The 54786-nt window shown below is 63.5% G+C and carries 58 protein-coding genes and 1 pseudogene (2 of these 59 only partly in view); 39 read left to right on the top strand and 20 right to left on the bottom strand.

Going from position 1 to position 54786, the window contains the following annotated elements:
• The 5 genes from AC1D10_RS07970 to AC1D10_RS07950 form a co-directional block, all read left to right on the top strand.
• Positions 1 to 537: the 3' portion of an LssY C-terminal domain-containing protein gene (locus AC1D10_RS07970; RefSeq protein WP_477270360.1), read on the top strand. 171 nt of this gene lie to the left of the window's left edge; only the last 537 of its 708 coding nucleotides appear in the window; its start codon lies off the left edge, out of view; the stop codon is at positions 535 to 537.
• Between the two features lie 160 nt (positions 538 to 697).
• Positions 698 to 2008, top strand: coding sequence for a hemolysin family protein (locus AC1D10_RS07965; protein WP_477270358.1), 1311 nt, complete (start codon positions 698 to 700; stop codon positions 2006 to 2008).
• Between the two features lie 117 nt (positions 2009 to 2125).
• Positions 2126 to 3703, top strand: a complete 1578-nt coding sequence (locus tag AC1D10_RS07960; protein ID WP_477270356.1) for an HD domain-containing phosphohydrolase — start codon at positions 2126 to 2128, stop codon at positions 3701 to 3703.
• Positions 3704 to 3793: 90 nt separating this feature from the next.
• Positions 3794 to 4066, top strand: a complete 273-nt coding sequence (locus AC1D10_RS07955) for a hypothetical protein (protein WP_027024197.1) — start codon at positions 3794 to 3796, stop codon at positions 4064 to 4066.
• Between the two features lie 72 nt (positions 4067 to 4138).
• Complete coding sequence (locus AC1D10_RS07950) at positions 4139 to 5272, top strand: substrate-binding protein (RefSeq protein WP_477270351.1); 1134 nt, start codon at positions 4139 to 4141, stop codon at positions 5270 to 5272.
• 116 nt (positions 5273 to 5388) lie between these two features.
• Here AC1D10_RS07950 and AC1D10_RS07945 read toward each other — a convergent pair whose 3' ends face one another.
• Positions 5389 to 6369: a quinone oxidoreductase family protein gene (locus AC1D10_RS07945; protein WP_477270349.1), complete on the bottom strand. Its 981-nt coding sequence runs from the start codon at positions 6367 to 6369 to the stop codon at positions 5389 to 5391.
• A 97-nt stretch (positions 6370 to 6466) separates the two neighbouring features.
• On the opposite strand from AC1D10_RS07945, the gene AC1D10_RS07940 reads away from it, so the two are divergent.
• Entirely contained in the window at positions 6467 to 6880 is a 414-nt protein-coding gene (locus AC1D10_RS07940) for a winged helix-turn-helix transcriptional regulator (protein WP_477270347.1), read from the top strand.
• A gap of 56 nt (positions 6881 to 6936) precedes the next feature.
• Here the strand turns inward: AC1D10_RS07940 and AC1D10_RS07935 are convergent, their stop codons facing one another.
• Positions 6937 to 7542 carry an NADPH-dependent FMN reductase gene (locus AC1D10_RS07935; RefSeq protein WP_477270345.1) on the bottom strand — a complete coding sequence of 202 codons (606 nt, stop codon included), beginning with the start codon at positions 7540 to 7542 and terminating at the stop codon, positions 6937 to 6939.
• Positions 7543 to 7632: 90 nt separating this feature from the next.
• Here AC1D10_RS07935 and AC1D10_RS07930 point away from each other — a divergent pair, with 90 nt between their 5' ends.
• Complete coding sequence (locus AC1D10_RS07930) at positions 7633 to 8001, top strand: winged helix-turn-helix transcriptional regulator (RefSeq protein ID WP_477270343.1); 369 nt, start codon at positions 7633 to 7635, stop codon at positions 7999 to 8001.
• A gap of 236 nt (positions 8002 to 8237) precedes the next feature.
• On the opposite strand, the gene AC1D10_RS07925 is transcribed toward AC1D10_RS07930, so the two are convergent.
• Both AC1D10_RS07925 and AC1D10_RS07920 read right to left on the bottom strand, forming a co-directional pair.
• Positions 8238 to 8633, bottom strand: coding sequence for an acyl-CoA thioesterase (locus tag AC1D10_RS07925; RefSeq protein ID WP_379100772.1), 396 nt, complete (start codon positions 8631 to 8633; stop codon positions 8238 to 8240).
• Positions 8634 to 8758: 125 nt separating this feature from the next.
• On the bottom strand, positions 8759 to 9700 hold the full coding sequence (locus AC1D10_RS07920; protein ID WP_477270341.1) for a phosphoribosylaminoimidazolesuccinocarboxamide synthase: 942 nt from the start codon (positions 9698 to 9700) through the stop codon (positions 8759 to 8761).
• Positions 9701 to 9901: 201 nt separating this feature from the next.
• On the opposite strand from AC1D10_RS07920, the gene AC1D10_RS07915 reads away from it, so the two are divergent.
• The 3 genes from AC1D10_RS07915 to AC1D10_RS07905 are packed head-to-tail and all read left to right on the top strand — an operon-like array spanning position 9902 to position 13640.
• On the top strand, positions 9902 to 11518 hold the full coding sequence (locus AC1D10_RS07915; RefSeq protein ID WP_477270339.1) for a GMC family oxidoreductase: 1617 nt from the start codon (positions 9902 to 9904) through the stop codon (positions 11516 to 11518).
• Complete coding sequence (locus AC1D10_RS07910; protein WP_477270337.1) at positions 11515 to 12726, top strand: mandelate racemase/muconate lactonizing enzyme family protein; 1212 nt, start codon at positions 11515 to 11517, stop codon at positions 12724 to 12726. The genes AC1D10_RS07915 and AC1D10_RS07910 overlap by 4 nt, the downstream gene beginning before the upstream one ends.
• Positions 12723 to 13640: an NAD(P)-dependent oxidoreductase gene (locus AC1D10_RS07905; RefSeq protein ID WP_477270335.1), complete on the top strand. Its 918-nt coding sequence runs from the start codon at positions 12723 to 12725 to the stop codon at positions 13638 to 13640. The genes AC1D10_RS07910 and AC1D10_RS07905 overlap by 4 nt, the downstream gene beginning before the upstream one ends.
• 79 nt (positions 13641 to 13719) lie before the next feature.
• On the opposite strand, the gene AC1D10_RS07900 is transcribed toward AC1D10_RS07905, so the two are convergent.
• Positions 13720 to 14658 (bottom strand): diacylglycerol/lipid kinase family protein, encoded by a 939-nt coding sequence (locus AC1D10_RS07900; protein ID WP_477270333.1) that lies wholly within the window; start codon positions 14656 to 14658, stop codon positions 13720 to 13722.
• Between the two features lie 728 nt (positions 14659 to 15386).
• On the opposite strand from AC1D10_RS07900, the gene AC1D10_RS07895 reads away from it, so the two are divergent.
• From AC1D10_RS07895 to AC1D10_RS07880, 4 genes are all read left to right on the top strand, one after another.
• The gene (locus AC1D10_RS07895; RefSeq protein WP_477270331.1) at positions 15387 to 15821 is read left to right on the top strand and encodes a hypothetical protein; all 435 of its coding nucleotides are present in this window, start codon (positions 15387 to 15389) and stop codon (positions 15819 to 15821) included.
• Between the two features lie 6 nt (positions 15822 to 15827).
• The gene (locus AC1D10_RS07890; RefSeq protein ID WP_477270329.1) at positions 15828 to 16958 is read left to right on the top strand and encodes a hypothetical protein; all 1131 of its coding nucleotides are present in this window, start codon (positions 15828 to 15830) and stop codon (positions 16956 to 16958) included.
• Between the two features lie 15 nt (positions 16959 to 16973).
• Entirely contained in the window at positions 16974 to 17972 is a 999-nt protein-coding gene (locus AC1D10_RS07885; RefSeq protein ID WP_477270327.1) for an alpha/beta fold hydrolase, read from the top strand.
• 165 nt (positions 17973 to 18137) lie between these two features.
• The gene (locus tag AC1D10_RS07880) at positions 18138 to 18659 is read left to right on the top strand and encodes a hypothetical protein (protein WP_477270325.1); all 522 of its coding nucleotides are present in this window, start codon (positions 18138 to 18140) and stop codon (positions 18657 to 18659) included.
• A 3-nt stretch (positions 18660 to 18662) separates the two neighbouring features.
• Here the strand turns inward: AC1D10_RS07880 and AC1D10_RS07875 are convergent, their stop codons facing one another.
• The 3 genes from AC1D10_RS07875 to AC1D10_RS07865 all read right to left on the bottom strand — a co-directional run bounded on the left by AC1D10_RS07875 (position 18663) and on the right by AC1D10_RS07865 (position 21368).
• Positions 18663 to 19286: a hypothetical protein gene (locus AC1D10_RS07875; RefSeq protein ID WP_477270323.1), complete on the bottom strand. Its 624-nt coding sequence runs from the start codon at positions 19284 to 19286 to the stop codon at positions 18663 to 18665.
• 18 nt (positions 19287 to 19304) lie between these two features.
• Complete coding sequence (locus tag AC1D10_RS07870) at positions 19305 to 20927, bottom strand: FAD-binding protein (RefSeq protein ID WP_477270321.1); 1623 nt, start codon at positions 20925 to 20927, stop codon at positions 19305 to 19307.
• Between the two features lie 198 nt (positions 20928 to 21125).
• Entirely contained in the window at positions 21126 to 21368 is a 243-nt protein-coding gene (locus tag AC1D10_RS07865) for a DUF1344 domain-containing protein (RefSeq protein ID WP_379100806.1), read from the bottom strand.
• Positions 21369 to 21807: 439 nt separating this feature from the next.
• Here AC1D10_RS07865 and AC1D10_RS07860 point away from each other — a divergent pair, with 439 nt between their 5' ends.
• The gene (locus AC1D10_RS07860; RefSeq protein WP_477270319.1) at positions 21808 to 22302 is read left to right on the top strand and encodes a YegJ family protein; all 495 of its coding nucleotides are present in this window, start codon (positions 21808 to 21810) and stop codon (positions 22300 to 22302) included.
• 5 nt (positions 22303 to 22307) lie between these two features.
• On the opposite strand, the gene AC1D10_RS07855 is transcribed toward AC1D10_RS07860, so the two are convergent.
• Together AC1D10_RS07855 and AC1D10_RS07850 are read right to left on the bottom strand one after the other, a co-directional pair.
• A complete protein-coding gene (locus AC1D10_RS07855) occupies positions 22308 to 23276 on the bottom strand; it encodes a hypothetical protein (protein WP_477270317.1) in 969 nt (322 codons plus the stop codon).
• Between the two features lie 65 nt (positions 23277 to 23341).
• Positions 23342 to 24400, bottom strand: coding sequence for a CapA family protein (locus tag AC1D10_RS07850; protein ID WP_477270947.1), 1059 nt, complete (start codon positions 24398 to 24400; stop codon positions 23342 to 23344).
• Positions 24401 to 24556: 156 nt separating this feature from the next.
• Between AC1D10_RS07850 and AC1D10_RS07845 the strand changes: the two genes are divergently transcribed.
• The 6 genes from AC1D10_RS07845 to AC1D10_RS07820 all read left to right on the top strand — a co-directional run bounded on the left by AC1D10_RS07845 (position 24557) and on the right by AC1D10_RS07820 (position 34641).
• The gene (locus AC1D10_RS07845) at positions 24557 to 25813 is read left to right on the top strand and encodes a hypothetical protein (protein WP_477270315.1); all 1257 of its coding nucleotides are present in this window, start codon (positions 24557 to 24559) and stop codon (positions 25811 to 25813) included.
• Positions 25814 to 26491: 678 nt separating this feature from the next.
• Positions 26492 to 28120, top strand: a complete 1629-nt coding sequence (locus tag AC1D10_RS07840; protein WP_477270313.1) for a DUF2778 domain-containing protein — start codon at positions 26492 to 26494, stop codon at positions 28118 to 28120.
• Positions 28121 to 28248: 128 nt separating this feature from the next.
• Positions 28249 to 31335: an excinuclease ABC subunit UvrB gene (uvrB, locus tag AC1D10_RS07835; RefSeq protein WP_477270311.1), complete on the top strand. Its 3087-nt coding sequence runs from the start codon at positions 28249 to 28251 to the stop codon at positions 31333 to 31335.
• Between the two features lie 298 nt (positions 31336 to 31633).
• Positions 31634 to 32539, top strand: a complete 906-nt coding sequence (locus tag AC1D10_RS07830) for a DMT family transporter (protein WP_477270309.1) — start codon at positions 31634 to 31636, stop codon at positions 32537 to 32539.
• A 252-nt stretch (positions 32540 to 32791) separates the two neighbouring features.
• Positions 32792 to 34318 (top strand): ABC-F family ATP-binding cassette domain-containing protein, encoded by a 1527-nt coding sequence (locus tag AC1D10_RS07825; protein WP_477270307.1) that lies wholly within the window; start codon positions 32792 to 32794, stop codon positions 34316 to 34318.
• 149 nt (positions 34319 to 34467) lie between these two features.
• The gene (locus AC1D10_RS07820) at positions 34468 to 34641 is read left to right on the top strand and encodes a hypothetical protein (RefSeq protein WP_477270305.1); all 174 of its coding nucleotides are present in this window, start codon (positions 34468 to 34470) and stop codon (positions 34639 to 34641) included.
• Positions 34642 to 34697: 56 nt separating this feature from the next.
• On the opposite strand, the gene AC1D10_RS07815 is transcribed toward AC1D10_RS07820, so the two are convergent.
• Entirely contained in the window at positions 34698 to 35312 is a 615-nt protein-coding gene (locus AC1D10_RS07815; protein ID WP_477270303.1) for a glutathione S-transferase family protein, read from the bottom strand.
• Between the two features lie 239 nt (positions 35313 to 35551).
• Between AC1D10_RS07815 and AC1D10_RS07810 the strand changes: the two genes are divergently transcribed.
• Positions 35552 to 35974, top strand: a complete 423-nt coding sequence (locus tag AC1D10_RS07810; protein ID WP_477270301.1) for a VOC family protein — start codon at positions 35552 to 35554, stop codon at positions 35972 to 35974.
• Positions 35975 to 36085: 111 nt separating this feature from the next.
• Positions 36086 to 36438 (top strand): annotated as a pseudogene (locus AC1D10_RS07805) (DUF1428 domain-containing protein).
• A gap of 9 nt (positions 36439 to 36447) precedes the next feature.
• On the opposite strand, the gene AC1D10_RS07800 reads toward AC1D10_RS07805, so the two are convergent.
• Together AC1D10_RS07800 and AC1D10_RS07795 are read right to left on the bottom strand one after the other, a co-directional pair.
• A complete protein-coding gene (locus tag AC1D10_RS07800; RefSeq protein WP_477270299.1) occupies positions 36448 to 38082 on the bottom strand; it encodes a tetratricopeptide repeat-containing sulfotransferase family protein in 1635 nt (544 codons plus the stop codon).
• A 187-nt stretch (positions 38083 to 38269) separates the two neighbouring features.
• On the bottom strand, positions 38270 to 38494 hold the full coding sequence (locus tag AC1D10_RS07795; protein ID WP_477270297.1) for a hypothetical protein: 225 nt from the start codon (positions 38492 to 38494) through the stop codon (positions 38270 to 38272).
• Positions 38495 to 38820: 326 nt separating this feature from the next.
• Here AC1D10_RS07795 and AC1D10_RS07790 point away from each other — a divergent pair, with 326 nt between their 5' ends.
• The 5 genes from AC1D10_RS07790 to AC1D10_RS07770 all read left to right on the top strand — a co-directional run bounded on the left by AC1D10_RS07790 (position 38821) and on the right by AC1D10_RS07770 (position 40385).
• Positions 38821 to 39027, top strand: a complete 207-nt coding sequence (locus AC1D10_RS07790) for a cold-shock protein (protein WP_379100846.1) — start codon at positions 38821 to 38823, stop codon at positions 39025 to 39027.
• Positions 39028 to 39230: 203 nt separating this feature from the next.
• On the top strand, positions 39231 to 39500 hold the full coding sequence (locus AC1D10_RS07785; RefSeq protein ID WP_477270295.1) for a hypothetical protein: 270 nt from the start codon (positions 39231 to 39233) through the stop codon (positions 39498 to 39500).
• Positions 39497 to 39799: a hypothetical protein gene (locus tag AC1D10_RS07780; RefSeq protein WP_477270293.1), complete on the top strand. Its 303-nt coding sequence runs from the start codon at positions 39497 to 39499 to the stop codon at positions 39797 to 39799. The genes AC1D10_RS07785 and AC1D10_RS07780 overlap by 4 nt, the downstream gene beginning before the upstream one ends.
• A gap of 125 nt (positions 39800 to 39924) precedes the next feature.
• Complete coding sequence (locus AC1D10_RS07775; RefSeq protein WP_164482279.1) at positions 39925 to 40062, top strand: hypothetical protein; 138 nt, start codon at positions 39925 to 39927, stop codon at positions 40060 to 40062.
• Between the two features lie 98 nt (positions 40063 to 40160).
• Positions 40161 to 40385: a hypothetical protein gene (locus AC1D10_RS07770; protein WP_477270290.1), complete on the top strand. Its 225-nt coding sequence runs from the start codon at positions 40161 to 40163 to the stop codon at positions 40383 to 40385.
• Between the two features lie 58 nt (positions 40386 to 40443).
• Here the strand turns inward: AC1D10_RS07770 and AC1D10_RS07765 are convergent, their stop codons facing one another.
• Positions 40444 to 40848, bottom strand: a complete 405-nt coding sequence (locus AC1D10_RS07765) for a Kazal-type serine protease inhibitor family protein (RefSeq protein WP_477270288.1) — start codon at positions 40846 to 40848, stop codon at positions 40444 to 40446.
• 503 nt (positions 40849 to 41351) lie between these two features.
• Here AC1D10_RS07765 and AC1D10_RS07760 point away from each other — a divergent pair.
• The 3 genes from AC1D10_RS07760 to AC1D10_RS07750 all read left to right on the top strand — a co-directional run bounded on the left by AC1D10_RS07760 (position 41352) and on the right by AC1D10_RS07750 (position 42742).
• Entirely contained in the window at positions 41352 to 41564 is a 213-nt protein-coding gene (locus tag AC1D10_RS07760) for a cold-shock protein (protein ID WP_006202520.1), read from the top strand.
• A 348-nt stretch (positions 41565 to 41912) separates the two neighbouring features.
• A complete protein-coding gene (locus AC1D10_RS07755; protein WP_013530020.1) occupies positions 41913 to 42125 on the top strand; it encodes a cold-shock protein in 213 nt (70 codons plus the stop codon).
• 188 nt (positions 42126 to 42313) lie between these two features.
• Complete coding sequence (locus tag AC1D10_RS07750; protein ID WP_477270286.1) at positions 42314 to 42742, top strand: BA14K family protein; 429 nt, start codon at positions 42314 to 42316, stop codon at positions 42740 to 42742.
• 147 nt (positions 42743 to 42889) lie between these two features.
• Here the strand turns inward: AC1D10_RS07750 and AC1D10_RS07745 are convergent, their stop codons facing one another.
• The 3 genes from AC1D10_RS07745 to AC1D10_RS07735 form a co-directional block, all read right to left on the bottom strand.
• Entirely contained in the window at positions 42890 to 43528 is a 639-nt protein-coding gene (locus tag AC1D10_RS07745; RefSeq protein WP_477270285.1) for an MBL fold metallo-hydrolase, read from the bottom strand.
• Positions 43529 to 43667: 139 nt separating this feature from the next.
• Entirely contained in the window at positions 43668 to 43985 is a 318-nt protein-coding gene (locus AC1D10_RS07740) for a hypothetical protein (RefSeq protein WP_379101007.1), read from the bottom strand.
• A 145-nt stretch (positions 43986 to 44130) separates the two neighbouring features.
• The gene (locus AC1D10_RS07735) at positions 44131 to 45024 is read right to left on the bottom strand and encodes a branched-chain amino acid aminotransferase (protein ID WP_379100864.1); all 894 of its coding nucleotides are present in this window, start codon (positions 45022 to 45024) and stop codon (positions 44131 to 44133) included.
• Between the two features lie 248 nt (positions 45025 to 45272).
• Here AC1D10_RS07735 and AC1D10_RS07730 point away from each other — a divergent pair, with 248 nt between their 5' ends.
• The 4 genes from AC1D10_RS07730 to AC1D10_RS07715 all read left to right on the top strand — a co-directional run bounded on the left by AC1D10_RS07730 (position 45273) and on the right by AC1D10_RS07715 (position 49208).
• Entirely contained in the window at positions 45273 to 45806 is a 534-nt protein-coding gene (locus AC1D10_RS07730; protein WP_477270945.1) for a MarR family winged helix-turn-helix transcriptional regulator, read from the top strand.
• Entirely contained in the window at positions 45793 to 46512 is a 720-nt protein-coding gene (locus AC1D10_RS07725; protein WP_095090873.1) for a response regulator, read from the top strand. The genes AC1D10_RS07730 and AC1D10_RS07725 overlap by 14 nt, the downstream gene beginning before the upstream one ends.
• A gap of 49 nt (positions 46513 to 46561) precedes the next feature.
• Positions 46562 to 47977, top strand: coding sequence for an ATP-binding protein (locus AC1D10_RS07720; RefSeq protein WP_477270282.1), 1416 nt, complete (start codon positions 46562 to 46564; stop codon positions 47975 to 47977).
• Between the two features lie 208 nt (positions 47978 to 48185).
• Entirely contained in the window at positions 48186 to 49208 is a 1023-nt protein-coding gene (locus tag AC1D10_RS07715; protein ID WP_477270280.1) for a glycosyltransferase family 4 protein, read from the top strand.
• 156 nt (positions 49209 to 49364) lie between these two features.
• Here AC1D10_RS07715 and AC1D10_RS07710 read toward each other — a convergent pair whose 3' ends face one another.
• From AC1D10_RS07710 to AC1D10_RS07700, 3 genes are all read right to left on the bottom strand, one after another.
• Entirely contained in the window at positions 49365 to 49724 is a 360-nt protein-coding gene (locus AC1D10_RS07710; protein WP_477270278.1) for a tRNA-binding protein, read from the bottom strand.
• A gap of 21 nt (positions 49725 to 49745) precedes the next feature.
• The gene (locus tag AC1D10_RS07705; RefSeq protein ID WP_006202532.1) at positions 49746 to 50246 is read right to left on the bottom strand and encodes a type III secretion system chaperone family protein; all 501 of its coding nucleotides are present in this window, start codon (positions 50244 to 50246) and stop codon (positions 49746 to 49748) included.
• Between the two features lie 323 nt (positions 50247 to 50569).
• On the bottom strand, positions 50570 to 50872 hold the full coding sequence (locus AC1D10_RS07700; protein ID WP_477270276.1) for an accessory factor UbiK family protein: 303 nt from the start codon (positions 50870 to 50872) through the stop codon (positions 50570 to 50572).
• 166 nt (positions 50873 to 51038) lie between these two features.
• On the opposite strand from AC1D10_RS07700, the gene lgt reads away from it, so the two are divergent.
• The 4 genes from lgt to AC1D10_RS07680 all read left to right on the top strand — a co-directional run.
• The gene (gene lgt, locus AC1D10_RS07695) at positions 51039 to 51893 is read left to right on the top strand and encodes a prolipoprotein diacylglyceryl transferase (protein ID WP_477270274.1); all 855 of its coding nucleotides are present in this window, start codon (positions 51039 to 51041) and stop codon (positions 51891 to 51893) included.
• Positions 51890 to 52978 carry a class I SAM-dependent methyltransferase gene (locus AC1D10_RS07690; RefSeq protein WP_477270272.1) on the top strand — a complete coding sequence of 363 codons (1089 nt, stop codon included), beginning with the start codon at positions 51890 to 51892 and terminating at the stop codon, positions 52976 to 52978. The genes lgt and AC1D10_RS07690 overlap by 4 nt, the downstream gene beginning before the upstream one ends.
• Positions 52979 to 53111: 133 nt before the next feature.
• Positions 53112 to 53906 carry a peptidoglycan editing factor PgeF gene (gene pgeF, locus AC1D10_RS07685; RefSeq protein WP_477270270.1) on the top strand — a complete coding sequence of 265 codons (795 nt, stop codon included), beginning with the start codon at positions 53112 to 53114 and terminating at the stop codon, positions 53904 to 53906.
• On the top strand, positions 53906 to 54786 hold the 5' portion of the coding sequence (locus tag AC1D10_RS07680) for a M24 family metallopeptidase (RefSeq protein WP_477270268.1). The gene runs 271 nt beyond the window's last position; 881 of the gene's 1152 nt are visible here — the first part of the coding sequence; the start codon lies at positions 53906 to 53908; its stop codon lies beyond the right edge, outside the window. Before pgeF ends, AC1D10_RS07680 begins: the two co-directional genes overlap by 1 nt.

Below are 54786 nucleotides of genomic sequence, written 5' to 3'. Positions count from 1 at the left end.
GACCCGATCAATGTCGGTCTGGTCGGCACGCAGAAGGAGGTGGTCCACGCCTTCGCTGTCGCCGGCTGGGACACCGCCGACGCCATTACACTGAAGACGGCGATCGAGATCGGTGAGAGCGTGCTGTTTGACCATCCCTATCCCGATGCGCCGGTCAGCCGGCTGTTGTTCGACGGCCGCGCGCAGGATCTCGCTTTCGAAAAGCCGGTCGGAGCCAGCGCCGACCGGCGCCATCATGTCCGCTTCTGGCAGACCAGCGCGACCGGCGATGACGGCCGGCCGCTATGGCTGGGCTCGGCCAGCTTCGATCGCGGCGTTGGCCTGAGCCACGACACCGGCGCCATCACCCATCACATCGGCCCCGACATCGATGCCGAACGCGATTTCCTCATGCGCGACCTGGCCACCGCCGGCATGCTGATATCGACCAGCGACATTGCAGGCGTCGGCGCCACCAAGACCGGGCGCAATGGCGGCGGCGATCCCTATGTCACCGACGGCGAGGCCGTTGTCGGCGTGTTGAAGCAACTGCCATGAGATCATGTGTTCTGGGACCAGATGGTCCGGGATCGAACTGAAATTGCTCGTGAGCTTTCCGATGCCGCGAGGCGATGTCGGTTGAGAGCTGCAACTGTCATTTTCTAAAAATCATGGCGGACTATTTTCGAAAACCGCGCCGCAATGCTATGGACCGCTCATGCTATACGTCGAAATCGCTATCGTGGTCGTCCTCATCTGTGTGAACGGCCTTTTGTCGATGTCCGAACTCGCCATCGTCTCGTCGCGCCCGGCCAGGCTCAAGGCGATGATCGACCGCGGCGTCAATGGCGCCGGCCGTGCTCTTGAGCTTGGCTCCAATCCCGGCAAGTTCCTGTCTTCGGTGCAGATCGGCATCACTTTGGTCGGCGTGCTCTCCGGCGCGTTTTCGGGCGCCACGCTGGGCGACCGGCTGGCCACCTTCCTGGCCTCGAACGGCATGCGCGAAACCGTCGCCGATCCGCTCGGCGTCGGCATCGTCGTCGCCATCATCACCTATTTCTCGCTGATCATCGGCGAGCTGGTGCCCAAGCAGATCGCCTTGCGCGATCCCGAGCGCGTTGCCGCGCGGGCGGCGCCGGCAATGACCATCCTCGCCACCGTCTCGGCCCCCCTGGTCTTCCTGCTCGACATTTCCGGCCGCGCCATATTGTGGCTGCTCGGCCAGCGCGGCGAAAGCGAGGAGAAGGTCACCGACGAGGAGATCAAGATGCTGGTCGCCGAGGCCGAGCACCACGGCACCATCGAGTCCGACGAACGGCGCATGATCGCCGGCGTCATGCGGCTTGGCGACCGCGCCGTGCGCGCCGTGATGACGCCGCGCACCGAGGTTGACTGGATCAATTTGCAGTCAGACGAGAGCACCATTCGCAAGCTTTTGATGGAAACCCAGCATTCCCGCCTGCCGGCGGGCGACGGCGGCGTCGATGTCATGGTCGGCGTCGTCCAGACGCGCGACGTGCTCGCCGCACTGCTTGCCGGTCGCGTGCTCGACCCGCGCAGGCATGTGCGTGCCGCTCCCATCGTCTATGACCAGGCCGACGCGCTGGATGTGCTGCAGAAGCTCAAGGAATCCGACGTGCCGATGGCGCTGGTGCATGACGAATACGGCCATTTCGAAGGCATCGTCACCCCGGCCGACATTCTCGAAGCCATCACCGGCGTCTTCCGGGCGGATACCGACGCCGGCGACGAGGAGAATGCCGTCAAGCGCGAGGACGGCTCGTGGCTGCTCGCCGGCTACATGCAGGCCGACGAGATGGCCGAGGTTCTCGGCTTCGACCTGCCGGAAAACCGCGACTACGAGACCGTCGCCGGCTACGTGCTGTCGCACATGCACCATCTCCCGGCGACCGGCGAATGCGTCGACGCGCAGGGCTGGCGCTTCGAAGTGGTCGACCTCGACGGCCGCCGCATCGACAAGCTCATCGCCACCCGCCTGCCCGGCGCGCACCGCGAGGTGGTGCGGTGACGATCAGCGCAATGTAGACCATTCGAGGGTTGGCTTTTCGGCCCACCCCGGCTTGGGATTTTTCCCCTAGGTATTTGCGGTACCCGGAGCTAGCATGGGCCCACTGGGAGGTGGGCGATGACAAACGTCTCGATCCGCCGGGCGGACTTCATGATGGTCCTCGCCTACGCTTCGGACCTTGCCACCGGCCATTCTCGCGACTTCGCGCTGAAATCCTGCGTGCTTGCAATGCGGATCGCCGAGCTTGCGGGCGTTTCCGATGAGGTTCGGCGCAATGCCTACCACCAGTCGATGCTGCGCTATGTCGGCTGCAATGCCGACACGGACCTTCTGTCGGCCACCTTCGGCGACGAAATCGCGCTCCGCCAGGATCTCGTCGGTCTCGACATGGGCAATCGTGCCGAACTGGGCAGGGTTTTCGTGCAGGCCTTCAAGCGGTTATACTACGATCTCGATCCTGACGCCCCGGCCAGGGCGGTCGAGGCCGCGATGTCGCAGGCGCTCGCGGTGGCCCGCCCGGTGCTCACAGCGCATTGCGAGGTCGCGCAGCGGATCGGCGAGCGGCTCGGCCTGTCCGACGAGATCCGGCGCAATCTTGGACAGATCTACGAACGCTGGGACGGCAAAGGCCTGCCGCGTGGGCTGAGTGGCGAGGATGTCCTGCCCGCCGTGCGCCTGATCACATTGGCGCAGGATGCGATTGCGCTCAGCGATGCCCTCGGCATCGACGAGATGGCCGAAACCATCGCCAGTCGCGGCGATGGCCCATACGAAGCGGGTCTGGCCCGGCTCGTCTCGGCTAACGCGGCGGGCCTGATGGAGGGCATCGGCGCGACGGTCGACCGCGAGACCATTTTGGCGCTTGAGCCCGATCCGCCGGTGACGCTGGATGAGGGGGCTTGCGATGAGGCGTTCCTGGCCATAGCCGACATGATCGACATGCGCATGCCGTTTACCCAGGGCCATTCGCGGATGGTGTCGGAACTGGCCACGGGTGCGGGGAAACGGATCGGGCTGCCCGACCCTGACGTTCGCGCGCTGCGCTGGTCGGGCTGCATCCATGATATCGGCGAACTGGTGGTACCGGTGGCGACCTGGATGCGCAACGGCCCGCTGTCTGTCCGCGAGCGCGACGCGGCACAACTGCACGCCTATTACGGCGAACGGGCGCTGGCCTCGTTCGGCCGCGAGGGCGATGCGGTGGCCGCCCTCGTGCTTCGCCATCACGAACGCCTGGATGGCTCGGGCTATCACCGCAAGGTCGGCGCCTCCGATCTGTCCCCGGCGGCAAGGATCCTGGCCGCTGCCGAAGCCTTCCAGACGTGGCGCGAGGAACGTCCGCACCGCAAGGCGCTGTCCAGCGAGGCGGCGGCGACACAGCTGCGCGCCGCGGTACGTGACGGTTGTATCTGCCCCGACGCCGCGGAGGCCGTGTTGTCTTTCGCGGGCCAGCAGTCGCGCCGGGCTTTGCCGCGGGCGCTGGCCGGCATGACGCCGCGCGAAATCGAGGTGCTGCGCCTGATCGCCGCCGGACTGACGGCGAAGGAAGCGGCACGCAAACTCGATATCTCGCCCAAGACCGCGGACCACCATATCCAGAGCGTCTATTCCAAGATCGGCGTGACCACCCGCGCCGCGGCCGCTCTCTACGCGGTCGAGCATGGCCTTATCCGACCGGGCGAAACGCAGGCATAGGGAATCCACCCCATGTGCGCCTGATCCGAGACGCGCATCGTGATCCTGTCGACGGACCAATGGTGGCCGCGACCGACAGGAGGAAATCAGATGCTTCTCGCAACGACCAAGGTGGCTGATGTCGACCACTTCATCCGTATCTTTTCAACCAAGGGCGCCGACAAGCGCCGGCTGCACGGCTCGAACGGCGCAACCGTCTTCCGCGACCCCAGCGAGCCCGACCGCGTCTGGGCGATCTTCGACTGGGACGCCGAGGGCTGGAAGAATTTCGTGTCGGATCCGGAAGTGCCCGCGATCCTGCAGGAAGCCGGCCATGTCGGAAAGCCGCAGGCGGCACTGCTGCTCGGCCACTACGAGGCCTGAGGTCCCGCACTGCGTGCCGCCTGCCACCCGGCGGCGGCGCGCCCGACGAACCCCCATATTTGGAGAAATGAAATGGATCCGAAACCCATCAAGATCGGCCTTATCGCCGAACTCACCGGCCCGTTGTCATTCATGGGCATCGCAAATGCGAACCTCACCACCATGCTCGTCGACGATATCAACGCCAAGGGCGGCTTGCTCGGCCGGCCGCTGGAGCTTGTCATCGAGGATGGCGAAACCATCGACGGCGTCGCCAAGGCAAGGACCGCAAAACTGATCGACGTCGACAAGGTCGATGTGGTCGTCGGCGGCATCTACAGCTCGACCCGCCAGGCCATCAAGAGCGAGGCGGTTACGCGGGGCAGGACGCTCTACATCTACACCGAGCAGTACGAGGGACAGGAAAACGATCCCCTGATCTTCTGCACGGGGCCTGTGCCCGCGCAGCAGGTTGAACCGCTGATACCATGGCTCATGAACAGCACCGGCGCGAAGAGGTTTTATTTGCCGTCGGCCGACTACATCTGGCCCCATTTGCTGAACAAGGCCGCGAGCCGGGTGGTGCGCGCCAATGGCGGCGAGATCGTCGGCGAGGAGTATTTTCCGCTGGACACCGTCGATTTCCGGCGGACGGTGCAGCAGATCATGGCGAGCGGCACCGACGTGGTTTTCAACACGATCGTTCCGCCGGGTCTGACGCCGTTCCTCGAAGAACTGCACAAGGCCGGTTTCGGCAAGCGCGGCGGCAAGATCGTCTGCACCTACTTCGATGAGAACTTCTTCAATCTGGTGCCGTTCGAGCAGATCGAGGGCCTCTACAGCTGCCTCGACTATTACCAGGAACTCGACGATCCGTTCGGTCGCGCGCTCTTGCGCCGCTACGGCGACCGGTTCTCCGGCAGTGCTATGTTGACCGCCGGCAGCGGGTGCACAGGCCACTACCGGGCGATCAGGATGTGGGAAGCGGCGGTGGAGGAGGCCGGCACGGTGGAGCGCGACGCGGTCATCCGGGCGCTCGATCACGCCCGCATAATCGAGGGACCGGGCGGCCCGGCCGAAATGGTTCCCGGCCAGCACCATGTTCGCATGAACATGTACATCGCGCAGGCGCAGGCAGGTCGATTCCGGGTTGTGAAGAACTTGGGTCTGATCGATCCCAATGAGCGTGCGCTTGGCGACGAACTGCAACCAAGCAACGCAGGCTGACTCGGGCGTTGATCACTGTTCTTCCAGGTGGCGGGGCGGATAGATGGTTGCCCTCGCCACCGGCGATCCGCTTGTGAGCACAAGTCGAGCAGGATCCTAAGGTATCATCACAACACTCAAGCCATCAGCACGACCTTGCCCGTCGAGCGGCGCTCGTCCAGCAGCCGGTGCGCTTCTCCCGCTTGGTCGAGCGGGAAGCGGCCGCCGATCGCAACGTGCAGCCGGCCGCTCGCCGCCAGCTGGAACAGCTCGGACAGGCTGGCTTTCAGCACGTCGGGGGAGAGCAGCGGCAGCAGCGCGAAACCTCTCAGCGACTGGTTGCGGCCGATCATCGCTTCCAGGTCTGAAGCCCCGAGTGCATAGCAGCCGAGCGCCGCGAACACCAGCTCACCGCCAGGTGACAGCGCCTGCAGCGACGCAGCCGTCAGCTTGCCGCCGACCGTGTCGTAGATGATGTCGGCGCCCTGCCCGCCCGTGATGTCGCGGACACGGGCGGACCAATCCGGCTTGATATAGTCGACGGCGGCATCGGCGCCGAGCGACAAAGCGAGATCGAGTTTTGGATTGCCGCCGGCGGCCGCGACCACCTGGCGTGCGCCCTTTAGCCGGGCCAGTTGGATAAGCAACGAACCGACGCCACCCGACGCGGCCAGCACCAACACCGACTTGCCGCCGGGCGGACTTTGCCGAACCAGGTGAAGGGCTGTAAGGCCTTGCACCATCACCGCCGTCGCATCCTCGAACGACAGGGTGTCCGGCAGAGGCACGACCAGATCGGCGTCGATCGTCACCTGCTGCGCATAGCCACTGTGAGGACGCTGTGACACGAACAGCGGCGCGGCGACGCGGCTTCCCAACAGCGCGACATCCACCCCTTGCCCAACGGCCTCGACGACGCCTGCCGCCTCGACACCCAAAATCATCGGCAGCTGAGGCGTCACCGCGTAGCCATCCCTGCGCATCAGCACTTCGAAGAAGTTGATCCCAGCGGCGTGGACGCGAACCAGCACCTCGCCGGCCAGCGGCGCCGGCGATGGCAGGTCGATCACCTCGAGCACGTCCGGGCCGCCGAAGCGGCTGAGTTGAATGGCTTTCATGGCAAACTCCTATTGCGCTGGCATCGGCCACGGTTTGCCACTATCTGCGGAGCCTCGACTACACACTCATTTGTCCCCTGCTGACCGGGAGGTGACCATGGCCAATCCGAGCAAGAAAATGCCCGTCAAGAGATTGCCGATGCTGCCGGCGGAACGCGCGCTGAAAGTGATCGCCGGGCGCTGGAAGGCGGTCATCCTCTACCACCTCTTCGATGGCCCGCGGCGGCTGTCGGCACTGAAGGCACTGATGCCCGGCATCACCCAGAAAGTGCTGATCCAGCAGCTTCGGGAGATGGAAGAGCACGGCGTCGTCCGTCGCGAAATCTTTGCCGAAGTGCCTTCGCGCGTCGAGTATTCGGCAACAGGCCTCGGCCTCAGCCTCGAGCCGATCCTGCTGGCGCTCTGCCAATTGGGCCAGCACCACGCCGACGAACTCAACGAGATGGATCGCCTCGCCGATTGCATCATCCGCCCAAGGCCGGCGCGGGAGACGCACGCCTCCCACAATTGAAAAAGGGCGGCGCAAGCGCCGCCCCGGATCCTTGGGAGGATAATTCGAACCCGCGCTCAGGCCGCCTTGACTTCCTCGGCGACGGCGTCGGCCTGACGCGCGGCCTTGAGCACCTTGGCCCACCAGGCGACGTCGTTGACCAGTGCCGTGGCGGCCTGGTTCAGGTGCTCGAGATCCTCCAGCTTCTTCTCGCCCTGTCGGACGGCGAGGAAATCGCCCCAGGCGATATGGACAGCCGACTTGACCGGCGCCATCTGCAATTCGACCGCATGCAGGCGGAGCTGCTCGACGGCGCGGGCGCCGCCGACACTGCCATAGCCGACGAAGCCGGCCGGCTTCTTGTTCCATTCGTTGGCGGCGTAGTCGATGGCGTTCTTCAGCACGGCCGTCGGACCATGATTGTATTCGGCGGCGGTGAAGATGAAGCCGTCATATTCGGCGACCTTCTTCTGCCAGCGCTTGGCCACTTCGTTCTGCGACGGCGCCCAAGCGGAGGATGCGACCTCGTCGAAGAACGGCAGCGGGAAGTCGCGCAGGTCGACGACATCGACGTCGATGTCGGCATGCGATTTGGCGATCTTGGCGATCCACTGGGTTGGCACGTCGGCGAAGCGCGCGGCGCGCGTCGAACCGACAATGATGGCGATCTTGGGTTTTGACATGGGGGGCTCTCCTTGCAAGTAAAGCTGGTATCGTTTGGATACCGGCGCTATATGAGATACTGTCAACTCGATGCGCAAGGAGGCACCTTTTTGTTACTGAGGAACCCGCTCAACACCGAAGATTGCCGCGCCGTTTCGGAAATCCTGCAGCGCGTCGGCGACAAATGGACTGTTCTGGTGGTCGGCAAGCTCGGCCAGGGACCGTTGCGATTCAATGAGTTGCGTGCGGCTGTCGGCGGCATTTCGCAGAAGATGCTGACCACCACCTTGCGCGGATTGGAGCGCGACGGCTTCGTCACCCGCACCGTATTCCCGACCATACCGCCGCGCGTCGATTACGAGCTGACCGAACTCGGCCATGAGTTGCTGATCCCGGTCAGCGCACTCGGCGAATGGGCGCGCATCAACACCACGCGTGTGCGGGCAGCGCGTGAGAAATTCGACGAGATGCACACCTGAAACCCTTGCGTTGCAAGGTTTTTCGCCGACGGCTGCGCCGGCGGAATTTCCATTCCGTCGGGGGCTGTTGATCCGGTTTCGGGTCTGGCTTTCAGACGAACGCCGTCAGCGGACAAGGTCAAGGCCACGGCGGTACCTCCCAGCGGCGTTCAGCAATCGTTGACTGATTGTCTTCGTTCATCAAAAGACCGTGCGGCGGCTCGTTTCGCATCTGCCGCGCGATCACCCCGGCATGGTCAGCTTTCCGCCGGAACCGCCTTTGGCTTGCCCTCGCCATCCAATGCCACCATGACGAAATCGGCATGGGTGACCTTCTCCATCAGGTCGGAGAGGTAGCGCTGCGCCCAGGCCTCGACCTTGAGCGTCATCGAGGTGCGGCCGACGCGCTCGACATGTGTGTAGATGCAAAGCGTGTCACCGATTTTCATCGGCTTGGCGAACGACATTTCCTTGACCGCCGCCGTCACCACGCGGCCCTTGGCGCGCTCTGCCGCACGGATGCCGCAGGCCAGATCCATCTGCGCCATCACCCAGCCGCCGAAGATGTCGCCGGCCGCATTGGCGTCCGAAGGCATGGCCAGCGTGCGCAGCGTCAAATCGCCGAGCGGCCGTCCTTCAGCGTACTGCACCATGGGGAAATCCTTCGAGGTCAATTGCCCTCGATCCCGTAGCGTCAAGGCGCCGACAGGTCAACGCGCCGATGGACAATGTCGCGTCCTACCGCCGCCCGCATTGCCCAGCGAAGCTCACCTGGCCGCTAGAAGTAACGCTCGAGGTTCGAACGAATGCGATCCAGGACGTTGGCCCCGGACAGGTCAGGAGAGAATTCTCTGCCGGTGATCGCCTCATAGGCCTGCGCATAGACCCTGGAGGCCTGTTCGACGATCTCCTCGGGTATGTCGGGAATCGGATCGCTGTAAGGATCGCACCTTGCCGAGACCCACGACCGGATGAAATCCTTGTCGAAGCTCTCCGGCCGGCTGCCACTTGCGAGTGCCTGTTCGTAACTCTTTGCGATCCAGTACCGGCTGCTGTCCGGCGTATGGATCTCGTCGGCAAGGATTATGGTCCCATCCTTGTCCGTGCCGAATTCATATTTCGTGTCGGCGAGGATGAGACCGCGTTCGGCGGCGCGCTGCTGGCCGCGGGCGAACAACTGCAAGGCGTAGCCTGACACGGTATCCCACTGCGCCGGCGTGAGAAGGCCCTGTTCAAGGATCTCGGCCTTGGACAGGGGCTCGTCATGGCCACCATGCGAAGCCTTGCTCGTCGGCGTGATGATCGGCTCGGCCAATTTTTCATTGTCGCGCAGGGCGTCCGGCAGGCTCAATCCATACATGTCCCGATCACCGCGCCGGTACCTTGTCAGGATCGAGGTGCTGGTGGTTCCCGCCAGATAGCCACGCACGACGATCTCGACCGGCAGGATGTCGAGCCTTGTGCCGACGACGACGTTCGGGTCGGGGTATTCGAGAACATGGTTCGGGCAGATATCGGCGGTTTCCTCGAACCAGTACCGGGCCGTCTGGGTTAGGATCTCGCCCTTGAACGGGATCGAGGCCAGGATGATGTCAAAGGCGCTGATGCGGTCGGTGGCGATGATGATGCGCCTGCCGTCCGGCAAGTCGTAATTTTCGCGGACCTTGCCGCTGTAATGGCCCGGCAGTTCCGGAATGAAAGCGTCAGGAAGGGTCCGCATATGATGTTCCGCCTTCCCGAAGTTGATGGATGTCATCGCATAAGCCCTCGACCCCAGGCATATCAAGCAGGATTGTCAGCCTCTCAATCCAAACCTTGTATCGGCAGTCGCTTTTTTCACAACGCATGCCGGATGGCGCGGCGTCGTTGCGCGCCCGCCGCGTCTAGGCTGCAGCCGGATTTCCGGAGCCGCCCACCAATCATGCAGACCTATGACTTCATCATCGTCGGCTCCGGCTCGGCCGGCTCGGTCCTGGCGGACAAACTGTCGGCCTCGGGGCGATTTTCCGTGCTGGTGCTGGAAGCCGGCGGCACCGACCGCCGCTTCTACGTGCAGATGCCGCTCGGCTACGGCAAGACCTTCTTCGATCCCGCGGTCAACTGGAACTACAAGGCCGAGCCGGACCCGGGCCTAGCCGGCAATGCCGACCACTGGCCGCGCGGCAAGCTGCTCGGCGGCTCGAGCTCGATCAACGCTATGGTCTGGATCCGGGGCGCGCGCGAGGATTTCGATGCCTGGGCAGCCGCTGGCAATCCCGGCTGGGGCTATGACGACCTGTTGCCCGCCTTCAAGGCGCTGGAGGACAATCAGGCCGGTGCCGACGCATGGCGCGGGGTCGGCGGCCCACTGCATGTCACCGACTGTTCGGACGCCGTCCATCCGCTGACCAAGCGCTATCTCGCCGCCGGCCAGCAGGCCGGCCTGCCGCTCAACCCGGATTTCAACGGCGCCGCCCAGGAGGGCGTCGGCGTCTACCAGATCTCGACCCGCAACGGCCGTCGCATGTCGGCGGCGCGCGCCTTCCTGCGCCCGGCGATGAAGCGCGCCAACGTCCGCGTCGAGATGAATGCGCTGGCGACCCGGGTCCTGTTCGAAGGCAAGCGCGCCGTCGGCGTCGAATATCTGCAGAACGGCGAGACCAGGACGGCGCGCGCCGGCCGCGAGGTCATTCTGTCCGGCGGCTCGGTCAACTCGCCGCAGCTTCTGCAGCTGTCCGGCGTCGGACCGTCTGCTCTGCTGGGCGGTCTCGGCATTCCCATCGTCCACGCCAACGAAAACGTCGGCGCGCATCTGCAGGACCATGTCGGCATCAACTACACTTTCAAGGGCAGGCTGCCGACGCTCAACCAGACGCTGCGGCCATGGTGGGGCAAACTGCTGGTCGGCATGCAATACATCCTGACGCGTTCGGGGCCGCTGTCGTTGTCGATGAACAATGCCGGCGGCTTCTTCCGCACCGATCCGGCCGCGACCCGCCCCAACATGCAGCTCTATTTCCAGGCCTTCTCGACCGTCATTCCAAAGAGCGGCGAGCGCCCGATCCTGACGCCCGATCCGTGGCCGGGCTTTTCCATCGGCCTGTCCAACTGCCGCCCGTCGAGCCGTGGCGAGATCATGATCCGCTCCAGCAACCCGCGCGACTATCCCAGGATATCGGCTAACGCCTATTCGACTGAGGCCGACGTCGCCGAGATGCTCGACGCGGTAAAATTCGTGCGCAGGATCGCCTCGATGCCGGCAATGGCCGAGATCATCGAGGAAGAGGTTCTGCCCGGCCCGTCGATCACCTCCGACGCCGACCTGATCCAGGATTTCCGGAAGCGCTCGGGCACCGTCTATCACCCGGTGTCGACCTGCCGCATGGGGCCTGATCCCTCGCGCGCCGTCGTCGATCCACGCCTCAAGGCGCACGGGATCGAGGGCCTGCGCGTCATCGACGCCTCGATCTTTCCCGACAACATCACCGGCAACACCAACGCCGCCTCGATCATGACCGGTTGGAAGGGCGCCGAACTGGTTCTGGAGGACCAAGAATGAAAATCACCGACGTCAAGACCTGGGTTGTCAGCAACCCGCCGCCCGGCATCGGCGGCAAGTATTTCATCTTCGTCAAGCTGACCACCGATGGCGGCGTGGTCGGTTATGGCGAGGCCTACAACGCCACCTTCTCCGCCCATGTCACGGCGAAAATGGTCGAGGACATGGCCGAGCGTTATCTGATCGGCCGCGATCCGCACGACATCGAGAACTTCTTCCGCCGCGCCTATTCGTCCGGCTTCACCCAGCGGCCGGATGTGTCCGGCATGGGCTGCTTCTCGGCGCTGGAAATGGCCTGCTGGGACATCATCGGCAAGGAGGCCAACAAGCCGGTCTACAAATTGCTCGGCGGCCAGGTGCACGAGACGCTGCGCTCCTACACCTACCTCTACCCGCACACCGGCAGCGTTCACTCCGAGGATGCGCGCGGCAAGAACGTCTACAACGACCCCGATCTCGCCGCTGCCTGTGCGCTCGAATATGTCGAGCAGGGTTTCAACGCCGTCAAGCTCGACCCGGCCGGCCCCTACACCGCCTTCGATGGCCACCAGCCGCGCCTTGTCGACATCGACCTGTCCACCCGCATGATCAAGGCCATCCGCGAGGCGGTCGGCACCAGGGCCGACATCCTGTTCGGCACCCACGGCCAGTTCACCGCATCGGGCGCGCTGCGCATGGCGCGCGCCATCGAACCCTACGACCCACTGTGGTTCGAGGAGCCGGTGCCGCCCGACATGCCCGAAGTGATGGCGCAGGTGGCTCGTGGCACATCGATCCCGATCGCCACCGGCGAGCGGCTGACGACCAAGTTCGAGTTCGCCCGGGTGATTGAGAACCGTGCCGCGACCATCCTGCAGCCGGACCTCGGCCGTTCCGGCGGCATTCTCGAAACCAAGAAGATCGCCGCCATGGCCGAGGCCTACCACATCCAGGTCGCGCCGCATTGCTATTGCGGACCGATCGTGGGTGCCGCCAACATCCAGCTGGCGGTGACGCTGCCCAACTTCCTCATCCTGGAATCGCTGAAACAGTGGGATGGTTTTCACGCGACGCTGCTCACGAAGAAGATCGAATGGCAGGACGGCAACGTCATCCCGTCGAAGGAGCCCGGCCTTGGCGTCGAGCTCAACGAAGCGGTCTGCGACGCGCATCCCTACACCGGCAAGGAGCTGCACCTGCAGATGATGCAGACGCCGCTGATGCCGTGAGCGAAAGCTACGCCTTCATCGGCCTCGGCCATCTCGGCGGCAACCTTGCCGCCAGCCTGATCCGCAACGGTTTTGCCGTCACCGTCTTCGACCGCGATCCCGCCGCCGTCGAGCGCCTCGTCGCGCTCGGCGCCACAGCCGCCATCAGTCCCGCCGAGGCTGCCGCCAGAGCCGGCAACGCCATCACATGCCTGCCCTCGCCCAAAGTCAGCGAAGCGGTGCTAGCTGGCCCCGGCGGATTGCTCGAAGGACTGCCCGAGGGCGGCAGCTGGATCGAGATGTCGACCAATGGCCGCGACGAGATCGTGCGCCTTGCAGCCCTCGCCTCAGCCAACGGCATCGACACATTGGAATGCCCGGTCACCGGCGGCGTGCACCTGGCGGCGGTTGGGAAAATCACCGCTTTGGTCGGCGGCGACGCGGCGCTCTATGCGCGCCACCGCGCGGCCATCGAAGCGATGTGCGCGAAGTCGTTCCTGATGGGTCCGGTCGGCTCGGCGGCGGTGATCAAGGTGATCACCAACATGCTCGCCTTCATCCATCTCGTTGCCGCCGGCGAGGCATTGATGCTGGCCAGGCAGGGCGGGCTCGACCTCGCCCAATCCTACCACGCCATCGTTGCCTCCTCCGGCAACAGCTTCGTCCACGAGACCGAAAGCCAGCTCATTCTCAACGGCTCCTACGACATCGGCTTCACCATGGACCTGGCGCTGAAGGACCTCGGCTTCGCGCTCGCCATGGCTGAACAATCCGGTGTGCCGCTCGACCTGGCATCGCGCGTCAACGCGATTTTTGAACAAGGCAAGGCGGCCTATGGCGGCGGCGCCTGGTCGACCCAGATCGTCAAGCTGCTGGAAGATGCCGTTGGCACCGACCTGCGCGCGCCCGGTTTTCCGGCCAAGCTCGAAGTCTGACGCCAGCAGGAAATCAAGCGATTTCAGGGTGTTGGGCCCATCACCGGATTCACCTGAATCGATCTGTTAACGACTTGAATCAGTACCTGAGTGTCAGCGCGCCGGGCAGGATCTCGAAAGTCGCGGGTATGCGTCCCGGCGACTCGCCGTCTATGTCGACCATCGCGCCGTTCTTCTCGACATCGCCGAGCGGCTCGACCACCACTTTCCTGCCGCGCAGGATTGTGATCGCCGGATGGTTGCGGTGGCGTCCGCCATAGAGCAGCCGGATATCCCAGATCAGCTTCAGCTTGCCGGCAGCGCGCAGGATGACGATGTCGAACTGCCCGTCTGTCAACTCGGCATCCGGCGCGATCATCATGCCGCCGCCGAAGAACTTGCCATTGGCCACAGCCACCAGCGCCATGCGCGCTTCGACCGGCGCGCCGTCGTCCACCGTGATCCTGACATCCTGGAACCGATAGCGGACGAACTCGACCACGGTGCGCCACAGGAACAGCGCCTTGGCCGACATCTTGCCCTTGCGCTTGTCGGCATTGACGGCGCGGTCGGTGGCGCCCGACAGCCCGAGGCTGGCGATGTTGATGAAGTGGCGGCTGGCCAGCGCGCCATGGTCGTCGATGTAGCAGATGCGTCCGGCGTCGACCTTCCGAGCCTTGGCCTCGGCTAGCCGCTTCAGCACCGCATCCACCTCTTTCGGCAGGCCCAGCCCGCGCGCGAAATCGATGCCGGTGCCGCACGGCAGCAGGCCGAGCTCGGTCGTCCTGCCGCTTTCCTTGGACGCCTGCAGCAGCCCGTCGGCCACTTCGCTGGCGGTGCCGTCGCCGCCCGCCGCGATCACCAGGTCGAAACCGCTCGCCGCGAGATCGAGCGCCAGCCGCTCAGCGTCGCCTTCGGCCTGCGTTTCGCGCAGTTCGAAATCGCCGAAATGCTTTTTCAGCGATGCGGCGACCTCAGGCCAATGCCGTTTCAACCGGCCGCCACCGGCAATCGGATTGAGAACCACCCCGACTTTCAAGCACATCCTCCCGCAGGGACATCACGGCGCTCGGCGCCTCGAGAATCCTTTGCCGGCATTGAAGACCGCGCCCGCCGGCAGGGCAAGGCCGAATGTCCGCGGATACCGCTCACCATGACGGATCAGGAAGTCGCGTTATCCCTGGTTGATCCCCGATAACCCCGTTATCCACAGGGCCGCGGCCATTCCCCACGACCCTTACCCGGCGTAAGTTCAACCCATCTCAGGCGGCTACCGATCGCCCAGCCGAAAGGCGAAGTGAAAGGCGGATTTCCTGAGGCCCGTACGGCCCAGATCGAAGAGCAGGCTCGCCTGTTCGAGGGGCGGATGCCGAGACCTACGGGGCCGCGGAAAGCGTGCCAACGCCGACGGCGGACCGATGCTGCCATGAAGGACGGCAAAAACCTTCGATGGTGCGCAGGGCAAAGCCCGCAAGGGTGTAGACCGGCGTGGTCCCGAACGGACGCTGCTCTCGGGCGGCGGACTGGCAGGACCGTCAAAATCAAGGCCGGCATGGCGCGACGACTTTGCGGAAGTTGCTGCCGCGACCGTGTCCTGATCTGACAGGGAGGCGCTGGGAGAAATCCCGGCGCCGACTGTCTTTTTCTCCCCTCCATGTCCTTGCCGGTGATCTTGCCGGCGCCGCTTCACCGCGCGCCAAAATCGGTTAGTATTGCTGCGTCGTCAGAGTCTGTTTGCAAAACAGGCTCGCAGAAGGGGGATACTTCATGACGTTGATCCAGAAGCTTGCCGTTGCCTATGCTTTCCTGTTCTTCAGCGTCGTCGCCATCGGCTACATACCGGCGTTCAACGATGCCAACGGCAATCTGTTCGGCCTGTTCTCGCTGCAATGGTATGACGACCTGCTGCACGCCTTCTCCGGCGTCTGGGCGCTGGCCGCTGCCTTCATCTCGCACCGCCAGGCCGTGTTCTATTTCAAGCTGTTCGGCTCGGTCTATCTGTTCGATGGCGTCCTCGGCCTGGTCACCGGTTCCGGCTGCCTCGATGCCGGCATCTTCATCAACGGCTTCCGCTCCCTCAACGATATCGAATTCCCGGCCCGCTTCTTCGCCAACCTGCCGCACATCGTCATCGGCGGCTTCGCCGTCTATGTCGGCTTCTGGCTGTCGAAGCGCATACACGACCACTTCGCCACGGCCTGATCGGGCATGTTCCTGTTCCGCTGGCTGAAGCGCATCATCAAGGCGATCCTGTGGTTGATCGTCATCGTCATCCTGATCCCGATCGTCGGGCTGAGCTATGGCTTCCTGACCACGTCGTCACTCGACAAGGCGCCGCTGCCCGGTATTGCCGACGGCGCTCCGCCAAAGGCCTTGGCCGACAAGGTTCGCACCGAAATCCCCGGCTACCAGAGGCCGGAGGAATCGACCTTCCTCACCTACCCGGAATGGGCGATCGTCTACGCCGCGCGCGAATATGCCGGCTTCGTCGACAAGAACCAGCCGAGCGGCTTTCCCTACTGGTCCTATGTTGGCCGCTTCTGGCAGGACTACGCCATGGTGATCCGCGCCAGCTCTCCCTACAAGTTCAACTTCGCCAACCACCAGATGCTGGTCATCATCGGCACCAGCCACAGCATCGAACATATCTTGCAATGGGCCTATGAGAACACCGTCGGCCGCATCACCGAGGCAACCGCCGGCAAACGCACCGCCGCCGACATCTATCAGGCCAAGGTGGCGGCCGACTATGCCGCTTTCCTCGACCAGGTGCCGTGGTATCAATTTCCCTATGCCGAGAAGCGCGCCGGCCTGTTTGCCGTGCAGCCAGCGCCGGGCGACAGCTCCATCCGCACCAGCGAACGCAAGCTTGCGTTCGGCCTCGCCGATACCATCAAGCAGGGCTACGCCGACCTGATCAAGCAGGCACTCGCAGCCACATCCCCACCAGCCTTCCTCGATATCCACGTCTGGGCCAAGGGGCCGGTCGGCGAAGCGACGCACAACGAGCCCGACACCTTGCTCGAGCGCGACTTCGGCGCAGACGGCACCGTCTTCGTCACCAAACGCTATCAGGTGTTTACGCAGATGATCCCGCGCCTGATCGACAAGGGCGTCTCCTTCGTCGAGATCGGCGGCAATGACGAGATCATGGTCACCGTGCTCTCCACCGACTCGATCGCTGTCCCCGATGGCATCCGCATCCTGTTCAGCTATCCGCTGCCGGCCGATCCAGCCACACGCCGCACCGGGCTGACCGTCGCGGTGCGCAAGCTGCATCTCGTGCTGCCGGCTCTGATCAAGTCAGGCGCCAGGCTCGAACACGTCTATGATTATTGAGACGATAGTCTGGCCATGCGTCGGTTGATCCGCATCGTCGGCTGGCTCGCGCTCACGCTGGTCGTGCTCATTGTGGTCGTGCTTGTCGGTTTTCGTGGCGCCGCGGCGCTGCGCGAGAACCTGTCACCCGAGGAAGCAGCCCCGGCGGGAGCGCTGTTCGTGACGGTCGACGGCCTGAAGATTCACTATCAGGTCTGGGGGCCCCAGGATGGGCCGCCGCTGCTCCTGTTCCACGGCACGGCCTCCTGGGCCGAGACATACCGCGATATCGCCGCGCCATTGGGAGAACAGGGCTTTCGCGTCATAGCGCCCGACATGCCTCCCTTTGGTTATTCGGAGAGACCCGCCGACCAGGATTATTCGCGCGCCGCCCACGCAAGACGCGTCCTCGGTTTCGCCGACGCGCTCGGCCTTCGCCATTTCAGTGTCGGTGTCCACTCCTATGGCGGCGGTGGCGTGATCGAAGCGGCCTTCTCGGCCCCGGCTCGCATCGACGCGCTGATCCTGCTCGACGTGGCACTTGGCCTCGGCCGGACCGAGGCACCGGCCCTGCCGTTCGCATCCTTCCTGAACAGCGACTGGCCACGCCAGTTGCTGACCGCCTCGACCTTCACCAACCCGCTTATGGTCGGACCGGGCCTGCGCTCCTTCATTGAGAACGACGACGTGGTCACCGCCGAACGTATCGCGATCTACGCAAGGCCTCTCAATGTTGAAGGCACCACCAATGCGGTTGGCCACTGGCTGTTTACCGGCCTGTTCAACGACGAGCGAAAATCCCTGGCCGCCAACCCCGCGAACTATCGTACCTTCACGCCGCCCGTTCTCGTCATCTGGGGACGACAGGATACGACCACGCCTCTCCAACAGGGTGAAGAGATTGCCTCGCTGTTTCCGCATGCCGAACTGGCGGTTCTCGATGGCGTCAACCACATCCCGCAGGTCGAACGACCGCACGACGTGGTGCGGCTGATCGCGAATTTCCTCAAGCGAATCTTGCCGGCCACGCGATAGTTCGACTGTTCGGCGCTCCGCCACGCTCATTCCACAATCGCGGCCAAATCCCGCCTTGTTCGCGCGCGATTGATGGTTGCATGTCACCCAAGAGTGGATACCGGTTCTGGGACAACGACATGCGCTGAAGTGGGCTGCCAAGGGGCATCTCGAAGGGACAAGACCGTGATCAAGACCGCCCTTGTCGCCATGACCATCGTCGGCTGCGACTGCGACGCCAAGCTTTGCGAATATATCGGCGAGACACCGGCCAAGTGGTCGACCGTCGCCGAGTGCGAAGCGGCGATGAAGAGCCAGATGCTGCACGAGCGCAATTTCAACTATCCGCTCATCTCCGGCATTTGCCGCGCGAAGGGCTCCTCGTCCTCTTCGCAGCTGGCTGCGACCGCGTCCCGACCTGAACTGAAGCCCGCCAGCCGGGCGGTTGAGCCCGAAAGCCCGCTGCCGCCGGAATTGAGCCATCGGCCGAGCGTTCCCGTCGGCTCGCCGACGACGGCCATGGAAGCGGCCGCCGCCCGGCCCGTCGCCTATGAACAAGTGGTCGATGGCGGAACCGGCGTGCTCTATCGCACGAAGAACGGCTACGCCGTGGTCAAGACCGATCTTGGCCGCGCCGCCTCAGCGACCGCCGACATGGCGAAACGTTCGGCGAACTGGCTGGCTGGCTTGGTGCCGAAGGGCCTCTGATCCCTATAGCTTGACCTTCAAGCTCTGCCAGAATTTGTCGATCAACGGCTTTTCGGTCGCCGCGTCCTCGCCGGCAACACGGGTGATGAACAGCAGCCCCCGATCGGCAAGGCCGAAGCCGACGATCTCGAAATCGGCGGTGCCGGTGCGTGTCTTCACCTTGGCGAGAATGCCGGTCAGTTGCTTGCCGTCGGCAAGCTTGCGCGTCGTCGGCTCCTGCGTCAGCGTCGCACCAGCCTGCACCGATTCCTTGGTCATCTCCTGCAGCATCAGCTGGTTGAGCGACACCGGATTCATCTTGCCGTATTCCTGCACGACGACGATCGTGCCCAGCGCCGAGGCCATCAGATACTGCGTGATGTTCTCGCCGAGATCGGTCTTGGTCACCGAAATGTCGCTCGGATGGACGAAGGAAAAACTGTCGCCGGAAAAGGTGGCGAAGTCGTTGCGCTCCAGCGTCACCTTGCTCTGTTTGCCACCCGGCAGCGTCACATCAGTGCTTTCGCCGGGATCGATGTCGACCGTCACGCCGTCGATGGTCAGCTTGAAAGCCTTGAGATCCTCGGCGTGGACCGGTCCAGCGCACAGCGCGATGAGGGTGAGTGCCGCCGCCGATACCATCCGCATTGGTTGTTCTCCTGACGTCTACGCCACCCCGCTCAGTGCCTTGATGGCACGGTAGAAGGTCGAGGAAAACAGTTCCGTCGGGTCATATTGCCGTTTCGAGGCGAGGAAGGCCGGCAGCTCGGGATAGGAGACCAGCAATTCCCTGGCGGTGTAGTGCAGCTGGTAGGGCAGGAAGAACCGCCCGCCATGCTTGATCGTCACGTCGATCAGCGCCCGTGTCAGCGTCCGCATTTTCGCATTGCCGTCGGCATCGGTCGGCTGGTTGATGTAGAGCACAAGCGAATAGGCCGGCTCCGGCGCGTAGGTCAGCGCGACATCCTCCTTGTGGACGATGCGCACCGAGGCATTGAGCACCGGCAACGGCTGGTTGCGCAGGATCTCGCGGGCCTCGGTGATGAACTCGATATAGGCGGCGCGCGGGATGAAATACTCGTGCAGGATGTCGGTCTCATCCATCTGATCGTTGAACAGATAGGGCACCGAATCGTGCATCGGGTTGTTGCGGGTGACAAGACAGGCCTCGCCTTCGGCCATGGCTGAGGTGCGCGCCACCGTGCAGCTTTCGAATTTCGGCTCCAGCGTCTTTTCGGTGAACCATTTCAGCTCCTGGAACAGGCTGCCCCATTTCGCCAGATTGATGATCACCCGCTTCAGCCCGACCGAACCTGGCTCGCCGATCTCAGGCTGATCGGCCGGCGGCTGGTCGGCGACCTTGTCGTAGCGGTAGACGATCATGTCCTCGAGGAAATTGCCCGGCGCGGTCGACAGGTGGCCGTAGAACAGGCCGATCTCCTTGTTCGGCTCCAGCACATCGGCGAAGAATTTCGGGAAATCGTCCGATTTGATGATTTCGCGCGAGGTGCGGTAGACCACGTTGTCGACGATATCGAGCGTCGCCTCGAGCACCACGCCGAACAGGCCATAGCCACCGACGACGTGGCGGAACAGGTCGGTATTCTCGCTCGGCGAGCAGGTCGTCACCGAACCGTCGGCCAGCATCACCCGCATCGAGCGGATCGAGCCGGCAACCGAACCGGCCTGGTGGTCCATGCCATGCGCGTTGACCGAGATCGAGCCGCCGACCGAGAAGATGTCGGTCGACTGCATCGCCTTCACCGCGAAGCGGGGATGCAAAAGGTTCTGGATATCATGCCAGCGCGCGCCCGGCTGCAAGGCCATGGTCTTAGTCGCGGCGTCGACCGTCACCTTGTTGAACTTTCTGAGGTCGAGCACCAGCGCGTTGTCGTCGAAGGCATGGCCGCCCATCGAGTGGCGGATGGCGGCCAGCGACACTTTCAAGCCGTTGGCGCGCGCGAAGGCGAGCGCCTGGGCGATGTGGTCCTCCTCGGTGACCTCGACCACGCCATAGACCGGTGTCATCGACAGGCCGCTGGCATCGTTGATGTCGCCACCCTTGGCCGACCACGGCAGCGAAGCATCGAAGGCCGGCGGGCTGGCAATTGGCTTCAGCGGCAGCGCGATGCCGTCGATATCGGCGATGCGGCCTGCGTTCTTCGGTCCCGAAGGCCCGCGCGCCAGCCGCGCCACCGTGGTGCCGCCCCACAGCACCGCGCCGCCGACGACAGCCGCACCCAGCAGCAATCGCCGCGACAGGCGAAACCCTTTTTGTTCCTCGGCCATGACTATCCCCCGACGGCCAAGGGATAGCGCGGCTCTTTGGCAAAAACCATAGCGGCGCTGTCGGGGCAGCGCTCCGCCTGGTTGCCTGGCGTTGAGTGGCGAAGACCATGAAAGTGGCCGATCCCCGAAGGAACCGGCCAGGTAGTGTGGAACAGGGTCTGAAAAGTTCAGTCAGCAGGTCTGCTGACGCACGCGCGTCTACGAAGCCTTCTTGATCGACGTCACCATGCCGGTCTTGTCATCGACAGTCACCGCCACCTTTGCGCCAACCTTCAGCTTTCCGACCGCCGCGTCCGGCGACAGCTGGTAGATCTTGCCGTCGTCGAGGGTGATCGACTTGGTCGTCGGGTCGACGGACTGGATGGTACCCTGAACGGTTGCGGCATAGGCCGTGCCGAGGAAGGCGAGCATAGCGACGGTGGTTGCGAGGGTCTTCTTCATCGTTGGCACTCCGTGTCTGTTTCGGTTTTCCGGGCTGCCATCTTGGGAAACGACAGCACCGAACAACCCGAAACTGGACCGGAAAGCTCGGCCCGAGCAAATCACGTTGAGTGAATTTTTGCAAACAATATCATAGGCTTAATTCCGACACATTGCTGATGGCGGACGCGATTTCCAATCGCTTCAGTCTCCCCTAAGCGCACTTCTTGCCACGGAAAGAGTCATTTAGCGATTGCGGCGGGCGGCTTTCGACCACCATGCAGCCGCCGCAATCCACCTCGGGCGGCATCACGGAACAGACTGCTGACCGGTCATCGGCACAAATTTTGTTTCATGGATCAGTTGAAACCGGCCGCAAAGCGAATGAAACTCGCGCTCTGGTTGCAAACCAGGAATGGATGCCGGATGGTGTCAACCGTTGCGATGAAGGGGGCCCTCGATGAAGTTTGCAGTCCGGACCATGATAGGACTTATGCTGGCGTTTGCTCCCGGATTGGCCGGCGCACAAGCCACGGATCCGGACGACGACAAGACGGTGATCTTTACTCCCGGCGACCCCGAGATGGCGGCAGCGACCGCGAAGGCGCTCGCCAGCCTTGATGAATTCCTGGCTTTGTCCGAGGCTCCTCCCTCCGGCACGGACAGGTTCAAATTGAAGGTCAAGGTGCGGGAGGGGAGCGTCACCGAACACTTCTGGGTCATACCGTTCCGCCGCACCGATGCCGGATTTGCCGGCCTATTGGCAAACCAGCCGGAGAAAGTGCACAACGTCGTCCTCGGCCAGAATATAGAATTCACCAGGGGCGATATTTCCGACTGGGGATACACGCGCGACGGGCGTCAGGTCGGCAGCTTCACTGTCTGTGTGATGTTCAAGAAAATGTCGAAAGAAGAAGCAGACTACATGCGCGACAAATACGGCTTCGACTGCTGACGCGATTAACCGATCTCGTCTTTCGCGCCGATCTTGCGCACAAGTGCTGCCGTCGCCAGCATGGCGCCCATGTCCGCGATCATCGGTGCGACATGCCTGGTGTAGTCGAGCGGCACAGAGATAGCCGGCAGCTCGAAGAAATTCTTCGTCTGCGGCAACAGCAGGAAACCGTCGCTGCCGTTGAGCGCGACCCGGGCCGGATCGTCCGGCCAGGTTTCGCCAAGCCATTTCAGTGCCTGCGCCAGGCGGCCGGTCACCAGCGGCCGTGCGGCCTCGATGTTGTCGGTGCGGAATTCATAGGCGGCGTCGAGCTCCGGCACACCGGACGACAGGTCCTGCATCTTGCTGGCGAACATGCCGCGGAAGAAGCCGACGACCGCATTGGTCCGCCGCGTCGCCACCAATATTCCCGGGAACGGCTCGATCGCCTCGAAAGCGACGATGACACCCTTGAAGGCCGTCGAAGAACCCTTGCCCGACCCTTCCCGCAATTCTGCTTCGTAAAGCTCGAACGGAAACTCCTCGTAGCGGCCCGAAACGACATCGTCGAACGACTGCCGGTTGAAGGCCCCGACCGCCTCGCGCGGCAGCCGGTCGAAAGAGTTCGGCCGCCCTCCATGCTGGTAACGCATATCCGCGATGAAGCCGAAGATGATCGGCAGCAGCGTTTCGCGGAACGATTGCTGCAGCCGCCTCGCCGGTTTCATGGCCTGGAAGTAGAGCAGGATCGATGCCGCGAAGCCAATGACATAGAGAAACACATGCGGCGTCGAGAACCATTGCTCGTTGGGATCGGCGACCTTGTTGAACAGCCAGGCGACCAGCACCAAGAACACCAGCACCAGGCCGACGAACAGCGGCACCCGCCAGCGGACCCGCCGAACCGCCGAAGCCCTCGCCGCCTCATAGGTCTCGATGTCTTTCCGGATGCCGGCCGTGATCGCCTCGCTCGGCATGAAATCCGCTGTTTCCATCGCCACCCCCGCAAGCCTGACTATGCCAATGCATGATAGTCGGTTTTGCAGGGGCCGCCAGACGGTTAGGCGGTGACACCGTCCTGGCTTGGGGGAGAAGGAAAGATAGCCCGCAGCCGACCCTCCACCTTGCCGCGCACTCGCCCCTTCAACCCTTCCACCAGGACCAGTCGCTCATGATCGCCGGAGCGCAGCCGCACAAAGGGATGTAGCCGGTAAGACGCAACGGCGCCGCGTGTATCGGCATCGGCACTGACATCGACGACGAAGATCCCGCCGATGCGGCCCGGCCATGGCTGGCGGGCAAGGGCGGTGCCGAGGAAATCGCCGAGCCCATAGGCGACGATCGTCCGACCGATCCGCTCCACCGGCTGCACGACATGGGCGTGATGGCCGGCGATCAGCCCGACGCCCTGCCCGGCCAGCCGCCTGGCCAGCGCCTGCGTTTCGGCGCGTGGAAAATGCCGGAACTCCCAGTCCCAGTGCGGTACCGCACAGAGAAGGTCGAGACCATGGCGCGGCCACTGCGCTGCATCGCACTCCATCGACACGCGGCCGGCGAACAGGTTTTCATTGGCGTTGCGCCAAAGCGTGAAGGCGGCGAAGCCCAATGTCAGGGGCCCGACGGGGACGGCGTCCACGGGACCGCCGGCGACCAGGCCGACGGTACGGATGCCGAGCCGCTTCAGCGCTGCCAGCGTGTCGTCGAAACCGGCGACGCCCTGGTCGAGCACGTGATTGTTGGCCAGCGACAGCACGAGTTTTTCGCGTGGGATGCCGGCGGCCGCCAGCGCCTGGCTTAGAAAGCGCTCGCTCATGGCATGGTGCGTGCCGAGCTTTGTCCCCAGCACGGAGCTTGGTCTGTCCACGATCGGGCTTTCGCAATTGCCGATCACCAGGTCGGCAGCGCCGAGCAACGCCTTGATTGCCGGGTCGCAGTCAGGCGCACTCCGGTTGGCCACCGCCGAGATGTCGCCGATGAAGGCGAGCCGCACCGCCTGCTTCGGCGGTGGATCGAGCATGGTTGCCGCGGCTGACGCAAAGCCGTGGACGTCGCCGCCGAGCGACGGCTTCAGGAAACGGGGCAGCCACGACAGTTTGTAGGAAAGCGGATAGTTCGACACGCCCATGCCCAATCGTTTGCCCTGTGTAGACTGTCCATCTCAAGGGTTGAAGCGCAACCGTCGACAATCGTGCAACGATGGCGATCTGCGCCGACAGGCGCGGCGCTGCAAATACGTGTATGGTCGCATGGCGCGACCAACGCATGGGAGGAAAAGATGACACGAACAGCAAGCCTGCTGGCATCCGCCTTCATCCTGCTTGTGCCTTTGTCTTCCGCGCGCGCCGCAATGCCCGAAGCGGCAACCGCTTTGTTCGAGGCCAAGACCGTGGCCGCGCGCGACACTGCCCTGTCGACGCTGGAGGCGGCCGCGCCAAAAGATCCGGCATCTGCCTATGCGGCCGGCGCAGGCGAGTTCTTCACCGCGCTGGAGCTGCTGGCCAATGGCCTGCACCGCCACGGTTTCGAGAGCCCGCAATCCTTCATGCTACCCTTGATGCGGCTGCCGGTGCCGGACAACCCCAACCCCGAGCCGCTGACCTACGAGCAGTTCCGCGCCATTCTGGTCGCCTTCCGCGAGCGGCTGGAGAAATCCGCCGCAACGCTGGGCTCGGTGCCCGCCGATGCCGATATCGGCATGGCCATCGACCTCACCCGTGTCGGCATCGACCTCAACGAGGACAGCACGATCACGCCGGATGAGAGCATGGCCGCCATCATGGCCTCGCTATCGCGCGGCGGCAGCGTGCCCGACGACGCAGTCCCTTCTCTGACCTTCCGCTTCGATCGCGCCGACGGCTATTGGCTGCAGGGCTATGCCGAGTTCCTGATGGCGCAGGCCGATTTCTGGCTGGCGCATGATTTCAGGAGCACCTTCGACGGCTCGTTCCACATGCTGTTCCCGCGCGCCAAACTGCCGTTGCAGGACATTCTCGTGCCGCCGAGCGGCGACATGGGCAGCACCATCTTCTCGTCGGAATGGCGCATTGCCGATTTCATCTCGCTGGTGCATCTCGTCAACTGGCCGGTGGCCGAACCGGAACGCCGGCAGGCGGCGCGACGCCACCTGCTCGAAATGATCCGGCTGTCGCGCGAGGACTGGAAAGCGATCCGCGCCGAGACCGACAATGATCGCGAATGGCTGCCCGGACCGCAGCAGAAGGGCGAAAACCCACTCACCGGCCTTGAAGTCGGCGAGGAGCAGGTCGAGGCCTGGCTCGCCACCTTGACCATGGCCGAGGATCTCCTGGAAGGCCGTCTGCTGCTGCCGCATTTCCGCATCACCGGCAAGGGCATCAACATGAAGCGCTTCTTCGACGAACCAAAACCCTTCGACCTGGTGCTGTCGATCACCGGCCCGGCCATCGCGCCCTATCTCGAAAGCGGCAAGATCCTGACCAGCGACGATTTCGACCAGATCCAGCGCCAGTTCGGCGGCGCAGGGTTCCTGACCTTCGCCCTGTGGTTCAACTAGGTCGCTGGAAGGAACCTAGAAAATAGCGCCCTGATAGAGCACTGCTTCCGCCTCCTCCGGCGCAAAGCGGCGGCCCAGCGTGCGAAACGCGCTGTGCACACGCCGTCGCGGTCGATGTTGCAGCTTCTGAGATGCCGCACCGCCAGCGTCGGGCGAAGGCGCTGCGACCATGCATGACACGCTGGTGACCTTTGCCAAAACCAAGCACTTCAATCCGATTGCACTGCCTCCCAAAACGAGTCATGGCCGTCGAGAGCCGACCGTGCGGACGGATAAATTGTGGCAAGGAGGGCAACAGTTTTGCCGGTCACGACGGCCTCTTCGGCAATGCTCAATGGCGCGCGCTGTTGTCGCAGGACTCGCTGAACGGCCTTTTGGATAAATTAGCAAGAGCTGTTTTGCTTGACTTGGGCGGCAAAAACAGGCAGCAAAACAGCATTGGAGGGGCTCCAATACCGCGTTCATGGTCGTGGACAGGCCTTCTAGGGCACAAAGTCCACGTCTTCTCGTTAGGTTTTGAGAGGGATTGGTTAACCAACTTTGTCCATATTTTGAAGCAATCGGCAACTAACGACAGGCGCGGCAAACGCGTCGGGGACCACCTGGGATCACTCACAGAATGGTCGTCGCGGCTATCACAGCCGCGGACGTGGGAGCCGATTGGAGCAAGATTGGTGCATGGCGTTCTTGAGTAAAAAAATTGTCGGGGATGTGCGTTGGGACGGCGAGACCGCCTGTGACGCGCCACGTTCCCCTTCCCTCACCCCTGAACGGATCGTCCGCTGGGTCGCGGTGCCCGGCGTCAGCGCGGCCATTGGCCTGTGGCTGGTCGGCACCATGGCTGGCCTCAGTTCCGTCGGCGCTTCGCTGTCGGCGACATCAGGTGGCCTGCCACAGACGCTTTCGATGCCGAGGTCGCTCGCCTTGGCCGATCCGCTGAAACAACGTTTCCTGACATCTTCGGCGCCGTTCGTGCTGGCCAATGCCCATGGCGGCACAGAGGCGCTGCATGACCATGCCGTGCAATGCGGCGCCCACTGCTTCAAGCTGGCGGGGGTCAGCCCGCCGGCGGAGAAATCCGCTCGCCTCGTGGTCCAGGCAAAGCCAGCCCCGATGGCCGTAAAATCGAAATCGCAGGAGCGTTTCGAACGCATGGAGGCGTCGCTGTCGCCGACCAGGCTTGCCGCTGCCTTCGCTAGCGTGGGAAAACCTGTCGTCGCAGCCAACGCACCCTCGCGCCCCGTCATTTCCACTGTCGCGCCGCAAATTGCCGAGGCATCCCTGGTGCCATCCGTCAAGGTCATGGCCAGCTTGGCGGATGACATGCCGGCTCCGGCGGCGGAACGCTTCGCCCGGATGGATGCCGGCTCCGTCGTCGTGCAGACGGCGCCGCAGCCGATGGGCTTTGCCCAGCCGGATGGGGAGACGCCAGACAACGCGCAGTTGGCGCTTGCCCTCGCCCAATCGCTGCCGGTCGACGACGAGGTCGCCTCACTACAGCCGATTGAGGAATCCTCGGCCGATGTCGCGGTTTCGCCTGTCGAAACCCAACAGGAACAGCCCGGCGATACCCCCTCGCTGTCGGATGCGCTGATCGACGACGTGCCGTTGCCGACCCGACGCCCTCAGTTCGACGCGCTGCAGCAGCCCAAGGTCATGCAGCCGTCGAAGCCCGTCGTCGTGCAGCAGTCGAAGCCCGCCCAGCAGCAGAAACCGGTTCGTGAGACGGTGCAGCAAGCCCAGCCGTCCAAGCCGGCGCGGCAAGGTCGGCCGGCCGATGGCGGCGACGTGCTGGCCTATGCCAAGCCGGACACACCTTCGGGCGGCCTCGGCAAGGCATTCAAGAATCTGTTCAACGCGCCCGGCGGCTCCAGCAGCGGAGCCAGCAATGGCGTCGCCGTCTACGACATCAGCGCCGGCACCGTCTACATGCCTGACGGCTCGAGGCTCGAGGCGCATTCGGGCATCGGCGCCATGGCGGACCAGCCGCGCTATGCCAACCAGAAGAATCGCGGCCCGACACCGCCCAACACCTACAATCTGTCGCTGCGCGAGTCGCGCTTTCATGGTGTGGAGGCCTTGCGCTTGACACCGGTCGATGGCCGCAACAAATACAATCGCGACGGCCTGCTGGCCCATACCTACCTGCTTCGGGGCCGCTACGCCCAGTCGAGCGGTTGCGTCGCCTTCAAGGACTATGCGCGCTTCCTCGCCGCATTCAAGAAGGGCAAAATCAAACGCCTCGTTGTGGTGCCGCGCCTGTCGTCTTCGCCGACGCGGGTCGCATCCGCCGCTAGGGGCGCGTAGTGCGAAAAGGCATTCGGTAACACCCTATCGCCGGCTCCTGACAGCCTACTGTCAGGAGCCGCGTCGTCTGATAGGCCTGTCCCCACCGCACTCTTTCCATTTTGGCCAAGACCTCCCATATTCGGGACATGGCCAAATCCCCCGATAAGAAAACGCCGCCGACGGCGAATGACGACCGCGCCGCACCGAAGCGGCGCAGCCCGCTGACTGATTTCCTCGACGCCTCGGAGCCGCTGCACAGAGGCGGCTTCGCCGAGATGCCGCAGCCTGAGTTGTCGGGCACCCCGCTGACCGGTTCGATCGCCGATTGGGCCGAGCAGATCGAGCAGGAGGCCGAGAAAGAAGGGCGTCTCGTCGGCAAGGGCGATGGCGGCAAGTCGCCGAAGCCATCGAAGAAGATCCCCGAGCGCTCAACCTCGCCGGGTCGCAGTTCGCGCGGCACCTCGATGGGTGGCGCGGCGACCGCCAGGGAACGTACCGCCGCCGGTCTCAACCCGGTCGCCGGCCTCGACATTTCGCTGGAAGACGCCGAGACGATGGCCTCGGGCAGCGTCACCGCAACGGTCGCCGCGCTGTCAGCGCTGATCGAATCCGGCAATCCCCTGCACAAGGACGGCGTGCTGTGGACGCCGCACCGCCCTGCCCGCCCGGAAAAATCCGAAGGCGGCATCGCCATCAAGATGGTGTCGGATTTCGAACCGGCCGGCGACCAGCCGACGGCGATCAAGGACCTGGTCGAAGGCGTCGACAACAGCGACCGCACCCAGGTGCTACTCGGCGTCACCGGCTCTGGAAAGACCTTCACCATGGCCAAGGTGATCGAGCAGACGCAGCGCCCTGCCCTGATCCTGGCGCCGAACAAGACGCTGGCCGCGCAGCTCTATTCCGAGTTCAAGAAATTCTTCCCGGAAAACGCCGTCGAGTATTTCGTCTCCTACTACGATTACTACCAGCCTGAAGCCTACGTGCCGCGCACCGACACCTTCATCGAGAAAGAATCCTCGATCAACGAACAGATCGACCGCATGCGCCATTCGGCGACGCGCTCTTTGCTCGAGCGCGACGACGTCATCATCGTTGCCTCGGTGTCCTGCATCTACGGTATCGGCTCGGTCGAAACCTACACGGCGATGACCTTCCAGATGCAGATCGGCGACCGGCTCGACCAGCGCGCGCTGCTCGCCGACCTCGTCGCCCAGCAATACAAGCGACAGGACATCAACTTCGTCCGCGGCTCGTTCCGCGTGCGCGGCGACACGATCGAGATCTTCCCTGCCCACCTTGAGGATCGCGCCTGGCGCATCTCGATGTTCGGTGACGAGATCGAGCAGATCACCGAGTTCGACCCGCTGACCGGCCAGAAAACCGGCGAGCTGAAAAGCGTCAAGATCTACGCCAATTCGCACTATGTGACGCCGCGCCCGACCCTCAACCAGGCGATCAAGTCGATCAAGGAAGAGCTCAAGCACCGGCTGGTGGAACTCGAGCGCGCCGGCCGGCTGCTGGAGGCGCAGCGGCTGGAACAGCGCTGCCGCTTCGACCTTGAGATGCTCGAAGCCACGGGCTCCTGCGCCGGCATCGAGAACTATTCGCGCTATCTGACCGGCCGCCAGCCGGGCGATCCGCCGCCGACCCTGTTCGAATACATTCCCGACAATGCGCTGGTCTTCATCGACGAAAGCCACGTCACCATTCCGCAGATCGGCGGCATGTATCGCGGCGACTTCAGGCGCAAGGCGACGCTGGCCGAATACGGCTTCCGCCTGCCGTCCTGCATGGACAACCGGCCGCTGCGCTTTGAGGAATGGGATGCCATGCGACCACTTTCCGTCGCCGTCTCGGCGACACCAGGCGGCTGGGAAATGGAGCAGGCCGGCGGCGTCTTCGCCGAGCAGGTCATCCGCCCGACCGGGCTGATCGACCCGCCAGTTGAAGTGCGCCCGGCGAAAAGCCAGGTCGACGATGTCGTCGGCGAGATCCGCGAGACCACCAAGGCCGGCTACCGTACACTGGTGACGGTGCTGACCAAGCGGATGGCCGAGGATCTGACCGAATATTTGCACGAGCAGGGCGTGCGCGTGCGCTACATGCACTCCGACATCGACACGTTGGAGCGCATCGAGATCCTGCGTGACCTGCGGCTCGGCGCCTTCGACGTGCTGGTCGGCATCAACCTGCTGCGCGAGGGCCTCGACATTCCCGAATGCGGCTTCGTCGCCATTCTCGATGCCGACAAGGAAGGTTTTTTGCGTTCGGAAACCTCGCTGATCCAGACCATCGGCCGCGCGGCCAGAAACGTCGACGGCAAGGTCATCCTCTATGCCGATCAGGTCACCGGCTCGATGGAGCGGGCGATGGCCGAAACCAGCCGCCGCCGCGAAAAGCAGATGGAGTGGAACGCGGCCAACGGCATCACGCCGGAATCGGTCAAGTCGCGCATCTCGGACATTCTGGATTCGGTCTACGAGAAGGACCATGTCCGCGCCGACATCTCGCAGTTCACCGACAGCGCAGGCGCCATGATGGGCAACAATCTCAAGGCCCATCTCGACGCCATGGACAAGCAGATGCGCGACGCCGCCGCCAATCTCGATTTCGAGAAGGCGGCCCGCATCCGCGACGAGATCAAGCGGCTGCGCGAGATGGAACTGTCTATCTCCGAAGACCCGCTGGCCAAATATGCCGATATGGAGAGCCCTGTCTCGGGCCGCGAGAAGGGCAAGCACAACAAGGGCCGCGCCATCCACCGGACGGCCGACGACCAGGGAAACATCCCTGTTTTCGCAGTCAACAAGCCGGAGGGGACCGCAAACGATCGCGTCAAATCGGCCCTGTTCCGCAAGCCGGCGCTCGACGAGATGGGCGCCGATGGCGCGGTACCGGTGAAGAAGACGCTATTTTCGAAACCGTCGCTCGACGCCATGGGGCCAGGCACCGACATGCCTACGCCTGCCGGCGCCGTGTCGCGCTCACTGTTCAAGAAACAGTCGGCCGAGGAAGCGCACGGCTCCGACTTCGGCATTCCCGGTGAGCCGACCAAGCCGCTGTTCAAGAAGAACTCGCTCGACGAGATGACCGTGCGGCGCACGGAAACGCCGATCGAAGGCGACAAGCCGGTCAAGCGCGAGCGCGCCGGCATCGGCTCCTATGAGGACCCCGGCGACGCGCGCCGCGAGAAACGCCGGCCAGGCAAGACCGGCAGGCCGGGGAGGTAGCACACCTCTCCCGTCTCCCCTTGCGGGAGAAGGTGGATCGGCGCGGAGCGCCGAGACCGATGAGGGGTGCTGGAAGGAATAATGCGTTGGTGTTTTCTGGAACGCCCCTCATCCGACCTCGCTTCGCGAGGCCACCTTCTCCCACAAGGGGAAGGCAGGCGCGTCCTTCGGTGCAATGACGTTCCCGCTTTGCGACACCTGGACCATGCGTCTGCCCTTGTCAGTTGCATGTCGAAACGATACGGGCCGTGCAGCCTCTCCGCTTCCAGCCGCAAGAAACTCCCACGATCCACGAACCATGAAACCCAAGGACATCGCCGCCTACGTCTTCTTGGCCGTCACCTGGGGCCTGTCGTTCCTGGTCCTGCTCAAGGTGGTGCATGCCTTTGGCTGGATCGGTGCGGTCACTTTGCGGTCGCTGATCGCCGGCATCACGCTGTTGCTGCTGGCGGGGGCAACGAGGCGCCGGCTCGACTTCAGCGCCGGCTGGCGGCCTTTCGCGGTGGTTGGCGCGACGACGGTCGCGGCACAGCTGATCGGCCTGTCCTATGCCACGCCGCGCATCGGCACGGCGATGGCGGCCATCCTCGTTGCCGCGATCCCGCTGTTCTCGATGATCATCGGCCAGTTGTGGGGGCTCGAGCGCATCACCGTTCGCGGGCTGGCCGGGCTGCTGCTCGGTGCCGCCGGCATCATCGTCCTGGTCGGCTTCCCCGCCGTGCCCGTCACGGCATCTTTCGCGTTCGGCTGTGCCGCCTCGCTGTTCAGTTCCTTTTCGGCGGCGTTCGGCAGCAACTACGCCAACCGCCATCTGCGCTCGGCCGGCTCGCTCGAACTCACCAGCGCCGCCTTCCTGTTCGGCGGGCTGATGACGCTGCCTCTGCTGCTGGCCGTGCCAGTTCCGGCGATGCCGCGCGCCATCGACTTTCTCTATCTGGCCCTGCTCGCCTGCGTGATGAGCGCGCTGACCTACGTCGTCTATTTCCGGTTGGTCGCCAGCATCGGCGCCACCAGGACGATCAGCGTCGAGTTCGCCGTGACCGTTGTCGCGATCCTCGTCGGCACGGTCATGCTTGGTGAGTCGCTGACCATCATCCAGGGCCTCGGTGCCGTGGCGATCATCGCCGGCTGCGTGCTGGTGCTGGACCCATTCCCGCGCCGGGTGAAGGCGGTAGCCTTGCCATCGGCCCCGCCTTTGATGTAGTCAATCACCACACTCGAACGTTTTGAAAGGAGGGCTCACGTGTTTACGTTTTTTCGTCACCATCGTCAGCGTGGCCCGATTTCTGCCCTGCGAGCTAGCTTGCAGGGCTGACCAGGGACGGTCCGGGTTTTTCCCGCTTCGATTTTTTGGTCTGCCCTTCGTGGTGCCGCAACGCCTGTTCTGATGGCCAGCACGCGCACCGTCAAAGTGCATTGGACCGGAGTTGTCTCCGGCAAGACCAGAGAAATCAAGATGGCCCTGATCAGCCTCAAATCCCTCGGCGTCACCATGAGTGCGCCGCTCTTTGCCAATCTCGACCTCACCATCGGCGCCGGCGACCGGCTCGGCATCGTTGCCGCCAACGGCCGCGGCAAGTCGACCTTGCTCAAATGCCTGACCGGCGAGATGGAACCGACCTCCGGCGACATCACCCGCACGCGCGGCCTGCGCGTCGGCCATGTCGAACAGTCCGTTGCATCAGCCCTTCTGAGCCGCACGTTCCATCAGGTGGTGGCCGACGCCTTGCCGCCGGAGCAGGCCGAAAGCGAGCTGTGGCGGGTCGACGTGGTTCTCGATTCGCTCGACGTGCCGGAGCCGATGCGCGAGCGAGAAATGCAGGCGCTGAGCGGCGGCTGGCAGAGGCTGGCGCTGATCGCCCGCGTCTGGGTCACGGATCCGGATGTGCTGCTGCTCGACGAGCCGACCAACCATCTCGACCTGGCCAGGATCAGCCAGCTCGAGACCTGGCTGAACACGCTGCCGCGCGAGGTGCCGGTGGTGATCGCCAGCCATGACCGCGCCTTCCTCGACGCCACCACCAACCGGACGCTGTTCCTGCGCCCGGAACAGTCGCCCGTGTTTGCGCTGCCCTACTCCCGGGCAAGGCAGGCGCTCGACGACGTCGACGCCTCGACCGAGCGAAAATTCCAGCGCGACATGAAGGTGGCGCAGCAATTGCGCCGGCAGGCCGCCAAGCTCAACAACATCGGCATCAATTCGGGCAGCGACCTTTTGACGGTCAAGACCAAGCAGCTCAACCAGCGCGCGGAGCGCCTGGAAGAGGCGGCGGCTCCGGCGCATCGCGAGAAATCGGCCGGAGCGATCCGGCTTGCCAATCGCGGCACCCATGCCAAGGTGCTGATCACGCTCGACGACGCGGCGGTGGAGACACCCGACGGCACGCTGCTGTTCAGGACCGGCAAGCGCCACATCTGCCAAGGCGACCGTATCGTCCTGCTCGGCCGCAACGGCGTCGGCAAGTCGCGCTTTGTCACCCTGATCCGCAACGCCATCCTTGAGCCTGAAACCGTGCAGAACGTGAAGGTGACGCCGTCGACGGTGCTCGGCTACAGCGACCAGGCGCTGTCCGGCATCAGCGGCGACGACACGCCGCTGGCGATGGTCTCGCGCCGCTACGATGTCGGCGAACAGCGCGCCCGCTCGCTGCTCGCCGGTGCCGGCGTCGGCATCGACATGCAGGAGCGGAGGATCGGCGTGCTGTCGGGAGGCCAAAAGGCGCGACTGATGATGCTGGCGCTTAGGCTCGCCAACCCCAACTTCTATCTGCTCGACGAGCCGACCAACCATCTCGACATCGATGGCCAGGAAGCGCTGGAAGCCGAACTGCTGGCGCATCAGGCAAGCTGCGTGCTCGCCTCGCACGACCGCTCCTTCATCCGCGCCATCGGCAACCGCTTCTGGCTGATCGAGAAGCGGCGGCTGACCGAAGTCGAGGACCCGGAAGATTTCTTCCGCTCGGTGGCCGAAGCGGGCGGCTGAGGAACCAGAGACATGGGCCGCATGGCGATGCGGCCCATGTTTTCGCATTGTCCCTGCAAAATTTTCGACGCTCTGTCGGATCGCCTGAACTTGCCGCGTCCTTGGGATGCCGACAAGATGATGCCGGCTTCAATCGAGGAGAAAGCATCATGTCCATTCTGTCATCCATAGGCCGCATCGCTACCAGCTACGCCGCCACCCGCGCCCGTCACCGCAGCCAGCGCGAGCTGCTTTCCCTGCCGATCGAACTGCGGAAGGATATCGGCTGGCCGGAAATCGTCATCGACGCGGAGAACGGTCCGCGGATCTGCAGGGCGCCTTAACTCATGAGGGTCGGGAGTGGCGTCGTTGGCGCCGGCTGCCCAAAGGCGACCGCTGGTCAATCATGCGTATCGCCCGAAAGCGGCGTCGCCTGCATCGATGCCCGCTTTTCGAAAGCCTCGAACCAGTGCGTGAGCACCGCCCGCGAGCGAAAAGGCGGAAGGTGACGAAACGCCATCCAGGACAGCGTGGTGGCCAAGGCGATATGGCCGACATGAAGCAGCGCTTCGTCGTCCAGCACGCTTTCGAGCCAGTCGTAACTTGCCTCGATCTTTTCCCGGTATCCTTCGGCAAGTGCACCATAACGCAGCTGTTCGGGTCTCCTTTCCGTCTCCCAGCGCAAGGCAATGCCCGTCTGCGCCAGACCCTGAGCGACCGATTGCAGCCGCAACGCCTGCCAGCGCGCCTCGCCGTCTTGCGGCAGCAAGTTGCGGCCGCCGTGCAGCGTGTCGAAGTAGGCGCAGATGACATCGGAATCGAAGATCGGCGACGCGCCGGGCCGCAACAGCACCGGCACCTTGCCGAGCGGATTTTCGGCGTAGACGCTGGCATTGCGCAATGTCGGGCTGGTCTCGTGATGAATGACCTCGAGCCGATCGGCAATGCCGACCTCGTGCGCGAAAACGAGCGCCTTGCGCGCGAAGGGCGAATGGGTCTGGTAATAGAGGATCATGGTCGTCTCGAGGGCGTGAGGAAGCGACGTAGCCCACCTGTTCTATCCTGCGAGCCGCGAGGATTGCGCTCTGATTGAGGCCCGCCGACGCAAGTTCATTTCACGGCTCCCGCTGAAGACCAACGGCTACCAGGTCTGTGCGGGCGGCTTGCGAAAAATTTCCACGGCCATGTAGGATTGCCGTCACCTCATGCGTCCTATGGTTCGCAAGGCCAGCCAAACGCAAAGAGGAGCAAGACATGACTGACCAGACCCCCGTTCAGCCCGCGGCGAAAGTGCTCGGCGGATTGACCCCTTATCTGCAGGTGGACGGCGCCTTCAAGGCCGCCGAATTCTACAAGAAGGCCTTCGGCGCCGAGCAGGTATTTGCCTATCCGGCCGACGAACAAGGCCGCACCATGCACATCCATCTTCACATCAACGGCTCGACGCTGATGCTTTGCGACGCCTATCCCGAGCACGGCCATCCGCATCAAAAGGCGCAGGGCTACACCATGCAGCTCCATCTCGATGATGGCGACATCGATGCCTGGTGGCAGCGCGCCGTCGATGCCGGCTGCGAGGTGGTCACGCCATTGCAGGTGATGTTCTGGGGCGACCGCTGGGGTCAACTGAACGATCCGTTCGGCGTGGCCTGGGCGATGAACGCACCGGCGAAGTAGGTTTTCTCATCGAGCAGCAACGCCCTTGCCGCCGGCGAGGATGATGCGCTCACCTGCGCCGGGTTGCACCCCTGCCGGCCCGGCGTTCTATTTCAGCAAAGGAGACCCACCATGTCCTATGTCGATGGCTTCGTGCTTGCCGTGCCCAAGGCAAAACTCGACGACTACAAGAAGCTCGCCAACACCGGCGGCGCCGTCTGGATGGAACACGGCGCTCTCGCCTATGTCGAATGTGTCGGCGACGACGTGCCTTATGGCGAGACCACTCGTTCCCGCGCGCCGTGCAGGCCAAGGAGGACGAGATCGTCGTCTTTTCCTGGATCGTCTATGAATCGCGAGAAAGCCGCGATGCCGTCATGGCCAAGGTGATGGCCGACCCGCGCCTGACGGCCGACTGGGCGACGATGCCGTTCGACGGCAAGCGCATGATCTTCGGCGGCTTCAAGCCGTTCATGGAGCTGTAGGCGTCCGCGTCAGTCCAACTTGTCCAGCAGCGGCTTGAGCCGATCGCCATAGCGCTTCCACAAATCGACCGAGCCCTGATACATCGGCTGGCGCACCTGCGCAGCGGAAGCCGTGCGCACCGGCCGGTCGGTTTCGTGGAACGACAGGACAGCATCGTTCCATGGCAGGCCGAGATGGGCGATCAGCGCCCGCGTCTGCCCTTCCTGGTCGGCGACGAAATCCTCATAGCGCACATCATGCACCACCCCAGGCAGCACGGTATGCCAATGCGCCATGATGTCGGTGTAGAGGTTATGGAAATCGGCGAGCTCGCCGAGGTCGTAACCGTAGCGGTGGCTGTCGCCGCGGAAATGCACCTTGTAGATCGACAGGCACGTCGCCGCCGCATCGCGCGCGCAATGGACGATCTTCGCCTTCGGCAGCATCAGATGGAGGAAGCCGACGAGCAGGAAGTTGCCCGGCATCTTGTCGGTGACATGCTTGAAGCCGGGATAGCGGGCGCGCAGCATATCGAGATACGCCTCGCCAGCCTCGGCAAAAGCCTTGTCGGGCATGTCGGCGATCCCTGCAGGAAAGCCGCCCTTCATGGACAACGGAAACTGCTTGCCGACCGCCGTTTTCAGGATGCTGAGCTCGCCAGCGCCATAGACCTGGGGATGGCTGGCGATGATCTGCTCAATCAGCGTCGTGCCGGAGCGCGGCATGCCGACGACGAAGATCGGCGTGTCGTCACTGATCGTGCTCGGCCGGTGTTTCTCGAAGAAGCCGGCATCGAAGGTGGCCTTCATCGCCTCAAATTCGGCCCGCGTCCTGGCCGGATCGTAGTCGATGCCCTTGCGGCGGATCGCATTGCCTTCGGCGAAATAGTCGAAGGCCCTGCCATAGTCTTTCAGATCGTCATTGGCCTTGCCGAGGCCGAAGGACAACTGCATGCGCGCCAGACTGTCCTGCGGCGCCTTGGCATGCTGGGCCTCCATGCTGGTCAGCTCGACATCACGCTCCTTCTGGCGCTTGACCTGCGTCAGCAGCAGCCAGGCTCTCGCCATGCCGGGGTTGATCGCCAGCGCCTGCCGGAAATGATCGGCCGCTTCATCGAGCTTGCCCTTTTCCATCAGCCCGACGCCCAACCCGTGCAGCAGGTCGGCATCTTTCGGGCGGATGGTCAGGGCCTCGCGAAAGACGGCCAGCGCCTCGTCCAGCCGACCGGCCTCCTGCAGCGTTTCGGCAAGTCCGATGCGGGCGCGAGCATGGAACGGATTGCGCCCGATCGTGCCGCGGTAGATCTCTTCGGCCTCCTCGAACTGGCCGAGCTGCTTCAGTGACGAACCAAGATTGTCGCGCGCCGCGAGCTGGTCCGGCCGGATATCCACCGCACCGCGAAAGAAATCGATTGCCGCTGCGATGCGGCCGAGATCGCGCATCACCGTGCCGAAATTGTTGAGGAAATCGGGATTCGTCGGCTGCAGGCTCACCGACTGTTCGATGAGATCCAGTCCCTCTTCGCTGCGCCCGGTCTGGTGGAGCAGCAGGCCCAGGAAATGCGCCGCAGCCGCGTGATTGGGCTTGCGCGCCAGCACCTGACGGTAAAGCGCCTCGGCTTCCTGCCGGCGCCCGGCCTGGTGCAGCTGCAGTGCCTGCTGCACATACTGGTCCAGCCCCAGCGGCGGCTGTCCTCCAGCGCCAGATCTGGCTCCTGCACCCGCCGCTCTTCTCTGATCTCTGTTGATGGGAAACCTGCCGTGTTTGTCTGCCTGCCGCGATCTAGGCCATTGGCGCGACAGGTTCAAGTCTTCACGTGGTTTTGCGCCCCCCCTCAGCCGGTGTGGACGATCAGATCAGCCGGTTGGTCTCGGCAACCTGTCTGGCCCGCCTCACGGTGCCGTCGGTATCAGCGATCGTTCGCCTTGCCGCCTCATCGCTTCTGATGGTCAGCCGTGCTGTCTTGACGATCATCGGCTTGCCATTCGGGCCAACGGCATGGGCGTGCAGGATGGCTGGCTTGATGATCGGGTTGATCGCTACGGTCGTGCCTCTCGGGGTTCTGACGGAAACCATGGCTTTTGTCCTTTCGAAAATAAATAAAATACAAGTGCCGGGACAATCGTCCCAGCATAATCCTAAGCATTTTTTTAGAAGCGCCTGATCCATATCAGAATTTTTCAAATGGTTACAGCGATCTATTTTTTAGATAAGCCGAGTGTTTTTTAGAAATCTTCTTGAACAATTGGGTCTGACGAGCTATGTAAGCAGGATCGCTTTGGGCCAGAATTGACATATCGCGGCGTCAGAGGTTCTCGACCCGCCAATCTCATTCCAATCATCGATACCGGGCGCGCGGCAGATTCGCTCCGCGACCATTTCTCATTCTTCGAAAGACCCACATGAACACCGGAACCGTGAAGTTCTACAATGGCCAGAAGGGCTTCGGCTTCATTCAGCCGACCGATGGCGGCAAGGACGTTTTCGTCCATGTCAGCGCGCTGGAGCGCGCCGGTTTCCCTGGCCTCGCCGAAGGCCAGAAGCTGCAGTTCGACCTGGAGCGTGACACCAAGGGCCGCGAGTCGGCCGCCAATTTGCAACTGATCTGATCCGGCCGAATTCGATGAACGCTGACCACGGATGTACTGGCAGCTCTCGAAAGAGGCTTATTTCCAGCGATTGCCGGAAATAGGAAAGCGGGGCTCGTCCCCGCTTTTTTGCTTTCAGGCGGCTGTTTACGTCGCGCCGCGAGGCGCAATGCTTTCCGGTTGATGCCGGGAAACATCAAGGCCGGAAACATCAAGGTAAGACAATGCCGGACCGCACCACCCACTCCATTGTCCATTTCGCTGCACCCTTCGTGCTCGGCGGACTGGAGGGACAGCTGCCGGCCGGTGACTACGACGTCGATCACGACGAAGAGGTGATCGAGGGTATGTCGCGGCTTGCCTGGCGCCGCGTCGCCACCTTCATCCATCTGCCGGCAAGGGCAGTGAAGAACCCGACAACCAGCCAGCTTGTCGCCATCGACTACCTCGAGCTCGAAACAGCGCTGAAGCGCGACCGGGAGAATGCAGCATGATCCGTTTCCAGCAGAATGCGCGCCCGCGCACCGACACGCCCTCGCACCAGTTTGCGATCGGTCAGACTGTCCGCATGAAGAGCCGCACTGGTCTCGTCCAGAAGACCGCGGAACTGTTCCAGATCAAGAGCAGGCTGCCGGTCAAGGATGGCTCGCCGCAATACCGCATCCGCAGCGAGCAGGAGACCCATGAGCGGGTCACCACCGAAGACAATCTCGAACCGGCAGACAATCCGGTTGCTACTGGCAACCCGGTTGTCACCGACAACCCGGTTGTGGCCAGCAACTCGGTCGTCTGAGACCTATGTCGCCCAAAAGTGCGCAGCGGTTTTGGGACAACGACATGTACAAAACAATGACCCTAAGGCGCGTCGGATAAGACGCGCTTTGGCAAAGCCAACCCAGCACGCACCAGGAGCAGGACATGTCCAAAGGTCAACAGCGAAGCAATCGCGAAACGCGCAAGCCGAAGAAGGACAAGGTCGTGGCCAAACCCGCCTCCCCGTTCGGCTCGTCGGTCAAGCAGGCCGAGAGCAGCCTGAAGCCGAAGTCGAAGGGCTGACAGCCCAGGGGCGCCTCGTGCGCCCCCCGTCGCCCACTATGTAAGGCGGCGGACTGACGCAACAGGCCTGCGCAACACACCCCCGCACGGAGGCGCGCTTGAACTTCGTCATCGAGTTCTACCGGTCGCGCGACGCCGACGAAGCCACGCTCGACAAGGTGTCGCTGGAAGCGCCGAATCTGCGCGCCGTCCTCCAGGGTGCCACCGCGCTGTTCCATACGCTGGCCATGCCGCAAATCCCCGATCGCCTGCGCATTTCCGACGACAACGGCAGCGAGCTCTACGCCGGCCCGGCCGATGGAGCCTATCCGTCGGAGGTGTGAGCGAACGCCTCGGTTTTCCCTACTCCCCTTGTGAGAAGGCAAGACACGCCCAGCCCCCTCAGCACGGTCCGTCGCCAACGACGCGATAGTCCGCGGCGCGGGCTTCGCAGGAATTGGGGAAGGTCCGCAGTTCGCCATGCCGGCGCGCGCACACGGGAGCGTATTCGCGGGTGCAGAATGTCTGCTCTTCACCGCCGCCGCCGCCACCGCCGTCGCGGCACGGGCCGTCGCGCACGATGCGATAGCCGGCACGGTCGGCAAGGCAGGCATTGGCGAAGGTCTGGCGGTCGCCACCGCGCCGGGCGCAGACCGGCTCGTATTGCCTGCTGCAATATTGCGGTTCGGGCCGGGGCGGACGCGGACCTGGTCCCTCGTCGACGACGACGGTGCAGGCGGCAAGAATTGCCGACAGGAACAGGACGGCAAAACCTTGCCGCGAAAAGGTTGCCGCCAGAAACTTCATGTTGATCTCTCCCTCGATCCCGTCCCGGGAAGACGATCCTCGCCATTCCCTTGCCAAATGCAACCCCTGTTCGCACCCCCACGGCAACGCCGCCAGGGGCTGCGGCAGCTATCATCCCATCTCGCAGGCACCATCGCACCTGGCCCATTCGTGGCCCGGTTCTGGCCGATGACCCAGCCTGCAACCAAGCCTATGTCCAGCCGCATCGATGCTCAGGTCAGTCGATCCATGCGTCGGGATGCGCCCAGTGTGGCGGCCCGCGGCGCTATCTTGCAACCATCACGTTTCCGTGCGATAAATTCCGTGTTCGGGCATTTGCGACCCGGAGAGCGGAACGTTTTGGACGACCTTTCCCCGATACTGTGAATCTCTGACGGCCCCGTTTTCGGCGGGGGGTTTGACCATGCGCCAATGCATGACTGCCGAAGCAACCACCGGGACTTGCCCATTGCGCCAGGCGGCGGGCAGGACCACCAGACTGAACGGGTGAAGGAGTTTCCCCAATGGCCCAGACCGGCACCGTTAAATTCTTCAACGCGACCAAAGGCTTCGGTTTCATCACGCCCGATGGCGGCGCCAAGGATGTGTTCGTCCATATTTCCGCGATCGAGGCCTCCGGCCTGCGCACGCTCGTCGACGGCCAGAAGGTCACCTTCGACGTCGAGCCGGATCGCATGGGCAAGGGCCCCAAGGCCGTCAACCTCCGCGCTGCCTGAGCCATCGGCACGCCGCACGTCTCTCGGACGTGCGACGGAGGCTCCAATGCCTGGACCTGGCTTGGAGAGGGATTTGAATTTTGAAAGGCGCGGCGGTTATCGTCGCGCCTTTTTCGTGTTGCGAGTTCAGCCCAATGCATGTCGCTCAAAAGCGCACAGCAGCTTTGAGACAACGACATGCATAAAAACAAAGGTTTAAAGTGGGTCGCGCCCGAATCCCTTACAAGCGCGGCGCGCTTCAGGGCCCGCAAAACTTTCTCTTGCCGATAGCGCTAAAATAAAGGACAAATTTCCACTCGGGCATTTGCCGGCCCGAGACTGGACTTTATGGGATCAAAGGAGCTTCCCATGCCGCAGACCGGCACCGTCAAATTCTTCAACCATGCCAAGGGCTTCGGCTTCATCACGCCCGATGATGGCGCGAAGGATGTTTTCGTCCATATTTCAGCCGTGCAGGCGTCAGGTCTTCCTGGTCTCGAGGATGGCCAGAAAGTGTCCTTCGACACGGAGCCGGACAAGCGTGGCAAGGGCCCCAAAGCCGTCAATCTGTCGGTCGGCTGAGCCGGCTTCAGACAGGCGATGGCTCCGGCTGGACAGCCCCGCTCCCTTGAGGGGTCTTTTACGCTTGTTTTGACATGGATGCGTCGAAATCCGTTCAGCCCCGGTTCAGCCATGGTCGCATATTAGTCTTTGGTAAAGCCGGCCCGCATCCCCCCGAAACTGCACGGGCCGGTACGAAGGAGACAGACATGAACCGAATTTTCAAGACCGCCGTCCTGTCCGCTGCCGTGGTCGCCACCACGCTCGCGACCTTACCCGCTGCCAACGCGGGTGACTGGCGCCGTCACGGCCATCACGACAACGGCGACGCGATCGCCGCCGGCGTCCTCGGCCTTGCGGCCGGCGCGCTGATCGGTGGCGCGTTGGCCAATGACCAGCCCCCGGCCTACGCTGACCGCTACTACGATGACGGTTACTACGATCGTGACGTGGTGGTACGGCCGGCGCCGGTCCGCCGCTACTATGCAGAGCCGAGGGTTGTCTACAATGAAGGCTACGCCGAGCCGTGGACCCGTGGCTGGTATGACTATTGCTCGGATCGCTACCGTACCTTCAACTCCCGCACCGGCACGTTCACCGGCAATGACGGCGAACAGCATTTCTGCACGGCCAACTAAGATCAAGGGCTTCCCTGCCCCAAACAAAAAAGCGATGACCGCGAGGCCAGCGCTTTTTTGTTGTTGGGCTCGACGTCCCAGATTTCTCTTGAGTTCGGCGCTGCCCCTTAAAGCGCGTCGCATGGATCCGTTTCGACGCGACCGGCTTTAAGTCAGAAAAGGGTTGGTCCGGCGCTCCTCGCCGAAGCGTCCGCCGGGACCATGGCCGCATATGAAGCCGGTGTCGTCGCCGAGCGGCAGGAGCTTGTCCTTGATCGAGGCGATCAGCGCCGCATGGTCGCCGCCCGGCAGGTCCGTGCGGCCGACCGAGCCGCGAAACAGCACGTCGCCGACATGGGCGAACTTGGCCGCGCGGTTGTAGTAGACGACATGGCCGGGCGCATGGCCGGGACAATGCAACACCTCGAACACATGCGAGCCGAACGACACAGTCTCGCCTTCGGTCAGGAACCGGTCGGGCACGCAGTTGCGCGCACCGGCGATGCCGTAACGCCTGCCCTGGTTTTCCAGATTGTCGAGCAAAGACTTGTCGGCTTCATGCGGGCCGATGATGTCGACGCCGAGCGCCTCCTTCAACTCCATGGCGCCACCGGCATGGTCGATATGGCCATGCGTGATCCAGATGGCCCCGGCTGATATCGCATTGTCCTTCAGCACCGCCAGCACCTTGTCGATGTCGCCGCCCGGATCGACGACCACCCCATGCTTGTCGTCCATGTCGAACAGGATGGTGCAATTCTGCTGGAACGGTGTGACCGGCACGATGCCGGCATTGAGCTGACCCATGATCGTCCTTTCGCTATTCCAGCGTGATGTAGAGGCGCGGGCGAAGGGCGTCCACCCCTCGCAAGACCAACAATCAGTCGCTCTGAAAACGAAAATGGGCGGCCGAAGCCGCCCATTTAGAACACCTAGACCGAATAGCTTACTTCTTCATGGCGCCCATGACCGCGCCGAGAATGCCGGTCAGGATCGCGCCGCCGCCGGCACCGCCGATGATGTTGTTGAGGTTCAGCGCGCTGCCAAGACCGCTCGTTGCCGCTGCCGCAGCCGCCGGATCGACCGCGCCGCCACCAAGCAGGCTGCCGAGGATCGCCGCACCGCCGACGCCACCAATGGCTCCACCCAGGATTTTGGGAAGCTGACCCATCGCCGCCGTCTTGAGCGCCGCACCGACCGCCTGACCACCGATGATACCCGTAATCACCTGTATAATGATCGGAAGAAGCGTGTTCATGTCCATATGATTAGTCCCTCCATAGCTGCCAGCCTCCCGGGCCGACAGCTTCATGAGACGCCGAATTGGGTGAAAGTCAAATGCAGAAACGCTTAAATAAAAGGGGCGGCCCCAAAACCGCCCCTGCTTGCTCGAAAAGCTGTGACTATCGTTATTCTGCTGCGATCGCGTGCTTGGGCTGAACCGCAGCAGAATAGTCATTCATGAGATTCTTGGCAATTTCACCGACCTCGAATCGGTATGGTCCGATCTCCGAAACCGGTGTCACTTCCGCTGCCGTCCCGGTCAGGAAGCATTGCTCGAAGCCTTCGAGCTCTTCCGGCATGATGGCGCGTTCGATCACCTCCAGGCCGCGATCCTTGGCCAGGCCAATGACCGTGCGGCGGGTGATGCCGTCGAGGAAGCAATCCGGCTTGGGCGTATGGATCTTGCCCTCCTTGACGAAGAAGATGTTGGCGCCGGTTGCTTCCGCGACCTGACCGCGCCAATCGAGCATCATGGCATCGGCATAGCCCTTGGCCTCGGCAGCGTGCTTGGACATGGTGCAGATCATGTAGAGACCGGCGGCCTTCGACTTGGACGGCGCCGTGCGCGGGTCGGGCCGGCGCCATTCTGCGACGTCGAGGCGGATGCCTTTCAGCTTCTGCGCCGGATCGAAATAGCTCGGCCACTGCCAGATGGCGATAGCGCAGTTGATGCGGTTGTTCTGCGCCGAGACGCCCATCTGTTCGCTGCCGCGCCAGGCGATCGGCCGGACATAGGCGTCCTGGAAACCCTGCTTCTTCAAAAGCGTGGTGGAAGCGTCGTTGAGCTCTGCCACCGAATAGGGAATCTTGAAGCCGAGCAGGCGCGCCGATTCATGCAGGCGCTCGGTGTGTTCGTTGAGCTTGAAGATCTCGCCGCCATAGGCGCGCTCGCCCTCGAAGACGGCGCTGGCGTAGTGCAGGCCATGGGTCAGCACGTGGATCTTGGCGTCACCCCATTGGACGAACGCGCCATTCATCCAGATGAAACCGTCCAGTTGATCGAAAGGAACGGATGCCATGGTAACCTCCCGCGGGCGGCAGCCCGCATAGTGTTGTATCATTGTTGTTTCGTGTCGGGCCGCGCAAAGCGGCTTTTATGCTGGAGCGTAAGCGGATAATGGCGCTCTGGCAAACTCAGGAAGTTCCGGAAAAACCGGCTTCGCTTGCCTTTTCGTTCGCAATCCGCCCAAAAGCTTGTCAAAAATTACCATTGCAGGGAAATTACGTCAATAGTACTGACATAATCTCTCTTTCAAGCGGAGAAAAGATGACGGATCGAAGCCACGCAGCCGGGAAACCGATCAGGACGRCAATCACCGACGAGGACGGCATCGACTTCGCCATCATCGAACTCTTCTTCTTCGCCTATCGTGACTTCACCTCCGATCCGGATCAGATCCTGGCCGATTACGGCTTCGGCCGCGCCCACCACCGGGTGCTGCATTTCGTCAACCGCAGGCCGGGCCTGACGGTCGCCGAACTGCTCGACGTGCTGAAGATCACCAAGCAGAGCCTGGCGCGGGTGCTCAAGCAATTGATCGACACCGACCATGTCGTGCAGTTGCAAGGTCCGCGCGACCGCCGCCAGCGCGAGCTGTATCCGACAGCCAAGGGCCGCGCGCTGGCGCTGGCGCTGGCGCGGCCACAGTCGCGCCGCATCCATGCTGCATTGGGAGATTCCGGAGTCACCGAACGGACCTTGGTGGAACGGTTCCTCGAAGCGATGGTCAATCCGGAACTGAGAGCGCAGATCGACGTTGGGTCCGCAAAAATGTCAGGGAAAAGCCATGGAGAGCACTGAACGCGTCGATCACGCGGCCGCACCGGACGACGATGCGCCGCATTTGCTTGTCGTCGACGACGACACCCGCATCCGTAATCTTCTCAAGCAGTATCTGACCGAAAACGGCTTTCGCGTCACCGTCGCCGGCAATGCCGGCGAAGCCAGGCGCAAGCTTGCCGGCCTGGACTTCGATCTTCTGATCCTCGACGTGATGATGCCCGGCGAAACGGGCGTCGACCTGACCAAGTCGCTGCGGGCCGAAAAGAACGTGCCGATCCTGATGCTGACGGCGCTGTCGGAAACCGACAGCCGCATCACCGGGCTCGAAGCCGGTGCCGACGACTATCTGCCAAAACCCTTCGATCCGCGCGAGCTGATCCTGCGCATCAACAACATCCTGCGCCGCGGCGGCCCGGCGACCACGCCGAAGGTCGAGCAACTGGTCTTCGGCCCCTACACCTTCCAGATCGCCAGACGCGAACTGAAGCGCGGCGGCGAGGCTCTGAAGCTGACCGACCGCGAGCAGGAGATCCTGGCGATCTTCGCGGCTCGCGCCGGCGAAACCATCCCGCGCCACGAGCTGGTCGGCGACGATTCGGAGGTTGGCGAGCGCACCATCGACGTCCAGATCAACCGCCTGCGCCGCAAGATCGAGCGCGATCCGTCCAATCCGGTCTGGCTGCAGACCGTGCGCGGTATTGGGTATCGGCTCAGCGTGGAATAGAATGCCGCCCGCGGCCGGCTGAACGGTCGCGGGCAAGCGAAAAGAGCGAATGGCAACCACGGAATTGCAACAGCCGGATAATGGCGGCTTGAGCGCACGCGCCGCGCGGACGCTGAAGGCGGTGCCGCGCGCCTGGAACCGGTTCTGGCGCCTCGTTTCGCTGTACATGCCGAAGCGGCTCTATGCCCGCTCGCTGATCATCGTCATCGCGCCGATGATCCTGCTGCAATCGGTCGTCGCTTTCGTCTTCATGGAACGCCATTGGGCGACCGTGACGCAGCGCCTGTCGCAGGCCACCGTGCGCGACATCGCCGCCATCATCGACTTGATCGAGACCTACCCGCACGACACCGACTACGCCAACGTCATCCGCATCGCCCAGGACCGCATGCAGCTGAAGGTCGACCTCCTGCCGCCCGACCCGTTGCCCGCACCTGGTCCAAAGCCGTTTTTCTCAATTTTGGATGATGTTCTCTCGGCCGAAATCACCCGCCAGATCAACCGCCCGTTCTGGATCGACACGGTCGGCAATTCCAACATCGTCGAGGTGCGCATCCAGCTTGAGAACAGGGTGCTGCGCGTCTTCGTGCGCCGCAGCCAGGCCTATGCCTCGAACACCCACATCTTCCTGATCTGGATGGTCGGCACCTCGCTGGTGCTGTTGATGATCGCCATCCCCTTCCTGCGCAACCAGATCCGGCCGATCCTGACGCTCGCCGAAGCCGCGGAAAGCTTCGGCAAGGGCCGGCCGATGCCACGCGATTTCCGGCCGCGCGGCGCCGAGGAGGTTCGCCGCGCCGGCTTTGCCTTCATCCAGATGCGCGAGCGCATCGAACGCCAGATCGAGCAACGCACCGCCATGCTGACCGGCGTCAGCCATGACCTGCGGACCATCCTCACCCGCTTCAAGCTGCAGCTGGCGCTGGCCGGCGGCAAGGCCGACACCAAGGCAGCGCTCGACCAGGACATCGACGACATGCAGTCGATGCTCGAAGGCTATCTCGCCTTTGCCCGTGGCGAGGCTTCGGAAGACGCCGGACGGTTCGATCTCGAGGCCTATTTCCGGAAGCTCGACGAGGAAGCCAGGCTACGCAAGCGCAAGCTGTCGACGACGCTGACCGGCGACCGCGATGTGCATGTGCGGCCGAACGCCTTTGCGCGGCTGATGTCCAACGTCATCGGCAACGCCTTCCGCTATGCCAAGACGGTGGAGGTCAACGCCAACCATGGCCGCGGCTCGTTGCTGGTCACCATTGACGATGACGGCCCGGGCATCCCTGCCGACCGGCGCGAAGACGTGTTCAAGCCCTTCGTGCGGCTCGACGAGGCGCGCAACCTCGATGCCAGCGGCACCGGGCTCGGCCTGTCGATTGCACGCGACATTGCCCGCAGCCATGGTGGCGACATCACCCTCGACGACAGCCCGCTCGGCGGCCTTCGCGCCGTGATCAAGGTTCCCGCTTAGGCTGGCCAGATACAGGGCTTCATCCGCCCGTCATGAAACCATGGTCAAGAGCGCGCATGAAGCGCGCGACCTCCATTGATTCGGCCCCGCCGCCTCACTTCGATCCCGTGCCCGCCCGGGTGCGTTGGAGCGAAGCGAGAGCCACGGGCTGGTCGCCGTTCCGTCATCGTCTCAAGGCAACCGTCGACCTTTCGAGCAAAGGGCCGCCATGCGCATATTGATGGTCACCGACGCCTGGCGCCCACAGGTCAATGGCGTCGTCCACACGCTGGAGCGGCTCACCGAAACGCTGAAATCCTTCGATGTCGCGCTGGATTTCCTGACGCCCAACATCTTTCGCACGCTGCCCCTGCCGACCTACCCCGACATCCGCCTGGCGCTGACCACGCCCGGCCATGTCGCGCGGCTGATCGAAGCCGGCAAGGCGGACCACATCCACATCGTCACCGAGGGACCACTGGGCATCATGGCGCGGCGCTATTGCCGCAATGCCGGCCGGCCGTTCACCACCAGTTATCACACCCGCTTTCCCGAATATCTGAGCGCGCGCCTGCCGGTCCCGGAAAGCTGGGCCTATCGCTGGCTGCGCGATTTCCACAATTCCGGCCAGGGCACGCTGGTTGCCACCCAGTCGCTCGCCGACGACCTTGCGGCACGTGGCTTCAACAAGCTGCGGCCCTGGACGCGTGGCGTCGACACCGACCATTTCCGGCCGGACAAGAAGAAGGAACTCGGCTTCCCCGGCCCGGTCTTCCTTTGCGTCGGCCGGGTCGCCATCGAAAAGAACCTCTCGGCCTTCCTCGACCTAGACCTGCCCGGCAGCAAGGTGATTGTCGGCGAAGGTCCCGAGCTTGCCAGGCTCAAGGCGAAATACCCGCAAGCGCATTTCCTCGGTCACCGCCCCAATGACGAACTGGCTGAGATCTATGCGTCGGCCGACGTCTTCGTCTTCCCCAGCCGCACCGACACGTTCGGCAATGTCATCATCGAGGCACTGGCCAGCGGCACGCCGGTCGCCGCCTATCCGGTGACCGGTCCGATCGACATCGTCGGCGACGGTTTTGGCGGCGCGGTGTCGACCGACCTGCGCGAGGCGGCGCTCGCCGCCCTCGACGTCGACCGCGCCGAGGCGCGCGAACGCGCCATGCGCTACAGCTGGAAAGCCTGCGCCGAAATGTTTCTCGACACGGTCGAGGATGCACTCGGCACGACCCGGAAGCTGGCCGCCTGAGAAACGTCGCGGCTTAGGATGTGTTGGGATTCAGGTCAGGCCTGAGAATGGTGGGCTCCGAGAACCGGAACGGAGCGTGCGTTTGGGTACGTGAGCACCGGAAGCGGAGGTATCAGCCGTTCGCAAGCCGGCCTCACCTCTGACCATCGACGCATCCTAGAACAGCCGACCGCCATTCGGCACCTTGCGCTCGATGGCGCCGAGCACCACGGCGCCCTCCTCGTCGGGAAAGCCAAGCGTCAGCACTTCCGACATGAACGGGCCGATCTGGCGCGGCGGGAAATTGACCACCGCGAACACCTGCCGGCCGATCAGCGTTTCCAGCGCATAGTATTTGGTGATCTGCGCCGACGATTTCTTGATGCCGATGTCGGCTCCGAAATCGATCTTCAGCTTGAACGCCGGCTTGCGCGCCTCCGGAAATGGCTCTGCTTCGACGATCGTGCCGGCACGGATGTCGACACGATCGAAATCGGCGAAACTGATCTCGGGCTTACGCTCGTTGCTCGAACTCATCTCGGTCTTGTTTGCCTTGGCTCAGGCGTTGCCGTAGGTCTCGAACAGCACGCCGGCCAGCGCGTCCTTGGCCGAGGTCCCCGACCAGACGACGAACTGGAAGGCCTGGAAATAGCATTCGCAAGCTTCCAGCGCCGACGACAGCAACACCTCGACCTGCTGGCTCGACGGCTCGACCCCGCCGGCCAGGAGCAGCGACTGGCGGAACATGATCGCGCCCTCCTGCTCCCAGAGGTCGAAATGACCGAACAGCATCTGCTCGTTGATCAGCGAAAGCAGCCGCATCACTTCGAGCGCGCGAGCCTCCGGCACCTTGATATCGAAGGCGCAGGCCAGGTGCAGCGCCTCGAAATCCTCCATCCACGAGAAGGATACGTGATAGTCGGTCCAGCTGCCGGCAACCGAGATCGAGATCTCGTCATCGCCTGCCCGCTCAAAGGACCAGTCGTTGTTGTGGGCCACCTGCTCGATAACATCCACCGGATGGATTTCGCGGGAGAATTCGAGTTCGAGAAGTTCCATGGAATGCTTCCTGTCGTTCTGAGGAGCGCCGCCACACGCTCCGCGGGAGGGCACACACAACGAACAATCTTGTCTAGAACTCGGACGGCCAGGACTTCACGACGCAAAGACCCCAGACCGGACCCCACCGCCCGGCCACATGACCCGGCTCCGAATCATGCAACAAATTCAGTCTATTGATCGGGAGTCGCGTGAACAGCCCAATTTTTCGCACTGCGTCATTCGCATGTGGAAAGCCGCTGTCACAAAGATTCACGCAATGCCGTTAAGCGATTCACGGCAAAGCGCTTTTCAGGATCGGGCTATGTGGAAAAGTTTAATGATTATTTTTTTGCGCGGGGCTTTGCCGCCGCCGCCGGTGTGGCTTGTCCGGTCAATTCGGCAAGTTTCGCCTCGAGCACCTCGATGCGCTCGGCAAGTCGGGCGTTTTCTTCCCGAGCCTTGGCAGCCATCTCGCGCGCGGCCTCGAACTCTTCGCGCTGCACCACGTCCATCGTGTTGAGGATGCGTTCCGCCTGGCCCTTGAAGGCGGTCTCGACCTCGCGGCGCACGCCTTGAGCAGCGCCGGCGGCATCGGTCATCAGCTTGGCGAATTCATCGAGAATGCGGTTCGGTCCGGTCGACATGGCAAATCCTCGCTTACCACAATTGAGTTAGTAGCGCGGCACTTGGAATGCAAGCATGTTGCGCCCTGGTGCGGCATCAAGTCGAGAGCGTCCGGCTTGCCTTGACCCTGCCAAAACCCTGCCGCATGGTCCGCGCCCAAACGCGATCGCAACCGAGAGTTCCCCGTTGAACGACTATTTCCTGCTGCCGTTGGCCTCCCTGCCCTTTCCCAACATCAACCCGATCCTCATCCAGATCGGGCCGCTGGCGGTGCACTGGTACGGCATTGGCTACATCGTCGGCATCCTGTTTGCCTGGTGGTACGCCAAGCGGCTCGCCGCCAATGCGAAGCTGTGGCCGAACGGCGTCCTGCCGATGAAGCCGGAGGATCTTGATGATTTCATCGTCTGGGCGGCCATCGGCGTGGTGCTGGGTGGACGCACCGGCTATGTGCTGTTCTACGATCTGCCACGCTACATCGCCCACCCGCTCGATATCTTCGCGGTCTGGCAAGGCGGCATGTCGTTCCATGGCGGCCTGCTCGGCGTCATCCTGGCCATGATGCTGTTTTCCATCAAGCGCGGCATCCGCACCTGGTCGCTGTTCGATGTCGTGGCCGCCGGCGTGCCGGTCGGCCTCGGCCTGGTGCGCGTCGCCAACTTCATCAATTCCGAACTCTGGGGCCGGCCCACCGACGTTCCGTGGGCGATCGAATTCCCCAATGGCGGGCCGTTCGCCCGCCACCCGAGCCAGCTCTACGAGGCCCTGCTCGAAGGTTTGGTGCTGTTCCTCGTCCTGCGCATCCTCACCCATTCGCGCCTCAAGCTGAAGACGCCGCGCTTCGTCGGCGGCGCCTTCATCTGCGGCTATGGCCTGTCGCGCATCTTCGTCGAGTTCTTCCGCGAACCCGACCAGCAGCTGGGCTATCTCCTTGGCACCAACTGGCTGACCATGGGCATGATCTTGTCGTCGCCGATGGTGCTGGTCGGCATCTGGGCGATGCTGACCGCCAAACCGGTGACGAAGACGCAGCCGGCATGACAAGGCTGAAAACCCGCATCGTCGACCTGATCGAGGCGTTGGGGCCGCTTCCCGTCAACGAATACATGGCGCTGTGCCTGTTCGATCCCGAGGATGGCTACTACACGACGCGCGAGCCTTTCGGCGCGGCTGGCGACTTCATCACGGCGCCCGAGATCAGCCAGATGTTCGGCGAACTCGTCGCCGTCTGGCTTTACCAGGCCTGGCAGGCCAGCGGCCGGCCGCTCCCTCTGACCATCGCCGAGATTGGCCCTGGCCGCGGCACGCTGATGAAGGACATGCTGCGCACCCTGTCGCGGCTCGATCCGGCCCTCACCAACGGCGCCACCTTTGCCATGATCGAGACCAGCCCGCGCCTGACAGAGGTGCAGAAACAGACGCTTGGCGCGACACCCTTCGCGATCGGCTGGCACGAGACCATCGACACGCTGCCACGGCAGCCGATTTTCCTCGTCGGCAACGAACTGTTCGACGCCGTGCCCATCCGCCAGTTCGTCCGCGCCGGCGCCGGCTGGCGCGAGCGCATGGTCGGCCTCGACGAGACCAACGAGCTGCGCTTCTTCGCCGGCGCCGGCTCGGTCGACCCGACGCTGCTGCCTGACGACGCCGCTGACGCGCCGCACGGCGCGATCGCCGAGGTCGCGCCAGCCCGCGCAGCCCTGATGACGGCGATTGCCGAACGCATATCCAGGCATGGCGGCGTCGGCCTGTTCCTTGACTATGGCCACCTCCAGCCGGGTCTCGGCGACACGCTGCAGGCCTTGCGCAACCACAATCACGAAGATGTGCTGGCCAATCCCGGCGAGGCCGACCTGACGACCCATGTCGATTTCGCCGCCCTTGCCGCAATCATCCGCGCGCATGGCCTCGACGCCCATCTGTCGACGCAAGGCGACTTCCTGCTCGGCATGGGCATTCTCGAGCGTGCCGGCCGGCTCGGCGCCGATGCCGACCAGGCGGCGCGCGACAAGATCGCCGACGATGTCGAGCGCCTCGCCGGTCCGCAGGCGATGGGCGAGCTGTTCAAGGTGCTTGCCATCCTGCCGCGCGACGTGGCCGTCCGGCCCTTTGCCACGGCGGATTGACTTTTCACTGCTGCCCCTCCCAATCTCGCGTCCGGCAAAGAACGGTCGAACCGCCGGCCAAGCTCTGCCCCGCCTTCTTTTCGACGAAGCACTTTTTCTTGACGAAACCGCCCACACGGACAACAACGCCCGCATGCTGAATCAGACCAAACCGGATCCCGTTCGGTCGCCCCTGCTGGACAAGGCGCAGGCGCAAGGCATCCGCCACGGCTATTTCACCCGCGTCGGCGGTGTTTCCAGCGGCATCTACCAGGGCCTCAACATCGGCACCGGATCGAATGACGACCAGGCGCTGGTGGCCGAAAACCGCAGCCGCGTCGCCGCCTGGATGGGCGTGCCGGCAAGCCATCTGCTGACCGCCTGGCAGATCCATTCGCCCGACGTCATCATCGTCAGCGAGCCCTTTGCCGGCCAGCGCCCCAAGGCCGACGCCATCGTCACCGACCGGCCGGGCATCGCCGTCGGCGCCTCGACCGCCGATTGCGGCCCGGTGCTGTTCGCGGATGCTGAGGCGCGCATCATCGGCGCGGCACATGCCGGCTGGAAAGGCGCCTTGACCGGCGTCCTCGAAAACACCATCGCGGCGATGGAAAGCCTCGGCGCCCGCCGCGAAAACATCGTTGCCGTGCTCGGCCCCTCGATCGGCCCCGAGAACTATGAGGTCGGGCCGGAATTCGTCGCCCGCTTCGTCGAGGCCGACGCTGGAAATGACAACTATTTCGCGCCCTCGGCAAATCCCGGCCATGCGATGTTCGACCTCAACCGCTACACGGTCGACCGGCTGGTCAGGGCCGGCGTGGCCGCTGAAGGCCTCGGCCGCTGCACCTATGCCGAGGAAGAGCTGTTTTACTCCTACCGGCGCACCACGCACCGCAAGGAGCCTGATTATGGCCGGCAGGTTTCGGCAATCGTTTTGGAGGGGAAATAATGGCGCTGCATTTTGAACGATCGGAATTTGACGCGCGGCGTGACCGGCTGATGATCGAGATGGCCGAAAAGAAGCTCGACGCCATCCTGCTGTTCGCGCAGGAAAGCATGTACTGGCTGACCGGTTACGACACGTTCGGCTTCTGCTTCTTCCAGTGCCTGGTGGTGAAGGCCGACGGTTCGATGGTGCTTTTGACCCGCTCGGCCGACCTGCGCCAGGCGCGCCAGACCTCGATCATCGACAACATCGTTCTGTGGACCGACCGCAATGGCGCCAATCCGGCGGTCGACCTGCGCAATCTGCTCAACGAGCTCGACCTGCTCGGCGCCCGCATCGGTGTCGAATACGACACCCATGGGCTTACTGCCTTCAATGGCCGTCGGCTGGACGAGCAGTTGCAGACCTTCGGCCAGATCGCCGACGCGTCCGGCATTGTCAGCCGGCTGCGCCTGTTCAAGAGCCCGGCCGAGATCGCCAAGGCCGAGAAGGCCGCCAACCTCTCCGACGACGCGCTGGACGCTGCCTTGCCGCTGATCAAGCAGGGCGGCGACGAAGCGCTGATCGTGGCCGCCATGCAGGGCGCGATCTTTGCCGGCGGCGGCGACTATCCGGCCAACGAATTCATCATCGGCTCCGGCGTCGACGCGCTGCTTTGCCGCTACAAGTCCGGCCGCCGCAAGCTCACCAAGAACGACCAGCTGACGCTCGAATGGGCCGGCGTCTTCAACCACTATCATGCGCCGATGATGCGCACGGTGCTGACCGGCAAGGTCTCGAAGCGCCATCAGGAGCTGTTCGACGCCGCCCGCGCGGCCCTTCTGGCCGTCGAAAAGGCGATGACGCCTGGAAACAGCTTCGGCGACGTGTTCGACGCCCACGC

The sequence above is a fragment of the Mesorhizobium sp. P2_A8 genome, assembly GCF_056404935.1.
The sequence above is the reverse complement of the archived record's forward strand: the minus strand, read 5'-3'. Positions and strand labels throughout refer to the sequence as shown.

Bases quoted from the DNA above. Each gene is read 5' to 3' on its own strand.
- AC1D10_RS07865 (WP_379100806.1), bottom strand. From the start codon at position 21,368: ATGAAGAAGACCCTCGCAACCACCGTCGCTATGCTCGCCTTCCTCGGC.
- AC1D10_RS07950 (WP_477270351.1), top strand. From the start codon at position 4,139: ATGGATCCGAAACCCATCAAGATCGGCCTTATCGCCGAACTCACCGGC.
- AC1D10_RS07810 (WP_477270301.1), top strand. From the start codon at position 35,552: ATGACTGACCAGACCCCCGTTCAGCCCGCGGCGAAAGTGCTCGGCGGA.
- AC1D10_RS07750 (WP_477270286.1), top strand. From the start codon at position 42,314: ATGAACCGAATTTTCAAGACCGCCGTCCTGTCCGCTGCCGTGGTCGCC.
- AC1D10_RS07935 (WP_477270345.1), bottom strand. From the start codon at position 7,542: ATGTCAAAACCCAAGATCGCCATCATTGTCGGTTCGACGCGCGCCGCG.
- AC1D10_RS07910 (WP_477270337.1), top strand. From the start codon at position 11,515: ATGAAAATCACCGACGTCAAGACCTGGGTTGTCAGCAACCCGCCGCCC.
- AC1D10_RS07915 (WP_477270339.1), top strand. From the start codon at position 9,902: ATGCAGACCTATGACTTCATCATCGTCGGCTCCGGCTCGGCCGGCTCG.
- AC1D10_RS07875 (WP_477270323.1), bottom strand. From the start codon at position 19,286: ATGCGGATGGTATCGGCGGCGGCACTCACCCTCATCGCGCTGTGCGCT.
- AC1D10_RS07890 (WP_477270329.1), top strand. From the start codon at position 15,828: ATGTTCCTGTTCCGCTGGCTGAAGCGCATCATCAAGGCGATCCTGTGG.
- AC1D10_RS07955 (WP_027024197.1), top strand. From the start codon at position 3,794: ATGCTTCTCGCAACGACCAAGGTGGCTGATGTCGACCACTTCATCCGT.
- AC1D10_RS07870 (WP_477270321.1), bottom strand. From the start codon at position 20,927: ATGGCCGAGGAACAAAAAGGGTTTCGCCTGTCGCGGCGATTGCTGCTG.
- AC1D10_RS07715 (WP_477270280.1), top strand. From the start codon at position 48,186: ATGCGCATATTGATGGTCACCGACGCCTGGCGCCCACAGGTCAATGGC.
- AC1D10_RS07945 (WP_477270349.1), bottom strand. From the start codon at position 6,369: ATGAAAGCCATTCAACTCAGCCGCTTCGGCGGCCCGGACGTGCTCGAG.
- AC1D10_RS07885 (WP_477270327.1), top strand. From the start codon at position 16,974: ATGCGTCGGTTGATCCGCATCGTCGGCTGGCTCGCGCTCACGCTGGTC.
- AC1D10_RS07780 (WP_477270293.1), top strand. From the start codon at position 39,497: ATGATCCGTTTCCAGCAGAATGCGCGCCCGCGCACCGACACGCCCTCG.
- AC1D10_RS07920 (WP_477270341.1), bottom strand. From the start codon at position 9,700: ATGCGGACCCTTCCTGACGCTTTCATTCCGGAACTGCCGGGCCATTAC.
- uvrB (WP_477270311.1), top strand. From the start codon at position 28,249: ATGGCCAAATCCCCCGATAAGAAAACGCCGCCGACGGCGAATGACGAC.
- AC1D10_RS07840 (WP_477270313.1), top strand. From the start codon at position 26,492: ATGGCGTTCTTGAGTAAAAAAATTGTCGGGGATGTGCGTTGGGACGGC.
- AC1D10_RS07855 (WP_477270317.1), bottom strand. From the start codon at position 23,276: ATGGAAACAGCGGATTTCATGCCGAGCGAGGCGATCACGGCCGGCATC.
- AC1D10_RS07710 (WP_477270278.1), bottom strand. From the start codon at position 49,724: ATGAGTTCGAGCAACGAGCGTAAGCCCGAGATCAGTTTCGCCGATTTC.
- AC1D10_RS07775 (WP_164482279.1), top strand. From the start codon at position 39,925: ATGTCCAAAGGTCAACAGCGAAGCAATCGCGAAACGCGCAAGCCGAAG.
- AC1D10_RS07735 (WP_379100864.1), bottom strand. From the start codon at position 45,024: ATGGCATCCGTTCCTTTCGATCAACTGGACGGTTTCATCTGGATGAAT.
- pgeF (WP_477270270.1), top strand. From the start codon at position 53,112: ATGCTGAATCAGACCAAACCGGATCCCGTTCGGTCGCCCCTGCTGGAC.
- AC1D10_RS07815 (WP_477270303.1), bottom strand. From the start codon at position 35,312: ATGATCCTCTATTACCAGACCCATTCGCCCTTCGCGCGCAAGGCGCTC.
- AC1D10_RS07830 (WP_477270309.1), top strand. From the start codon at position 31,634: ATGAAACCCAAGGACATCGCCGCCTACGTCTTCTTGGCCGTCACCTGG.
- AC1D10_RS07740 (WP_379101007.1), bottom strand. From the start codon at position 43,985: ATGGACATGAACACGCTTCTTCCGATCATTATACAGGTGATTACGGGT.
- AC1D10_RS07760 (WP_006202520.1), top strand. From the start codon at position 41,352: ATGGCCCAGACCGGCACCGTTAAATTCTTCAACGCGACCAAAGGCTTC.
- AC1D10_RS07960 (WP_477270356.1), top strand. From the start codon at position 2,126: ATGACAAACGTCTCGATCCGCCGGGCGGACTTCATGATGGTCCTCGCC.
- AC1D10_RS07745 (WP_477270285.1), bottom strand. From the start codon at position 43,528: ATGGGTCAGCTCAATGCCGGCATCGTGCCGGTCACACCGTTCCAGCAG.
- AC1D10_RS07940 (WP_477270347.1), top strand. From the start codon at position 6,467: ATGGCCAATCCGAGCAAGAAAATGCCCGTCAAGAGATTGCCGATGCTG.
- AC1D10_RS07790 (WP_379100846.1), top strand. From the start codon at position 38,821: ATGAACACCGGAACCGTGAAGTTCTACAATGGCCAGAAGGGCTTCGGC.
- AC1D10_RS07700 (WP_477270276.1), bottom strand. From the start codon at position 50,872: ATGTCGACCGGACCGAACCGCATTCTCGATGAATTCGCCAAGCTGATG.
- AC1D10_RS07795 (WP_477270297.1), bottom strand. From the start codon at position 38,494: ATGGTTTCCGTCAGAACCCCGAGAGGCACGACCGTAGCGATCAACCCG.
- AC1D10_RS07705 (WP_006202532.1), bottom strand. From the start codon at position 50,246: ATGGAACTTCTCGAACTCGAATTCTCCCGCGAAATCCATCCGGTGGAT.
- AC1D10_RS07860 (WP_477270319.1), top strand. From the start codon at position 21,808: ATGAAGTTTGCAGTCCGGACCATGATAGGACTTATGCTGGCGTTTGCT.
- AC1D10_RS07765 (WP_477270288.1), bottom strand. From the start codon at position 40,848: ATGAAGTTTCTGGCGGCAACCTTTTCGCGGCAAGGTTTTGCCGTCCTG.
- AC1D10_RS07895 (WP_477270331.1), top strand. From the start codon at position 15,387: ATGACGTTGATCCAGAAGCTTGCCGTTGCCTATGCTTTCCTGTTCTTC.
- AC1D10_RS07820 (WP_477270305.1), top strand. From the start codon at position 34,468: ATGTCCATTCTGTCATCCATAGGCCGCATCGCTACCAGCTACGCCGCC.
- AC1D10_RS07845 (WP_477270315.1), top strand. From the start codon at position 24,557: ATGACACGAACAGCAAGCCTGCTGGCATCCGCCTTCATCCTGCTTGTG.
- AC1D10_RS07725 (WP_095090873.1), top strand. From the start codon at position 45,793: ATGGAGAGCACTGAACGCGTCGATCACGCGGCCGCACCGGACGACGAT.
- AC1D10_RS07785 (WP_477270295.1), top strand. From the start codon at position 39,231: ATGCCGGACCGCACCACCCACTCCATTGTCCATTTCGCTGCACCCTTC.
- AC1D10_RS07965 (WP_477270358.1), top strand. From the start codon at position 698: ATGCTATACGTCGAAATCGCTATCGTGGTCGTCCTCATCTGTGTGAAC.
- AC1D10_RS07925 (WP_379100772.1), bottom strand. From the start codon at position 8,633: ATGGTGCAGTACGCTGAAGGACGGCCGCTCGGCGATTTGACGCTGCGC.
- AC1D10_RS07690 (WP_477270272.1), top strand. From the start codon at position 51,890: ATGACAAGGCTGAAAACCCGCATCGTCGACCTGATCGAGGCGTTGGGG.
- AC1D10_RS07825 (WP_477270307.1), top strand. From the start codon at position 32,792: ATGGCCCTGATCAGCCTCAAATCCCTCGGCGTCACCATGAGTGCGCCG.
- AC1D10_RS07755 (WP_013530020.1), top strand. From the start codon at position 41,913: ATGCCGCAGACCGGCACCGTCAAATTCTTCAACCATGCCAAGGGCTTC.
- AC1D10_RS07720 (WP_477270282.1), top strand. From the start codon at position 46,562: ATGGCAACCACGGAATTGCAACAGCCGGATAATGGCGGCTTGAGCGCA.